Raw genomic sequence first — 57,671 nt, forward strand, 5'->3', positions numbered from 1 at the left:
TCCTCCCTCTATATTTATCATAATGTAGCGTTTATTCGGGTGGGTAAGCGTTAGGTACTTTCATGGTAAAATTGATAAATTGAGAAACAAAGCGTTTCTTCCTATGTTGTAAAGGAGGAGACGATAATATGTTATATGCAAACAAAACTGTGGGTAACACGTCATATAAACCAAGTAAAAAATCAATGAAAGAACAAACAATGCTTCAAAAGAATAAAGATTTATTAATTGAAATCGCAACAAGAGATGTCAAATCTGTATTTGCATATTTTAAAACAACAAGAGACGGATTATCTATGAAAGAGGCGCAAAAACGTATTCAAGTATACGGCCGAAATGAACTTACTTCAAAAAGAGCACTACTTGCAGAAGTAATGATGAAATTAAGCGGAATGATTCCAGGGCTTTCAAAACAACATGTGCGTGATGGATTACAATGCGAAAAAATTACTGTGTCTAGAATAGAATGTTCTAGTAGTACAGGGCTAAACACTGAATTGAAAATGATGGATATACCAGTACAAGAACTTGTACCTGGAGATATGATTTTTCTTTCAGCTGGAGATACAGTACCAGCTGATGTACGTATCATTTATGCAAATGATTTATTAGTAAATGAGTCTGTGCTAACGGGAAACGACGCGAGTATTGAGAAATTTGAAAGTTGCTATCATCTTGAACGTAAACGATTTATTCCATTAAAACGGATGAAAGACTATAATCCACTTGAACTTGAAAATGTATGTTTCAAAGGTACGTATATTGTTGACGGAAATGCAAAGGCTGTAGTTGTTTCGACAGGTAAAAATACGTATTCAGGAATACTTCATACTTGTTGCGGTAGAATGTCTTAATGTGTTAATGATGCTAAATATACAAAAACAATGTATAATAGACAAAGTTGAACAAAAACGTAGAATGGTAATCTATATATAACCTTACGTGATAACGTGAGGTTATTATTTTTTGTTAGTAGGAGAGGAATTATGAAAAAAGTATTATTAGTTGATGGTATGGCACTATTATTTCGTGCTTTTTACGCAACAAGTGTATATGGACAATTTATGAAACGACAAGATGGTACCCCGACGAATGGGATTCATGGTTATATGAAGCATTTATTAACAGCAACACAAGCAATCGAACCAACGCACATTGTAACGTGCTGGGATATGGGAAGTACGACATTTAGAACGGAATCTTTCTCGAATTATAAAGCAAATCGTGCAGCACCGCCGGAAGAATTAATTCCGCAATTTGATTTAGTGCAAGAAATGACTGCGAAATTATCTATGCCTGTAATCGGTATGAAAGGTTATGAAGCGGATGATTGCATCGGTACGCTTGCAAAACAATATTGCAATGAAGCGGAAGTTTATATTTTGACAGGTGATACAGATTTACTTCAACTTGTTGATACGAATGTTACAGTTATGCTTCTTCGTAAAGGAATTGGAAATTACGAGTATTACACACCGGAAAAAATCATGGAAGAGAAAGGTGTAGAACCTTGGCAAATCGTGCATGCGAAAGCTTTCATGGGAGATACAAGTGATAATTATCCAGGTGTAAAAGGTATTGGTGAAAAAACAGCGTATAAGCTTATTCAAGAATACGGCACAGTATCGGCAGTACTAGAAAATATAGCATCATTAACGAAAGCGCAGCGCACAAAAATTGAAAGTGATTTAGAGAATTTAAATATCTCTTTACAATTAGCGCAAATTCATTGTGAAGTTCCAATTTCATGTCCACTAGAAGAAGGATTACACACAATGGATGAAGAAAAACTTAGATTCGTTTGTGAAGAAATGAATTGGGGAAGACCTGAAATATTGATAAATATGTTGTAAGAAATTGAAAGACCGATTAAATATTTTTTAATCGGTCTTTCTTTTTTTGTTCACAAAGTTGTCAGAAAATAAATGCGATTTTCATATGAAGTTCAAATGGATTTCACAACAATCAATTATTATAAGAACACACAGATAATTATTTATCTTTTAAATATACCATCCCCCAAGGAGGACAATAAAAATGCGAAAAAAAGTGAGAAAATCCTTTAAACAATTATTAATAGAAAATAAACAATCACTATTAACGAATAAAGAGAATATGAAAGAAATTGAAGAGCGAATTGAGAAACGACATGTAGCATATAGTGTTGCTAGCAATTGATAATTTTGTTTATGAAAAAGCTTGTAGTTTGGATATTATCCGAACTACAAGCTTTTTCTTTTTTGATTAACGCCACCAACTCCAAAAGTAATTTCGTATATTTCGAGGAGTAATGCGTATGAAACGTTCACCGTCAAAGAAGCAATTTAAATTTGGAAGTGTTTCAACTGGATTTTCTGGAATAAAGGTGACGATGTTTTCGTTACTTGTAACGGTTACTATGATTGGTGGATCGGTAGGAGTAGTTTGAAGCTGTAATGAAATATTTGCACTGTTTTTAAATTCATTATTAACAGGTGGACTTATCACCTGTACTGTGAATAACACGATTATTGTTTCGTTTGGTTCAAAATTAGTAGTAACAAGGAAACCGATATTCGGATTCGCAAGTGGAGAGTGTTCTCCATTAATGAAGACCGTACCGTTTATAAATTGTAAACCTGTTGGAATGGTATCTTGTAAAGAAACGTTTAAAAGTGAAATGTCGGAAGTATTTGTAATCTGCACCGTGTAATTAAAATATTGATTTAAATAGGCTGAGCTGACGGAAGCACTTTTTATTACTGTTGCAGTAATAAATTGAACTGGTATACGAACAATATTCGAATTAACAATGAAAGTAATAAGCGGATTCTGTGGTGTCAATTGGAAAGCGGCTGTAACTGTTGCCGAATTGATAATCGTACTGTTAAAAGGAATAGAAGTTACGAGAACTTTAAATGTTATAGTTGCTATTCCATCTGCCGATAAGGAACCAATATTAATACCAGTGTCTGGTCGAATATTTGGAACCGGAGTACCGTTAATTGTTACACTGTTTTCTATAAATGTTGTACCAGCTGGAATCATATCTAAAACGGAAGTACTTACTGTAGGAATTGGGGAATGATTAAATACCTTTAATGTGAATGTAATAATGTCTCCTATAACGACAATAGATTTGTCAGCTGTTTTCTCAATGTTAATCATTGGCTCAATCAGTGTTGTTGTAACGGTATTTGTTTGCTTTGTAATTGTAATAGGTGGTTCGGTTGGATCAATGATAAACGTATAGGAAATAGTAGCGTCGTTATTGATTGCAGATTGAAGAGTAGAAGAAGATATTGTTACTTGGAAAGTAATGATAGCAGATACATTAGGAGCAAGGTTTCCTAATGTAATACCATTTTCAGGATTCGCATTAGGCTGATTGATTCCGTTAATCGTAACACTGCTAGTAACGAAGGTTGTATCTACTGGTACGGTGTCAACAGCGAGAAGATCTTCAATCGTTACATTACCGCTATTAGTAATTGTAATTGTATACGTTAAAGTTTGACTAGGTAATGCATTTGTGGCATTAACAGACTTTATAGCAATAACATTATCATTTTGGACGGTTGTTGTGACTGTATTTGTTGTAGTCGTATTTGTAACAGGTAAGTTATTTGGGTTGACTATATAGTTAAAAGTAGTAATTGCTTGGTTGTTGAGTTCATTTGGTGTTGGAATAGAAGTCACAGTTACTTGGAATGAAGCGATAGCATCTCCACCTACAAGTATAGTATCAATTGGTATGCCGCTTACTGGATTAACTCCCGGAAGGGCTTCGCCGTTTACAATGACGCTATTTTCTATAAATGTAGTACCTTGAGGAATAATATCTTGAATGACTACATCATTTGCTGAAACATTACCAGTTTGATTGAGTGTAATCGTATACGTTAACGTGTCACCGACCGTTGCAAATGCAAGGTTAACAGTTTTATTACTATTCAAATTCGCGTGATGAATTTCTGTTACGGCAGCTGATGAAATAATAGTTTCGGTAATAGGCGGCCTGTCTGGTACCGTGTATTGATATTCAATTGTACTCGTATTAGAAATTGGATTTGTTTGCGGAATCGAAGTAACTCGGACTTGGAATAGAATGGTTGCTACCGTATTAGGTGGAATGTTATCAATTTGTATACCGCTAAGTGGGTTGTCATTTGGACGAGCGTTGCCATTCACAATAACACTATTCTCTATAAAGCTCGTATTTGCTGGAATGATATCTGTAACAACAATGTTTTCCACTTGTATATTTCCGTTATTTATGATGGAAATTGTATAAGGGATGATAGTTTGCAAGTCAGCGTATTGGATTGGCGTTGTTTTTGTCGCAATTACATTAGCAGAAATAACTTCAGTGAAGGTAATATTACTAGTCGATATTTGTTCTTCCCCATTTATTATATAACGAGAGGTTGATTGATTTTGAATGCGCCCACTAGCTGGAAGAGCTACGGTGGTAACAGAAAATGTGACTGGGATAGAAATGTCAGGAGCAATCGTTCCTACAAGTATACCGGCACTTGGATTGGCGTTAAGCTGAGGGATATTATTTACTAAAACACTACCGTCTATAAATGTTGTTCCATCAGGAATATTGTCTGTAAATACAACAGCGGTAGCATCCGTATTCCCTATATTCGTTAAAGTTGTTGTATAAGTTAAAATGTCACCAATTGTTACAGAGGTGAAATCAACAGTTTTAAGTGAAACGATATCAGCGTCATTAATTTGGAGGAAAGTAGTATTGGAAGCAGTAGATTTTTGAATTGGTGCAAAGTCAGGATTGAAAATAAAGTCATAGACGATGTTTGCAGTATTAGGTGTTGGGTTTACGGCTGGTAAATTCGTGACGGAAACTTGGAATGTTATTGTAGTCGTTTGACTTGGTGCGATATTAGGAATGGAAAAGCCGATATTAGGATCTGCTGCAGGAAGCACAGTATTGTTAACTATTACACTTCCTGGAATAAATACTGTTCCATCCTCTATAGTATCTGTAAAAAAGATGGAGTTAGTTGTAGTGTACCCGTTATTTTGAATGAATACTGTATATGCAACGGTTTCATCAATATTAGCTATTATTTTATTAGTCGACTTTGTAGCGATAAGAATGACATCAATAAATTGTATATTTGTACTATTGGAAGAGGTCTTTTCTGAAATTGGTGGTGCGCTTGGTTCCGGTTGATATTCATAGTGAATGACAGCGATATTATTAATAGTATTTTGTGAAGGTATAGAGACTACATTTACTTGAAACGTAACAATAATCGTATTATTTGGAAGGAGAATACCAAGGGTTATTCCGGTAATTGGATTTTCGTTAGGTCTTGGTATGCCATCTACAAGTATGCTATTTGGAACGAATGTGGTCCCGGCTGCAATCGCATCAATAAGGAGAGCATTTGTAATAGGTACTGTACCAGCGTTTGTAACTGCGACTGTATATGTGATGATTTGACCGATACGTGTAATGGATCTATTGGCGGATTTAATGGCGCTAACATTTGCCGTCCGCACTTCCGTGTTTACTGCATTTGATAACGACTTGCGCTGAACAATCGGAGAACTAGGGTCAATTTGGTATTCATACGAAGTGTCTGAAATATTAATGACTGTATTACCCGAAGGTATATTTGTAAGTTGTACTTGGAATGAAATAGTAACTGTTTCATTTGGTTGTATCGTGCCGAGAGTTACTCCGTTTTCTGGATTCACGCCAGGCTGAATCACATTATTTATTGATAAGCTATCTTCGATGAATATAGTACCTTCTGGAATGTTGTCAATGAGCACAGTATTGTTAGTTGGAACGGTTCCTGTATTTTGTAGTGTATTTGTATAGGTAATATTTTGCCCGATGGATACGAAAGTTACATCCGCCGTTTTAACAGATAGAATATTTGCATTTTGAAGTGATGTTGTAACAATATTAGAATTTACAGAGCGATTCACTGGTGGAGCTGTAGGGATACTTACATACTGGTAATTTACAGAAGATTGATTTGCAATTTTGGTTTCAGTAGGTGGATTGTTTGTTTGCACTTGAAATAGTATCGTTTTGGAACCATTTGATGGAATCGTTCCAATCGGTATTCCGTTTTCTGGATTTACGCCTGGCTGCAGGACACCATTAATTGTAACACTATCTGGAACGAATGTTGTACCAGCTGGAATAGAATCTATGAAAATAATATTTATTGCGTCAACATTGCCGGTATTTTTCACTTCAGAAATATAAAGGATAGTTCCGCCAATATCTACAGTTATTGGGTTGGCGGTTTTTATAATTGTCAATTGTGCTTGCACGAAATTTGTAATGACGATATTACTTGTAGATGTTTCGGTAATTGGTGGTTGCCCTGGATCGGGTTGAATTGAATAGGTTGTATTGGATTGATTTGTAATTGATTGTTGCAAAAATGGATCATTAATAAGAATTTGGAACGAAATAAGGTGAGTGGCGTTTGCTGCTAGGTTAGGCAAAGTAACACCTACATTTGGATTGGCACCAAGTATAGCTGTTCCGTTAAGCGTAAAACTATTTTCTACGAATGTAGTCCCATTTGGAGTAGAATCTAAAAATGAGAGATTAGTTGCTGAGATATTTCCGTTATTTTCTAATGTTATCGTGTAGGTCAAAATATCGCTAGTTGTTGCTTGTTGTGCATTGACTGTTTTTAAAGAAAGGATAGTCGCATCTGAAATTTGTGTGGATGCTGGATTAGAAGTAATTGTACGAGAGATGATAGGAGAGGTTGGATCGGCGATAAAAGTATAGTCAATACGGGCTGTATTAGAAATTGGATTCACGCTTGGAATGGATTGAACGATAACTTGGAATGTGATGGTGACAATTTCTGACGGCGCGATGGCGTTTAATGGTATCCCTATGTTTGGATCGGCACCTGGAACGGAAACGCTATTAATGGTCACGCTATTAGGAATAAATGCAGTTCCTTCTGGGACCAAATCTGTTAAAGTAACTGTATTTGCAGTAGTATTTCCGTTATTTTGAACGACTACTGTGTAAGTGATTGTACCGTTAGTAGATTTTACGAGAGAATCTGTATTTTTAATTGCGGATAACGATGCATCAATGACAGCTGTATTAACCGTATTAGATGAGGATGTTGCTGTAACTGGAGGTTGACTTGGATCGACAATATACGTGTAACTTGTAATGGCTTGATTTATAATCGCCCCTTGCGGTGGAATAGAACTTGCAAGAAATTGGAACGTAATAGTAGCAGAATCACCTGGTGCGATAATACCAGCTGGAATACCGAGATTTGGACTTGCATCTGGAAGTGAAATTCCATTTAACGTAACGCTATTTTGAACGAATATTGCACCTATAGGAATTCCGTTTATGAGTAATACAGAATTTGCAGGGAGGTTTCCAGTATTCGTTAATGTTGCTGTATACGTAATTATATCTCCGATAGATACGATAGATCGATTTGCTTCTAAAACAGTAGTAACGGTAGCGTTATTAATTTGTGTTGAAGCGCCATTAGAATTTATTGTGTTTGTAACAGGAGGGGCTGCCGGATCAACAATGAATGTGAATTGAATAGATGCAACGTTTGTAATTGGGTTTGAAGGTGGAGTAGATGTAACTATGACTTGGAAAGTAACAGTTAAGGAGCTACTCGCACTAACGGATCCAATATTAACTCCGTTATTTGGATTTGCACCTGGAATGGTACTTCCATTTACAGCAAAACTATTTTCAACAAAGTTCGTTCCTGCTGGAATCAGGTCTGAGAAATTTAGATTCGTAGCAGTTGTATTGCCGCTATTTTGAATCAAAATTGTATAAGTGATTGTGTCTCCGATATTTGCAAAGGCTATATTAGCCGTTTTTACAGCTGAAAGTATTGCTGAATTAATAGAAGTAACGAAGACGTTCGTTTCCACATTGCCGGGCTGAGCTTGTAATGCATTGCCTACGTTATATTGGAAGTTAACAAACCCTAAGTTTTGGAGTTCAGGTGTGAACGTTGTTGGATTACTTACGATTTGTACTTGGAATATGATTGTTACAGTTTGATTTGGGTTGATTGTATTTATGCCAACACCGTTAATAATGGAAGCGGATGGTAATGAAGTGCCATCAATAACAACGGATCCTGCAACAAATTGTGTCCATGATGGTATAGGATCTGAGAAAACAACGTTGTTAGCTGGGATATTTCCTGTATTCGAAATAGTCGTTGTATACGTAATCGTATCACCAATAGTTGCAAATGCTTTATCTCCTATTTTAATAGTGTTTAAAATAGCACTTTCAATTTTTGTTGTAACGTTGTTAGAAGTAATGTTTTTTGAAACGGGAGGATTAGCTGGATTAACGATATGCTGGAAGCTAACGTTAGCTTGATTGATAATTGGATTTATAGGTGGAATTTCATTGGCAGTAATATGAAATGCTACGATGACAGATTTGTTTGGCGCGATATCACCAATTGGAACGCCTGTAATAATGTTTGCATTTGGGATACTAGTTCCGTTAAGTGTAAAACTATTCGTTTCAAAGGAAGTTCCGTCTGGAATAAGGTCGGTAAAAATAACATTCGTCGCACTAATATTTCCGCTATTTGTAATTATAACGGTGTAGACGATATCTTGCCCGATGTCTACTGTTGACACATTTGAATTTTTTTGTGCAGTAAGGATAGCGCTATTAATTTGTGTTGTCGTTGTATTCGATTGGTTGGAAGTTGTAATAGGTGGCTGGGTAGGATCAACGACGTAATGATATGTGGTTGAAGTAGAATTAGATATTGGATTAAGTGTTGGAAGTGTAGTAACAGTTGCTTGGAATGTGACGATTGCCGCATTACCACCATTAATTGAGCCTATATTTACGCCAGTAGATAAATCAGCGTTTGGAATGGTTTGCCCATTAACTGTGAAACTGTTTGGAACGAAACTTAAATTGCTGTCCAATATATCAATAACTGTAACATCCGTTGCGGTTGTATTCCCTGTATTAGGAAGGTTTAGTGTAAATGTTATTGTATTACCAACATCCGCAAAAGTAAGATCTGCTGTTTTTGTGCTAATAATATTTGCGTTGTTTATTTGAAGAAGTGTAGTGTTGGAGCTAGCTGTATTCGATACCGGCGGATTGCCTGGATCAACAGTAAACTCATATGACGTTGATGCTGTATTCAGTGCCGGATTACTAGGTGGAATGCTATTCACTGTAACTTGAAAAACGATACTATATATTTCATTTGGTGGGAGTGTTGCAAGTGCTACACCTGTATTTGGATTCGCATTAGGTTGTAAAACGCCATCGACCGTTAATGTGTTAGGAACAAATGTGAGTCCACTTGGTAATACATCTGTGAATACAATGTTAGTTGCATCCGTATTCCCTACATTCGAAATAGAAGTAGTATAAAAAGCAGTTTGCCCGATACCTGCAAAGGATACACTTTCGTTTTTCGTCATGGATAATATGGCTTCTTTAATTTGCGTTGAAACAGGATTACTAATTGAAGTTTCTGCATCAGGTGGTGAGACTAATTGATACGATGTTGATGAGAAATTTACAATTGGGTTTTCGGTTGGTAATGAAGTTACGTTTACTTGGAAGGAAACATTTACTGTAGACCCAGCTGTTATCGGCCCAATATTTACACCATTCGCTGGATTCGCACCACTTTGAGAAATTCCATTAATAGAAAATGTGTTTGCAATAAATGTAGTGCCGCTCGGCATTGTATCTGTGAAAATAACATTTTGTGCGGAGGAATTTCCGTTGTTTGTTAAAGTGACAGTATAAGTGAGTGTGTCGCCGATACGACTAAAGGATTTATCGACTTGTTTCGATGAAAGAATGGTAGCTGTATTAATTGTAGTAAACACTGTGTTTGAAGTAGCAGTTCTTGAAACAACCGGTGCATTTGGATCGGCGATAAATGTGTAAGAAGCAGTAGCGGAATTGGCAATCGGATTTTGAACTGGTGTAGAAGTAGCGGTAACTTGAAATGCTATAGATATTGAACTGTTAGGAGCAATTGATCCAATCGTTATACCTGTATTAGGATTGAGTCCGATTTGTGTGATGCCATTTATTGTAACGCTATCAGTAATAAACGTTGTGCCATCTGGTATAAGATCAGTGAAAGTAATATTCGTTGCATTTGTATTACCTTTATTCGTTAAAATGGTCGTATAGGTAATGGTATCACCTAGCGTTACAAGTGTTTGATCGACCGATTTTACCATCGTTAACATAGCATCTAGTACAGGATTTGTAACGATATTCGTTGAAGTAGAAGTTGTAATAGGAGCTCCGCTAGGATCAACAGTATAAGAATATAGAATTGTATCATTACCCATAATTGAGCTTGAAGGGGGAATAGAAATAACCTTTACTTGGAAAGTAACAGTTACTGTTTCACCAGGAGCGATGTTGGGTATGTTTACTCCAAGTGCTGGCTGCGCACCAGGCTGCTGAAATCCATTTATTGTGACTGAATTTGGTATGAATGTAGTGCTAGCTGGAATAGCGCTTGTGAATGTTATATTCTTTGCTGATGTATTTCCTGTATTTGTAATAGTAGTTGTATACGTAACTGTATCACCGACGGAAATGATTAATTTATCAGCGCTTTTTGTCGAGGTTAATAGTGCGCTGTTTATTGTTGTAGTAACGGTATTAGATGAAGCGGTTTGTGTTATAGCTGGTTGACCTGGATCGACAATATGCTGAAATTGTACAGAACTAAAATTAGAAATTGGATTTATGCTTGGTATGCTTGTTACAAGTACGTTTATCGTAATAGTAGCCGTACTACCGGGATTTATATTTCCAATCTGAATTCCGCTTGCTGGATTGCCTATTTGCTGCGTACCAGAATCATTTGTAAGAGTTCCGGAAATAAATGTCGTTCCGTCAGGTAAAGTATCCGTGAAAATAATATTTTGTGAAGTGACATTTCCAGGGTTACTTAATGTAATTGTATAAGAGATTGTATCTCCGATCGTTGCGAAAGTTTTATCTGCAGATTTAACAAGTGCAATTTCCCCAGAATTTATTTGTGTCGAAACAGGATTGGATGTCGTACTTCTTGAAACGAGTGGTAAATTAGGTCCTGTCATAAATTGATAATTAATAGAAGCGTCGTTTACAACCGGTGAGTTTGGTCCCCCAGGTCCGATTGTGAAAATTGGATTTGGAATACTAACTACTTGAACGCGGAAAGTGACGTTTATAAAATCCTCTGCGATAATATCCCCAATTGGTATCCCGTTTGCTGGATTCACCCCAGGTAATAAAACCCCACCTACTCGAACGCTATCTTCTATAAATACTGTATTATTTGGAATCGAATCTGTAAAAATGATATTAGTAGCAGTTTCATTCCCTATATTTTCCAATAAAACAGTGTACGTTAAAAATGAATTTCCAGGTGCGACGTCAGAAAAAATACGATTCACACTTTTCGTTGCTTGAATAATTGCTTCGTTAATTTGAACTAAAGTTGGATTACTTGTAGCTGTTTCTGTCACCGGCGGCTGGGTAGGATCAACAATGATAGAGTATGTTGTGCTAGATTGGTTCAATGTTGGATTTGTAGCTGGTATTGAGCCAACGATAGCTTGAAAGCTAATTGTTACTGATCCTCCAACTGGAATTGGGTCTAAAGGAACCCCGCTATCTGGCCTAAAACCGAGTTGTGGGATGGTGTTAATTTGTACGCTATCAGGAACGAATGAAAGTTCAGTAGGTAATATATCTATAAAAATAGGTGTGTTTGCAGTAGTATTTCCGCCATTAGTGAGAGTAGTTGTATACGTAATGGTATCTCCAACAGCAGCAAATGCACTGCTTGCAGTTTTTGTTGCGATAACGGAAGCGGTATTTACTTGTGTAAAGGTTTTATTGGATTTAACTGTTCGTGAAACAGGTGGCTCATTTATATCAACAATAAAGCTATATTGAAGCGATGATTTGTTAGGGATTGGATTAGGGTTTGGGATCGTTGTAATGTTTACCTGAAAGCTGAGTATAACTGATGCATTTGAATTTATGTTACCGATATTGATACCGTTTTGTGGATTTGCATTAGGAATGGTTGTTCCATTTACTGTAAAACTATTTGGAATAAACGTTGTACCATCTGGAATTAAATCTGTAAAAATAACATTGTTTGCAGTAGTATTACCGGAATTAGTAATGGTAGAAGTGAAAGTAAGTGTATCTCCAATAGTAGCGAATGTTGAATTGACAGTTTTATTTATAGATAGAGTAGCATCAATAATTGGAGTAACCGTCGTATTCGTAATTGTACTACCAACAGCAGGTGATTGGTTTGGATTCACGGTATATTCATAATTTACAAGAGCATTATTTGTTAATGTGCCACTAGGTGGTATCGCTAAAATTTGTGCTTGAAAAGTAATGAATACAGTATCTCCTGGCGGAATATCTGCTAAATGAATACCAAGTGATGGATCTAACCCTGGCTGCGGAATATTATTGATAGTTACAGAGTTTGGGACAAATGAAGCGCCTGCACCGAGTCCATCTGTTAAAACTGTAGCACTAGCAGGAATATTCCCTGTGTTCGTAACTGCAATCGTATAGGTAACGATATCTCCTATTGCAGCTGTCGGTGTATTCACTGACTTCGTAGCGACAATTGTAGCGTTATTAATTTGAGTCGTTATTATATTACTTAACGCATTGGCGGAAGCTGGAGGTAAGTTAGGATTTACGACATATTGGTACGCCGTATTACTTTGATTCGGGATTGGATTCGGACTAGGTATGGAATTTACTTTTACCTGAAATGAGATTGTCGTATTTGCATTCGGATTTATTGGATCAATTGCAATTCCACTTGCTGGATTTACATTAGGGAGTGTATTCCCATTTACAGTAACACTATTAGAAATAAATGATGTTCCGTTTGGAATTACATCTGTAAATATTACATTTGATGCAAGTGTGTTCCCATTATTCGTTAAAGTAGTCGTGTACGTAATAATATCATTTACGTTAGCAAACTGCTTATCTGCAGATTTTGTAGCGGCAATTGAGGCGTTATTAATAGTTGTTTGTACAGTGTTAGAAGCAACCATCTGCATTACAGCTGGTTTGGATGGATCATACGTATATTGGAATGTTGTGCCTGATTGATTTGTAATCGGATTTACAGCAGGGATAGTTGGTACAAAAACTTGGAATGCAATGGTACGTGATGAATTTGCACCTATCGTACCAATTAAAATGCCGCTAGCAGGATTTGCATTGGCTATAGGGACATCGTTAATCGTTACAGTATTAGGAATGAAGGTGGTACCTGTTGGAATGATATCAGTAAACGTTACATTGGAAGCAGAAATATTTCCGTTGTTAGTTAAAGTAGTTGTATACGTTATGGAAGCACCAACATCAGCAAAGTTTGTGCTTGTTAGCTTTGTAGCAACAATATTAGCAGTATTAATTTGTGTAGTTACTATATTACTAGTAGCGTTTTTCACAACAGCAGGTAAATTTGGATCAGCGATAAAGCTATATTGAAGTGCAGCGCTGTTTTGCACTGGATTTGGTGAAGGTAGCCCATTTGCACTTATTTGAAAAATAATCGTTGTAAAGCCACCAGCAGGAATTGTACCGACTTGAAGACCGACACTTGGATCGGCGCCTAGCTGTAAAGCACCACCTATAAAAATACTATTTGGTACAAGCGTAGTACCAGGAGGCAATATATCGGTAACAACTATATTATTTGCTGGGGTATTGCCAAGGTTAGCTAAGGAAATTGTATATGTGATGGGTTGCCCGACATCTGCGATAGTTAAATCTACCTCTTTGACAATAACTACATTTGCTAAGTTAATTTGTGTACTTACAGTGTTACTTAAAGATGTTTCTATAATTGGTGGATCACCTGGATTTAGAGTGAATTCATACTGGGTACTGGAAGAATTTATTGTTGGGTTTTGGGCTGGTAAAGAGGTGACAGTTACTTGATAAGAGACGGTAAGTGAGCCGTTAGCAGGAATGGAAGGTAGTGGAACACCTATATTTGGATCTGCGTTATTTTGGAGTACACCATTAATAAGGAAAGTGTTTTGGATAAAGGTAGTACCGTCAGGATTCGTATCTACGAAAGTTGGACTATCAGCAGAAACACTTCCAGCATTTGTTAAAATAACGGTATACGTTAATATATCCCCAACGGTAGCGAAAGCTCGATCCACTGTTTTTGTTGAAATGACATTCGCATCATTCACTTGGGTAAATGTAGTAGTGGAAGTAGTACTTTTATTTACAGGTGAAGCGTTTGGATCAACGATAAAGTTATAGGAAACGGAAGCACTATTCGAAATAGGATTAGGGTTTGGAATGCTAGTTATTAATACTCGGAATGAAGCTGTAATTGTAGTGCCAGCATTGATACTACCAATATTGATGCTAGCTGGTGTTGCGCCTGGCTGAGTAACGCCGTTAACTATAACACTGGCTGGTACAAAGGAAGTACCATTCGCAATGGAATCGGATAGTAATACATTGTTCGCCGCAACATTTCCATCGTTTGTAAGAGCAAAAGTGTAAGTTAATACATCTCCAACTTCCGCAAACGTTTGATTTACAGATTTAATAGCATGAAGATTTGCTAGTCTAATTGTTGATGAAACAGAATTAGAATTTGCTGTTTTTGAAGTCGGTGGCAGACTTGGATTTACAGTATAAATATAAGAAGAGAAAGCGTTATTAACAATAGGATTTTGTGCAGTAATATTGATGACTGTTACTTGGAAAGAAAGGGTAAAAGTAGCTCCGCCAGGAATTGTACCGATAGGTAAGGCGACGAGAGAATCTACATTTTGTAAGACGCCGTTTAGCGTTACGGTACCTGGTGTTAATATCGTTCCATTTGGAAGTGGATCTGTTAGCTGTACGTTAGTTGCGGCTGTATTTCCACTGTTTGTAATAAGGATTGTATAACTGATTGTATCTCCAATAGTAGCAAATTGTTTATTTGTAGACTTTGTTAATGTTAAATTCGCATTGTTAATTTGAGTAGAAACGAGATTAGAAGAAATGTTTTTTGTAACGGGTGATTGACTAGGATTGACGGTGTACTGATAAGAAGCGCTTGATCCATTAGATACGACATTTGCTGGAGGAATTGTATTTACTACTACTTGAAATGAAACATTTTTGGTCGTGCCAGTTGGGATAGATCCTATATTCACACCATTAGCCGGATTTGCGCCAACTTGTGTCGTGCCATCTATTGTTAAACTGTTTAGGACAAAAGTTGTTCCTGTAGGAATGGCATCTGTAAAAATAACATTGTTCGCATTCGTATTCCCTGTACCTGTAAAGGCAACAGTGTAAGTCAGTGTATCGCCAATATCTGCATAGTTTTTATCTACTGCTTTTGCCATAGTTACAGTAGCATTATTCACTTGAGTGGAGACGATATTTGTCGTATCAGTCGCACTTACTGCCGGTTGATTTGGTACAGGAATGTATTGATATGTTGTTGTACCACTATTTAATATTGGATTGGTTTGGGGGATAGAAGGAACGGATACTTGAAATGAAATAGTAGTAGTAGAATTTGCAGCAATGGTTCCAACGGATATACCATTAGCCGGATTCACTCCAACTTGAGTCACTCCGTTAACAGTTACACTCCCAGGAATAAAAGTAGTCCCGCTAGGAATTGGATCCGTATATATAACGTTCGTTGCAGCGATATTTCCTATATTAGCTAAGGAAATACTGTAAGTTAATGTTTCACCAATATCGGTAAAGAGTTTGTTAACGGATTTTGTTCCATTAATATCTGCTAGGTTAATTTGTGTACCAGCAGAGTTGCTTGTTGCAATACCGTTAAAAGTTGTTCCTCCAGCAATTGGTGTATATTGAAATGTAATAGTAGCAGTGTTCGCGATAGGGTTTTGATTTGGAAGAGAAACGACAGTCGCTTGAAAAGTTACAGTGCGAGAAGCACTATTATTAATGGTTCCAAGAGATATACCAGCGGCTGGATTTGCGTTTGTTTGTGGTATGTTATCTATTGTTACGCTTCCAGGTATAAACGAAGTGCCGTTAGGGAGAATGTCTGTAAAAATAACGTTATTTGCAGGAAGAAGCCCAGTGTTAGGAACAGTAACTGTATAGGTGAGAACATCTCCAATTGCAGCAACACTTTTATTCACGTTTTTCGTTGCTTGTATATTAGGTGAATTGATATTAATTTGTAAACCGACTGTATTTAACATATACGCATCTCCGTTAGTTGTTAAACGGATTGCGGCGGAGACTTGGGAATTTGTTAAATAAGGAGAAATATCAATGGAGGTAATGTCCCACCCTTGCCTTCCAGCGGAGATATTTGTGCTTGTAGAAGCACTTTGGTTTCGCGTGCCAAATGTTCCAGTAGTATCTAAGTTCCCTGCAGCATTATTAATTTGGGAACCGAAGAAATTATTCACAGCATTATTTGGCCCAGATAAAGCATTTAATGAACTGAAATTTGGTCCAAATAAAGCTTGGTCTCCAGTTAAATCCGCATCTCCTTCAGTAGAGCTTAAAAATAATCGTCCACTTACAGGTCCTCCCGCAGGTGTTAAAAATCCGGAAACTGATACATCTGCGCTACCAGTTTCTACAGAAACACGGTTACCAGCTACATAAATGGTTAAATTTCTTGCGGGTAAGGAACCGTTTTGATAAGCGACAATGAGCGTCCATCCAGCAGAATTGATAGCCCCGTTAGAAGCATCTAAAGGATCAACAAGCCCCGGAACAGAGCCGGTTGTATAAGAGCCAGATCCCCCAGCTTGAACGAGTGATGTTACATCTGCGGATCGTGTATAAAATCCAAATGTGACAGAGCCAGAAACAAATGTTTGATTCGAAGCCGTAACAGCTGAAGGGGTAATCGAGTATGTTGACACAGGTGTTGTAAAAGAAACTGGGTTTCCTAATACACTCGTAATGTTTTGATCACGAGATAAATAGTTCCCACCCCAAACGAGTTCGGCGTAAAGAATAGTACTGCCAGCAGGGATATTCAAAATAGCGGTAGAACTATTTTGTGTATAGTTTAATGTTGTACCAGCAGGAAAAGTAGTCACTTGTAAAGCAGTATTCGTAGTTACGAATGCACCAATTGCCCCGATTGTACCAGCACGGTTTTGATTACTAATTTTACTTAAGCCTAATGTGTTTCCTGTAATAGCGAGTGCGCCGTTAGTGGTGGTAGAAAATCGATTCGTAATGGGCATGTTGTCACCTCATTTACAATATAGTCTTGGTCAAGATAGAATATGTGTGTGACAAATAAATGGAAACATGTACAAGTTGATTTGGGAAGATTGATTCAAATGTCTAGATAAGGGGATGGAGAATGATTGAATTTGCGTTTAGAGTGGAGCGTCTTAGGGAAGAAAAAAGGGGATATATTTCATGGGAAAATTAGAGATTACTGGTTTTCAAAAGGTTAGTACACCACCAATAATGATAAAAAATCGCGATCAATTATTAAAAAGGAATAATAAGCTAAATGGCATTGCAGCACAAATTTTTGGATAAAAAAGAATCCTTTCGTGAAAAGGATTCTTTTTTATAGTCAATCTAATCACGGTATTGGTCATGAGTTGGTTGAAAGAGGTCTTCTTCGATATCTCTCACCATAGAAAAATGATCAACGTTATAATGACCGTGTAAAATCTTATTATGGTGAGAGATAATTTGCTCTGCAGACAACACGTTAGAATCAGTTGTTGAATGACCGTTTTTAATTAATGTAACATCAAAGCCTTGTACAGTAGCTGTTCTAACGGCAGTGTCGATGCAATGTTCTGTTTTACAGCCACCTATAACAATATGATTAATTTTTTCTTCTTTTAAAAGTTCAAGTAATGAAGTACCGTAGAATGAATTTGTTGCTGCTTTATTAATAAGGATTGCAGACTGAGGTACTTTAATTTGATTATGTACTTCAAATCCTTCTCCTTTACCAGAAGCAACATCAGTATCTCGTATGAAAATGATTAGAGCATTGGAATTTATTGCTTGCTGTACAGCGGTATTTAGTGTGGCTAATAGCTCGGTTTTACGAAAAACTTCATTTTCTTGTTCATTTCCATCAATTAACTCTTGTTGCGCATCAATAATTAATAGTGCTTGTTTCATTTTTTATCCCCTTTTATATGAAATAAATGTCACTTTACATATTCTTTCACATTGTAAGAGAATCCTCCATTGCAAGCGAAGTAGACGATTGATTTACAAAGTTGTCAAAGAAATTTCATTCTCATAGCGTGTAAAAACATGTATGATAGGAGATGGAGAATTTTTGAGTAGGTGGGAATATCATGCAAACAGTAGAAGATTATCTTTCATTCTTACATACGAAAGGATTTAAACTATCAGAGGAAGCACAAGGGTTTATTATGTTTGGACAAGGATATACTGGTGCGTCTGATAGAATTGTGAACGTAGCAATAGAAGCGACAATTAAACATCAATTACAGTTTGATGGCAGTTATTTTGTTGCGTTATTAGAACGATTGAAAGAGGAAAAAATTACAGATAAAAAAAGCGCTAAGGCTTTTATGCGGAAGTTACAAGCGTAACTTCACGCAGCCTGCGCTTCTTTTTTTGTTTTGGAAGGTAGTTCAACAAAAACCATGCCTAGAAAAATACAAAGACACCCGATAATGGTAGAAATAGAAAGTTGTTCGTTTGCAACGAGAACGCCTGTTAATGCAGCAAAAACGGGCTCCATTGCGAAAATAATTGCTACTCTCGTTGGAGAAGTATGTTTTTGTGCCGATGTTTGAATGAAAAAAGCAATGGACGTTGCAAACAGGGAAGTTAGAAAGAGTGCGAATAAAAAGGACTGATTTGTCCATAGTGATACTGAAAATAATTTTTCCCAATCTTCAAACAAAAAAGCACAAATAGAAGAAAACAGACCGACAGCTAATACTTGAGAGGTGCTTAGTAATAAAGGTGATATTTTCTTAGAAAAGAAACCGTTAACAAGAATATGGGCAGCGAAAGCGACTGCACAACCGAGAACGAGTATATCTCCAATGTTTAATTGAAAAGAATCACCAGCAGTTAATAAATATAAACCTACTGTCGCTACAGCAATACCAAGTACGATGAAAATGGTAGCCTTTTGTTTTAAAAAGATAAAAGACAAAATTGGAACCATAACGATACTAAGTCCAGTTAAGAAACCAGCTTTTGAAGAGGTTGTATAAAGTAAGCCGAATGTTTGTAATACATAGCCAACACATAAAAAGAATCCAACAATCAATCCAGCGACACTGCTCTGCTTTATATCTTGTTTTGAAGTTTTTTGTGAGAAAATCATTTGAACGAATAATAAAATAATTCCCGCGAATAAAAAACGAACACCATTAAAAGTAAATGGTCCGACAAAAGACATAGCATTTTGAACGACAACAAACGTAGCTCCCCAAATAAAAGAGACAAATAACAAAGCAAGAGGAGCAATCCACTCTTTTTTCACACTCATACCCCCGTTAATTTTGTAAGATAGCTTTTCTAGCTAATTCATCAGCTACTTTATTTTGACTACTTGGAATCCACTTAATAAAAAAGAGATCGAAACTTTTTATGTACTGCAGTGCTTCCTCTAATAGTGGTGCAAACATTTTATTTTTGGCGTATTCTTTTTCAACAGCTCGCTCAACAAGCTGAGAATCTGTACGAAAAGATACAATGCTATAATTATGCTCTTTGCAATGTTTTAATGCCGCAAGTAAAGCGTGGTATTCAGCTTCATGATTGGACATTGTCCCGAGTGGTAATGATAATTGCACAGGTGGTTGTACGCCTTTAATAAACACTCCAGCACCAGAAGGACCAGGATTTCCTTTTGATGCACCATCAATATACACTTCAATCAAAATGAGAAACCTCCAAATTATTAGATTATCCCCTACTTAATAATGTTCTTAAAATAGGGGATAGGGTACTTATCCAATTGTAATGCTATAACGACATGTAAATGTTTCATTCGCTTGTAAAGACTGAATTCCTTTTTTCTCTTTGAAATCTTTTGCAGGTTTTACTTCATCAGCGATTCCATACCAAGGTTCAATGCATAAGAAGGGTGCGTTATGCCCTGGTGTCCATACGCCGACAAATGGAAATCCTTCAAATTCTACTTTTACAAATTTATTGTGTTTATGGGAACGAATAGAGATTTCATTCGTATTCATATTTTCAAAAATAAGTGCGTCATTTTTGAATAAATCATATGTAAGAGGTAATTCTGTCGTATTTTCAGCGATGAGTTGCTTGTTATTTGAAAGGTAAGGTCCTTCTAATATGCTTGTTTCTAAGCGTTCTGAACCATTAAAAGATAGATGATAATCTGTAAATGATTCGCCGTCTAATAACGGGAAATTGAATCCAGGATGTGCTCCGATTGAGAAGAACATCTCTTTTGAAGTAGGATTGTTTACTTCATATGTTACATGAACGATTTGTCCGTCTAGCTCATAAGAAACGAGTAATTCAAATTCGTATGGGTATTTTTTTAATGTTTCTTCATTACTCGTAACGATATAAGTAATTTTTGTTTCGCTTTGTTCTTTTACAGAGAACGCAAGATCACGGGCGAAACCGTGTTGTGTTAAAGAATATGGTTTACCATCTACATAGTATGTATTATCTACTAAGCGTCCAACGATTGGGAACAAAATTGGTGCGCGACGTCCCCAATAAGTAGAATCACCTTGCCATAAATATTCTGTGTTGTCTTCTTTTAAGCGAACGCTTTGTAATTCTGCACCTTTGTCAGAAATGGAAACGATCACTTTCTCGTTTTGAATTGTTGCTGTCATGAAGTGAAACCTCCTAAATCTTTCATATGTCTTATTATACGTTTTCTAAAAGGAAAAAGGTAGTGAAGGATAGGAATCTATTGACGAAAGACTACCTATTGCGTAAAATATAATCTTGTTGCTTAAAAAACGAATAACGTGGTTCGAAACCATCCCACGTAAAAAAACTAAGGAGATTTTGTCATGAATATTAGAACTTTAGTCGGTAATGGTATTTTAGCGGCATTATATATTGCTGTTTCTATGCTTATTCAGCCATTTGGCTTTACGAATGTACAGTTTCGTATTTCAGAGATGTTTAATCATCTCGTTGTATTTAATAAGAAAGCAATTTACGGAATTGTATTAGGTGTATTTTTAACGAATCTCTTTTTCTCACCTATGATCGCTTATGATTTAGTATTTGGAGTAGGGCAATCTATTCTTGCATTAGTTGCAACGATTATTTCTATGCGATTTATTAAAGGTGTTTGGGCTCGTATGATTTTTAATACAGTTATCTTTACGATTACAATGTTTATGATTGCAATTGAACTTCATCTTGCATTTGATTTACCATTTATGTTGACTTGGTTAACATGTGCAGCGGGTGAATTCGTAGTAATGGCGATTGGTATGCCTGTAATGTACTGGATTAATAAACGAGTACAATTTGAAAGATTTATGTAATAGGTGAAAGAGCCATTCCTTATATAGGATGGCTCTTTTTGTATGTGAATATATTACTGTGACTCTTGATACAATATAATAAAATAAAGTGAGGTTTTAATTTGCTGGATATATAGGAAGTCTTAAGTAAGGGGGAATCTAGTATGAAATATAAAATTCATTGGTTGTATAAAACGAAGCGTAGTTTGCAGACGGAATTAACAACAGATTATATGAGTATTGAAGAAGTGCTTCAATTTGCAGAGGATTTCGAGAAAACAGGAAGAGTGAAAGACCTTTTATTTTACGATGAAATGGATGCAGAATGGTCATTAAAGGAAATGAAAAAACTGAGTAAACAAGTGGAGGAAGAGCTTCAAGAAATATATGTTTACTTTGATGGTGGTTATGACCTTCAGACGAAAGAAGCTGGAGTAGGTATATGTGTGTATTATAAAAAGGGAAATAAGAACTACCGAATTCGCCGTAATGCATATATAGAAGGTATATATGATAATAATGAAGCTGAATATGCATCATTATTATACGGGATGAATATACTCGAGGAATTAGGAATTAAGTATGAAGCAGTTACACTGCGCGGAGATTCCCAAGTTGTGCTGCAGCAATTGGATGGAGAGTGGCCTTGCTATGATGAACATTTAAATCATTACTTAGATCAAATTGAACAAAAGGCGAAACAAATGAAATTAAAACTTGTATGTGAACCAATATCTAGAAAACAAAATAAAGAAGCGCATCAATTAGCAACGCAAGCACTAGAAGGGACGGTCATTGATAGTCATAAAGAAATAACCGAATAGAGAGGTGCGAAGATGGATAAAAAGCAACTCATTACAGAGGTAAATGACTTATTAGAAACGTATTGTGAAGGATGTTTCTTGCGAGAACATAATCGAAAGACAAATAGTAAATATTATGCTCATTCGTTTTGTATCAGGCAATGTACAGTTGGAGAAACGTTGAAAAAATATGGAGACCAGTTGTCATAAAAAACATCCAGAGAAAATTCTCTGGATATTTTTTAGTGCTTCGCTTCGTTTAATTGATGCTCGCACTTACTTAATTTCTTTTCCTCATTCATTAGAAATGGCTCATCTAAATCTGTTGCTACAGATTTCATAATTTCAAGTTGAGAGCGAGCTGCTTCTACAGCAGTAGTAGCGTGCTCTAATGTGTCTGGATCCATTGAAATTGTTGCAGAACCTACCATTTTTTGTGCCGTTTCTACACGGAATTTTACTTCTTCAAAATCATTTACTTCTGATCCCATTAATAATTCCTCCTTTGTATAGTGCGCATTTCACATAGTTTTTGCTCTGTAAAACGGAAATATACAAAGGAATAAACAAAGGAGGTTACCAAGTAAGGTAACCTCCTGTCATATGTTGGATTAAAGTTTTACTACGTTAGCAGCTTGAGGTCCGCGGTTTCCTTCAGTAATGTCGAAAGATACTTCTTGACCTTCTTCTAAAGCTTTGTAGCCGTCGCCTTGAATAGCTGAGAAGTGTACGAATACATCTTCAGCGCCTTCCATTTCGATAAATCCAAAACCTTTTTCGTTGTTAAACCATTTTACTTTTCCTTGCATGTTACAATTCCTCCTAAAATACGATTGCTTTTTTCATTTAGTGAAATTCTTCTAAAAAGATAATATAAACTAAAAATGCTATAATCTTGAATATTCTGCTAAATGATTAATTTAAATATACACGAATTGGTAGAATTTAGTCAAGTGAGTGGTTTAAAATTTTTGTATTTTTAAACAATTTTCCGGTCGAATTTTGAAAAAGGTATAGGACAGGCTGAGTATGTAATATTCTTAATTGAATGCTATACATAATGAGGTGAAAGGATGAATGAGTCTTACTTATTAGATAATGAAGGAATGAAAAATAGAGGCGACATACCGAATTGGGTTGCAAAAGAATTTAATAATTTTTCGAATGTCGTGCTAGAACCCACCTTTCCGTGTTATTTTGGTTTGACAGCTTTAAAAAAGAATGAGCTGCGTTATTCATTTCTTTCTCATAATGATTGGAGTCATTTGCCGAATACAATGTTATCTTTCTTAGAGCTAATGAAAGAGCGACCAATTGTAAGAAGAGGTTTCTTTCTTTTTGTAGAACCTGAACGTGAAGAGCAGCCACTCGAATATTATCGTAATTATTTTTGGAAAGTACTTCAGTATTTACATGAAAAAGATGATCAAACATGGCCGCAGCAAATCCCAAAAGATCCAGATCATTATTTATGGGAATTTTCATTTGGCGGTGAACCAATATTTGCATTTGGGAATGCACCGGCTTATAAACAGAGAAAGACTAGGCATTTAGGGAATTCTCTCGTTATTGGATTTCAGCCACGTACCATTTTCGATGGATTAGAGGGAGACCGTCCTAAAGGAGCATATTCAAGGCAAATGGTTCGTGAGCGAGTTGAAAAATGGGATCAGCTGCCGAAGCATCCTAACATTAGTCATTATGGTGATCCTGACCATCGGGAATGGAAGCAATATTTTATTGGAGACGATATTGAGCCAATGAAAGGGAAGTGTCCATTTCTTCATAAAATAGAAAAATAAAAGCCATCATCTAGATGGCTTTTATGCATGTTTTGGATAAAAATGGGCATTTTACTAATGAATATTTCTTATAAAAGCTAGTCTATTTTTAAAAATCACATCATTACTTAATAGTAAAGGGAATAGAAAGGATAGAGCGATGTTTGGAGCAATTATACAGCAAATCGTATTAGGTATTTCATTAGCTGCGCCGGTAGGTCCGATTAATATTGAAATGTTAAAACGAGGGATAGAACGCGGTTTTTGGCATGCGTGGGTTGTTGGAATTGGTGGAATGACTGCCGACATTTTGTTTATGCTTCTCATTTATTTCGGTTTATCTTCTGTGTTTATGTATACATATGTACAAGCTTTTATGTATTGCACGGGGTTTTTCTTGTTATTTCATTTAGGGTTTCAAAGTGTAAAACAAGGAATTTCTCACTCGAATATGGAATATAAAAAAGGAGAGGTAGGGGGACTTAAACAATCCTTTATGGCAGGGTTTTTAATTGCCATATCCAATCCATTAAATCTTGTTTTTTGGTTTGGTATATACGGAAGTACCCTTAGCTCGTTGCTTACGAAGGTAACGAAACAAGAAGCTTTTTTGTACAGTCTTTGCATTATCGTTGGTATTATTTTGTGGAATTTAAATATTGCTTTTTCTGTTCATTTTGGACGAACTTTATTAAAACCAAAAGCACTTGGCTACATAACAGCCGGAGCAGGTATTATTTTAGTAGGATATTCTATCCATTTTGCATACAAAGCTTTACAGTTGTTCACATAAGATTGAAGGGGAGATTTTTATGTATCGAACCACTATTGACGGAAAAGAAATTATTATCACGTTAGCACCAAAAATTCGAAAAGAAATTACTGATAGGAATCCATTATATGGGGCAGTATTTCATAATGCAGCAAGGTTGCTGCAAACGAAGCAACCGACGTTTGCGATAAATCATGAATTATTTGGGCTCATTATTGGAGAAGTACAAAGGGGCGAAGTAACAGTATTTGCAGTGGAACATATTATTCCGAAGCAAAATATATTTGGGCCGAACAATTTTTTCTCGACAATAGAGCAGCAGGCAAATTTGTAAAATGAATAGAATAAGAATAAAATAGAAGAGAAATAGTCGTAACGATATGTTGCGGCTGTTTTTTTGAAAAGGGGGAAGAAAGATGAAGAGAGTGGGGAAAGAGTTCTTTTTGCAACATGATATCGTTATTATGTATAGTATCCTATTAATTTTTATCATTATTTTAAAAATGCAATTTTTCACATGGATTGGTATGTTGGCGTGTGTGTTTGGGATTGTTTTTTATACGCTTAACGAATATATGACACATCGTTTTTTATTCCATTTAAAGCCGCCTAAAAATGTATTTTTATTAAAAATGTTAAGAAGGTTACATTATGATCATCACGTATATCCAGATGATTTAAAACTTTTATTTTTGCCTGTATGGTTTAGTATACCTAGCTTTACTATTTATTTACTTATAGCATATGGTATTACAAAAAGTGTTACTGTTACACTTTCATTTGGAATCGGAATGATTATCATGCTCCTCGTTTATGAATGGAAACATTATATTGCACATAAGCCGATTCGCCCTGTCACTAAGTTTGGGAGATGGTTAAAAAAGCAGCATATATTACACCATTATAAAAATGAAAAATTTTGGTTTGGTGTTTCAAATCCAGTATTCGACTTTATATTTGGAACGCTTAAAGATGGGAAAGACGTTGAATTAAGCCAAACAGCTCGTAATTTAGAAAAGGAGAAAAAGACGGAAGTAGTGCGATAAGCACTACTTCTATTTTTAATGAGGAAAAGATTTATCGAGCTTCACTTCATGCGGCTATTTGCGTGAACTGGGCTATTAATCCGTGTGGAGTGTACAAAATCTCTACGGAATCAAGTTGCACTTTATGTTGAAAAAGTATATTAAAAACTTAAGAGAAAATGCCGAAAAATGTCTAGCGAAAAATCTTTGCAGGAATGTATGGATTGTCTAAAATGGAGATAAGTTTCTGAATATTTATAAAATTTAGTCTTTTGGTGTGCAAGGGGGAGTTGTATTTCAAGTACAGAGAGGGGATTATAGAATGAAACGAGATGATACATCAGCACGTAAGTTACAAAATGAAGTGAATTATACAGAGGTTGTTCAGTCGGAAGAATTTCAATTGCTATTAAATACGAAAAAGAAGTTTATCGTTCCGATGAGTATTTTCTTTTTAAGTTTTTTTATTACACTACCTATCTTAACATCGTATTCAAAGGTGCTCAATACACCAGCGTTTGGTGATGTTACTTGGGCGTGGGTATTTGCTTTTGCGCAATTTATAATGACATGGGCATTTTGTATGATTTATAGCAAAAAAGCTGAATCTTTTGATGAAATCTCGCAAAAAATTTTACAAGATATGCAAAAAGTGAGGGGCTGAACTTGAATACGACTGCTTTTGCACTATTTTTAATTATCGTCCTTGGTACACTCGTCATCACCTATTTTGCATCGAAAAAAACGAAAAATGCGAGTGAATTTTATACGGCTGGAGGGGGATTAACAGGTTGGCAGAATGGTCTAGCCATTGCTGGGGATTATATGTCTGCTGCGTCATTTCTTGGTATCGCAGGAGCAATAGCGTTAACTGGATTTGATGGATTCTTTTATAGTATTGGCTTTTTAGTTGCTTATTTAGTGGTACTATATCTCGTTGCAGAACCGCTTAGAAATTTAGGGAAATACACGCTTGCTGATATGATTGCCGCGCGTTTTGATGCAAAAAAAGTTCGTGGTATTGCCGCGCTTAATACGATGACGATTTCAATTTTTTATATGATTGCACAATTAGTTGGTGCAGGTGCACTTATTAAACTGTTATTAGGCATAGAATATACGACATCTGTATTAATCGTGGGTACACTTATGACAGTGTATGTTATTTTTGGTGGTATGACTGCTACGAGCTGGGTACAAATTGTTAAAGCTGTACTACTTATGGCTGGTACATTTATTATTTCTGTTATCGTTTTCTCAAAATTTAATTTCAGTGTGACTGAAATGTTCGCTCAAATGAAAACAGCTACTCCATTAAAAGATTCGTTTTTAAATCCGGGAGTAAAGTATAAAGATGGTCTCGATACACTTTCTTTAAATTTAGGACTAGTACTTGGTACAGCGGGATTACCGCATATTCTTGTCCGCTTTTTTACAGTACGTGATGCAAAAACGGCACGTCAATCTGTTGTATATGCGACATGGTTAATTGGTGCATTTTATATTATGACAATTTTTCTAGGGTTTGGAGCAGCGGCGTTTGTAGGAAATGAGGCAATTATTAAAGCGAACCCGGCTGGTAATATGGCAGCACCTTTATTAGCTAAAGCGTTAGGTGGAGATTTCTTATTTGCTTTCGTATCAGCAATTGCCTTTGCTACAATTTTAGCTGTAGTAGCAGGACTTGTGTTAACGGCAGCATCAGCATTTGCACATGATTTTTATAATGAGATTATACGTAAAGGAAAGTCTACGGAAAAAGAGCAAGTATCTATGGCTCGTTATGCGTCTATTGGAGTAGCGGTATTATCTATTATACTAGCGTTATTTGCTCAAACATTGAATGTAGCATTTTTAGTTTCACTAGCATTTGCAGTTGCAGCGAGTGCAAACCTACCAGTTATATTATTTACAATTTATTGGAAACGCTTTAATACAACGGGTGCTATTTCTGGTATGGTTGTTGGGCTCGTATCAGCAATTGTTCTTGTGGCGCTAAGTCCAAATGTTTGGAATCCAGTAGCTGGGAAAGCTATTTTTGTTGGAGAAGCATTATTCCCCTATACGACACCTGGCATTATTTCGATTCCGCTTGGTTTCCTAGCAGCATACTTGGGAACAGTTTTTTCTAGTAAGAAAGAAGATGCAGCGAAGTTTGATGAAATTCTTGTGAAATCTAATACTGGTCATGGTATTAGCGATGTATCTTCACATTAAAAAAAGAGGAGCTTTTCGATATATAAGAAAAGCTCCTTTTTCTTTTGGTATTTTATTATAAATATTACTTTATTTTGGGTAGGATTTGTCTTTGTTTTGTGGAATGAAAATAGCAGGGAGAAATTTAAATCATCATGGCACCAGCGCAGCTTTTGTGAAAATAAGTTGTTATGGAAGGTGGAAGAGATGATGAAAACAAAACAAACAGATGAATTATTAGCAAAAGATGAGCAATATGTTTGGCATGGAATGCGTCCCTTTAGTCCAAGTAATACAATGGTAGGGGCAAAAGCGGAAGGATGCTGGGTGGAAGATATACAAGGGAAAAGGTACTTAGATGGTATGAGTGGCCTTTGGTGTGTGAATAGTGGGTATGGAAGAAAAGAGCTTGCTGATGCAGCTTATGAGCAATTGCAAACATTATCTTACTTTCCGATGTCACAATCACATGAGCCGGCTATAAAGCTTGCTGAAAAGTTAAATGAATGGCTTGGCGGGGAGTATGTTATTTTCTTCTCTAATAGTGGTTCAGAAGCGAATGAAACAGCTTTTAAAATAGCAAGGCAATATTATGCTCAAAAAGGGGAACCACATCGTTATAAATTTATGTCACGTTACCGTGGGTATCATGGAAATACAATGGCAACGATGGCGGCAACTGGACAAGCGCAGCGCAGATATCAATATGAGCCTTTTGCTTCAGGATTCTTACATGTAACACCGCCAGATTGTTACCGTATGCCAGAGATTGAGGGACAAAATATTTATGATGTAGAGTGTGTAAAAGAAGTTGATCGTGTTATGACATGGGAATTAAGTGAAACTATTGCAGCTTTTATTATGGAACCAATTATTACAGGCGGAGGTATATTAATGCCGCCACAAGACTATATGAAAGCTGTTCATGAAACGTGTCAAAAACACGGGGCATTACTTATTAGTGATGAAGTAATTTGCGGTTTTGGTCGCACAGGAAAAGCGTTTGGATTTATGAATTATGATGTAAAGCCAGATATTATTACAATGGCAAAAGGGATTACGAGTGCATACTTACCATTATCAGCAACCGCCGTGAAAAAAGAAATATATGAAGCATTTAAAGGAACGGGAGAATATGAATTCTTCCGTCATATAAATACATTTGGTGGGAATCCAGCAGCTTGTGCATTGGCACTTAAAAATTTAGAAATTATGGAAAATGAAAATTTAATTGAACGCTCTGCACAAATGGGTTCACTTTTATTAAATCAATTAAAAGAAGAAATTGGAGAACATCCGCTTGTTGGGAATATTAGAGGGAAAGGGCTATTAGTTGGAATTGAACTAGTAAATGATAAAGAGACGAAAGAGCCAATTGATAACGATAAAATCGCAAGTGTTGTAAATGCTTGTAAAGAAAAAGGTTTAATTATAGGGCGAAACGGTATGACAACAGCAGGATATAATAACGTTTTAACATTAGCACCACCGCTTGTTATATCAAGTGAAGAAATTGCTTTTGTTGTTGGAACGGTGAAGACGGCGATGGAGCGTATTTAATAAAATAAAAGAACAAAAGCGAGCTGTAATATAAGGCTCGCTTTTGTTTATTACGTGAAATAGGGTAGTTTTTTAAAGGGAGGGGATATGAATGGAGAAATATGATCTTAGTCAACATTATCACATCGGATATTATGAAGATGGATATGATTTAGAAGTGACGGCGTACAAAAGAATAAATGAACCAGTTTGGGATGCTTATATCCCGCACTATGAGGCAGACGATTTTTATAAGAATGTGGAGGAAATGAGGCTAGGTGAATATATAGATGATTACGGCATTAAGGTGTATTCATTTCGTGATGATATTGATGATGAAGAAGCACGAACTATTTTTGAAAAGTGGCTGAAAAAGAATGAGATTGTTTAAAGATAAAGCCAAAAAAGGAGATTGCTATCTTATAAAGTAGCAATCTCCTTTTAATATATAAATTATTTACTTGCTTTCATTGCTTTATCTTTAGCACCAAAAGTGTATTTTAACATTGGTGGTGTAATCATTGTAGTTAAAATAACGACGATAACGATTGCTGTAAAGTAATCTTGTGCTAATAATCCAGAAGAAAGACCTGTTCCTGCGATGATAAGTGCAACTTCACCACGGGAAACCATACCAGCACCGATTATTGCAGAAGACTTTGCATCAAATCCAGTGATTCGTGCACCGAATCCACAACCGATGAGTTTCGTTAATACAGCGATAACTGTTAATGCTAAGATGAACCAAACTTGATCACCAATACCGTCAAATGTAATATTCATACCGATACTAACGAAGAATATTGGTACGAACATAGCATAAGCGATTGGTTCTACTTTCTTTTCTACTTCATGTTTGTAGTTTGTTTGAGAAATAGCGATACCAGCTGCGAAAGCACCGATAATACCAGCAATTCCTAATAGCTCGCCGAAATATGCGAATGAGAAACAGATGATAAGTGCTGCGCTAACGATAGACTCTGATACGCGTAGTGGTGATAACCAACGCATAATCGCTGGAACACCTTTCCATCCGATTAAAATAATAGAAGCGAAGAATACTACTTTCTTCAAGATAACCATTGTTAAGTTAACATCATCTGTACCTAAGAAGCTCATTGCGAATGCTAATAAAATAACAACAAGAATGTCGTCGAATACAGCTGCTCCAAGCATTGTTGTACTCTCACGTGTTTTCATCTTACCTAAATCGCGAAGTGTTTGAACGGAAATACTAACACTTGTTGCACATAGAAGTAATCCTAAAAATACAGCGTTCCCTTGTTCCATTCCCATAACAAGGCCGGAAACGTAACCACCTACGAATGGAAGAACGATACCTCCGAGTGCAACTGCTAAAGAAGAATTACGATTTGCATTTAATTCTTCTAAGTCTGTTTCAAGTCCTGCCATAAACATTAAAAGAATAACCCCGACATTACTTAATTGCGTTAGAAGCTCTGAATTTTCAATCCAACCTAATACAGCTGGGCCGATAACGATACCTACGATTAATTTACCTAGTACAGAAGGTTGACCTAATCTAACACTAAGATCACCAGCAAGCTTTGTACTTAATAAAATAAGTGCAATTTGAAAGAAAAATTCGAATTCCATCTGATCCTCTCCTCATCATTTTTATTTTTATCATACGATTTCTCGGAATTTGCCTAATGAAAATATGTAAAACCCATTAAACAAAGGGTCTGATTACGAGTTCTTTTGAACTTGTAATTTGAACCTGTAATTAATATATAATATATTTTATGAAAAATCAATGAAAAAATAGCAGATTTTCATGGCTAGGATTCGTTTTATGTATGAAGAGAATCACTATATAATAAGAAGAAATAAGACTATCTTTTAATGAATTGGAGAAGGAATTATGTTATTAAATAAACGTTTTACAATTGGAGAAATGGCGAAAATGCATAATATAGCGGAATCGACTTTACGTTATTATGATGAGAAAGGAATTTTTCATCCATCCATTGTGGATCCACAAACGAATTATCGTTATTACACAATCGATCAGTTTTCACTATTAGATATGATTAAATTTTTACGGCAGCTAAATATTCCGTTAAAGGAAATTAAGAAATATATTGATGAACGAAATCCAGCCTATGCACTCAATTTACTTGGGAAGCAACAAGAGATGATGTTGAAGAGGCAAAGAGAAATTGAGTATGCTTTAGCAAAAATGGAACATAGGATTCATTTAATTAAGGAAGCAACGAAATCGAAAACAGATCGAATTGTTATGAAAAAAATACCGAAGAGAAAAATAACAGCGATTGCGGTTGCACCGAATACAACCGATGATATGTTTGAATATTATATCCACTCGTTGCAAAAAAACATGAAGCAAATTGATGATAGTGTATTTTCAGGGGATATCGGTGTAACAATTTCAAAAAATGCATTAATGCAAAATGAATTTCAAGCATATAGCAGTGTTTTTATTCTTTTGGATTATATGCCTTATCAAGTACATAATTCAGATGAAATTAAAGCGGGTATATATGCGTGTGCTTATCACTATGGACCATATGAAGAAACAGAAATAACATATCAGGAGTTATTCAAACATATTGACAAAGAAGGATACGAAGTAAATGGAGATTCAATTGAGATTGGATTAATTGATTGGTCTGTAACAGAAAATCCAGAGGAGCAAGTAACAGAAATTCAAATTCCTGTAGTGAAAAAATAAGGTGAAGCCCCTTGGATTGATTACAGATTTACACCTATTGATATAATTCAGTTACCTATTTTTTAATTCTCTATTGACCTTCAAGTTACTTGAAGGTTTAAACTGTGAACAGAGCGTTGAGAAAAAGGAGCATATTAGTATGGAAGCAACAGAAAAGTTAAGAGAAAAACCAATTAAAAGTTTATTTATTTCATATTTAATACCAGCAGTTCTCGGCATGGTATTAATGTCAGTAAATGTCATGATTGATGCGATCATGATTAGTAGAGGAGTTGGAGCGAACGGTTTAGCAGGAGTAAACGTGGCTATTCCAGCGTTTTCAATTTTCTTTTCCATTTCATTATGGATTGGAATGGGCGGAGCAACTCTATATTCCATTGCACTAGGCGAAAAAAAATTAGAAAGAGCAAGATTTATTTTTACTCAATCTATGACAGTGGCAGTTATTATCGTAGGTGTGTTAGCGGCTATTTGCTTATGGAGAATAGAAGATTTAGCATATCTGTTCGGTGCCAATGAAGTGATTTTGCCATATGCGTTAGACTATTTACACGTACTATTAACATTTGGAATGATATACGTGTTAGAAAATATTTTAAGTACATTTATACGTAACGATGGAAATCCTAATTTAGCAATGGCAGGTCTTGTCGTAACAGCTGTATTGAACATTATCTTTGATTATATCTTTATTTTTATCTTTGAATGGGGGGTAACAGGTGCTGCGTCAGCGACTATTCTTTCAGCAGCAATTGGTTTCCTTGTATTATTAACTCATTTCTTTAGAAAGAGTAGTGTTTTAAAGTGGACGAAATTCCATTTTGAATGGGATACGGTTAAACAAATTATGGTGATTGGTTTCCCAAGTTTTACAACTGAAATCACAGTAGCGATTGTAACAGTTGGTTTTAATATCGCTTTTGTTCAATATGCAGGAGAATTAGGTGTCGCTTCTTATGCAATGGTCAATAGTATTCATACAATGACATTACTATTATTCTTCGGTGTTGGAGCCGCATTGCAACCTATTGCTAGTTTCCATTATGGTGCAAATTTACCAGAAAGATTGCGTGAAGGATTGCGGTTAGCTGTAAAAATTGCAGTTGTACTCGGAGGCGTAGCAATTGTTGTCGGTTTATTCTTCGGGAAATATATAATTGGCTTATTTGATGTACAATCTCCAGAATTATTGGAGCTAACGTTAACAGGTATTAGTTTATTCTTTATCCAATATGTATTTTTAGGCTATAACATTGTGTATGGAGAGTATTTCCAATCAGTGCGACAAACGACAAAATCAGTTCTTATTATTTTGAGCCGTGGTTTACTATTTATTATTCCGTTGTTATGGATTATGCCGAAATTATTTGGTGTAAATGGAATTTGGCTCGTTATGCCAGTAGCGGAACTATTGACAGCAATCATTGTATTTACGATGAATCGCATGAAGCATCCTGTTCCAATACGAATGGCAAGTGAGAAAGAAGCCGTATAATGAAAAAATCCCCTTATATTTTAAGGGGATTTTTTATTCTTTTAAACTAATAGCAAAAGATCCATCTGTCTCTTGAACAGAGGCAAATGCAATGTTTTTAATATTTGTGATTCCTTTTTCTTTTAATTCTTTATATAACCATTTTTCATCTTTATGGATTAACTTTAAGTTGTCGTATTGAATTTGCGAATCGACGATAAGGGCGATTGGTAATCCAGCATATGTAACATCAATATTCAAATCTTTTGGAGTTAATGGCACAAGTTCTCTTTTTGGTAAAATACTAATGGCTCCATTCGCTTCTAATATCGCATACTCAATTTCATGAACGCTTGGATATCCTGCGACACGAAGGTTAGAAAGTAACTCAGCAATCGGATATCTACTTTTTTGTAAGTTCTCAAAAATAATATCACCATGTTTAATCAAAATAATAGGATGTCCAAGAATAAAACGATTTAGTTTGTTGAGTAGACTTAATTTTGTAAGAAGCAAATGCAAGCATGTAATAACGATCATACCGATAAATGCTTGTAAAGTACCAGCGACTGGTATGGCCTGAAAAGCTAAGTAAGATAAAAAGATAATAGCCCCAAAATCATGAGGAGTTAGTTGTGCTAACGCGGATTTACCAAGTAGCTTAAGTGATAGTAAAAATAAGATAAAAAAGAACGATACATTAAATAAAAAGAGAAGCAATAGGGACACTCCTTCGTGCGAAGTTGTACTTACTATTCCCAAAAGTAATGTAAATATTACTTTTAAAGGATAAATTAGGTTGAAATGGAATTTGTCTGTATACAAACAAATAAATGGATATTATCATGAAGGAAGTAAAGAAAATAGGAGTATATGGATATGAGAAAGAAGAAAATAATTAAGTATATTTTAGTTATTATAATGATTTGTGCCGTATATGTGGGATTTTTACAATATAACATTTATAAACATGGGCATATGAATGCGACCTACGATGCTGATTATATAATCGTACTAGGCTCGAAAGTAAATGGAACGAAACCATCGTACTCACTGCAATATCGTATTGATAAAGCAGCTGAGTATTTAAAATCACATGAGAAAACAATCGCTATCGTGTCTGGAGGAAAAGGGAAAGGAGAAGATATTTCGGAAGCATTAGCAATGAAAAACGGGTTAATGGAACAAAATGTTGCAGAAGACCGAATTATAATAGAAGACAAGTCGACGAGCACAGATGAAAATATTAAATTCTCAAAACCGTTAATTCCAGCCAATATGAAAAAAGGAATGATCGTAACAAACGATTTCCATATGTTTAGAGCGAAAAAAATTGCAGAAAAACAAGGACTACAATTAGACGGTCTTTCAGCAAAAACACCAAAACCAATTATTATTCCATCGAATGTAAGAGAGTATTTAGCGATTACACAATATTGGTTGATGAATCGAATATAGTAAAAAAAGAATCCCACCTATCACATCAGGTGGGATTCTTTTTAGTAAGGGAAATCTTACAAATCTGTCATCTTAATGAAAGGTAAAGCGATAGTTCCGAAAGTGAAATCCTGACATAATGAAGGTAACAAAAAACATTAGAGGTGATTCGGATGAAAGGAAATAATATTTTATCTGCGTTCTGTTACTTTAGTATCTTTTTCGCGCCATTTTTACTACCAATTATCGTTTACTTTGTTGCGGAAGATGAAGTGAAATATCATGCGAAAAAAGCATTTTGGTCACATGTTTTCCCTTACGCAATCTTATTTGGCGGATTAGCAGTGTCAGGGGTATACGGTTTAAGCTTCAATCAATCTGAAGGTGTTGGAATTGGCATGTTTATCACATATGCAGTGTTCATTCTTGTAGGAATTTATTACTTCATTTGGAATATCGTAAAAGGGGTTAAAGTTTTAAAAACGACGTAACAAAAATTGTGTAACAGGCAATAATATTGTACGGATTTTTCGGTAGTTTCCAGTAAGGCGATATAATTTCATTCACCGTATTAATAGATACTTTAAAAGGAGCAATTCACAAAGAATTGCTCTTTTTGTGCTTATAAGTTGTGAATAATGAAAAAGATATGTTAATTTTTCATTATGAAGAGAAAAAAGGAGTGATTTTCATGAATGAGATAATACATACAATGGAGCAACACGTTTCAGTTCGTAAATATAAAGAAGAACCCATTTCAAAAGATGTAGTAGAAAGAATGGTGCAAGCTGCACAACATGCGGCTTCCTCACATTTTGTGCAGGCTTATTCTGTTATATATGTAACAAATCAGGAACTAAAGGCTAAACTAGCAGAACTATCTGGAAATCGTCACGTGAAAGACTGCGCGGCATTCTTTGTTTGTTGTGCAGATTTAAAACGCCTTGAAATTGCATGTGAAAAACATGGTACAGAGATAAAACATGAAGGAGTGGAAGACTTTATTGTTGCAACGGTAGATGTTTCACTTTTTGCGCAAAACTTAGCGTTAGCAGCAGAATCATTAGGGTACGGTATTTGTTATATTGGCGGAATTCGTAATAACCCGAAAGAAGTGAGTGAATTGCTTCATTTACCGGATAAAGTATATCCTGTATTCGGAATGACAGTTGGCGTACCAGATGAAGAACATGGAGTTAAACCGCGGTTACCAGTAGCAGCAATCCTTCATGAAAATGGATATGATGAAAAGAAATATGATGAAGTATTAAACGAATACGATGAAACGATGAGCGAGTATTATAAAGAAAGATCATCAAATCAAAAAAACGTAACATGGACGAAATCAATGAGCTCATTTATGGCCAAAGAGAAGAGAATGCATATGAAAGAGTTTTTGAGTGAGAAAGGATTAAATAAGAAATGAGTAAAAGGACAAACCTGAGATGTGGGTTTGTCCTTTTTTAGAGGAGAAATGTTATTTTCCTCTTAATTCTTTCCACATATTCTGAAGGGCTTCCAATATAATGGCTACATCCCTTTTTGAATATTAGTAATACTTACTTACAAATTAAAATCTTTAATTTTATTTAATTATTATTTATAAGTATACTTAACGTAATAATATTTTGAATATTCTTAAAAGTTATTGTTCAACCACTTCCATATGAATAAAGGGGGGAATCATTTAATGGGTTATAATTTAGACGAAAATCTGAAAAGAAGTGCAAGTAAGTTCCCAGACAGTATCGCTTATATCTATAGAGATAAAAGTGTTACTTATAGAGAACTAAATCAGCAGGTAGATCAATTGGCTGCTGGTTTGTCTGCCCGAGGAATTGGGAAGGGAGATGGGGTGGCTCTTTTATTAGGAAATAGCCCTGAATTTCTCATTACGTATTACGGCATTTTACGATTAGGTGCATTTGTTGTTCCGATGAATCCTTTGTATACGAAAGAGGAAATGAACTACATTTTAGACGATAGCCAAGTTAAAGGGGTTATTGCTCATGTATCTGTAGAACCGAAGTTATCAGAAGTAAAGGAACAATTGAAAAATCTAGTGCTAGTTATTTATACAGATGCCGAGGATCAGGAATGTACATGGGAGCATCTGATGGAAACAAACAATAATGTTTGGCTAAGCCCTTTCATTGATCAGGAAGACCTTGCAGTCATTTTATACACATCAGGAACAACAGGGAAACCAAAGGGTGCGATGTTATCACATCGGAATTTGGCTTCGAATGCAGATGCCATTTCAGAATTAATTGAGCTTCATGGTAAAGATTGTGTAGTAGCTGTTCTACCAATGTTTCATGTTTTTTGTATGACTATTTGTCTGAATGCACCAATTGCTTGCGGGGCAACTGTCCTGATCCTACCTAAATTCAGCCCTCTTGATGTAATCAATACCATTCGAGAAAAAAAGGCAACAGTGTTTGCTGGAGTTCCTACGATGTATAATTTTATCTTGCAATTGCCTGAATCCAAGGAGGAAGATTTCTTATCCGTTCGCTTGTGTATCTCAGGAGGTGCCTCGATTCCGGTCGAGCTGCTACAAAAATTTGAAAACAAATATAATGTTTTTATTTTGGAAGGGTATGGTCTTTCAGAAACTGCTCCTCTTGTCGCTATTAATCCTTTAAAGGGAACCCGCAAACCAGGCTCTATCGGCCTAAATATACCAGGCCTCAAGAGCAAAATTGTCAATGAGGACGGAAAGGAATTGCCCAGAGGAGAAGTCGGAGAATTAGTAGTTCAAGGGCCAAACGTAATGAATGGATACTTGAGGATGCCGGAAGCTACATCAGCGGTCTTAATAGATGGATGGTTTTACACTGATGATCTAGCGACAATGGATGAAGAAGGATACATCTACATCGTGGATCGCAAGAAGGACATGATTATTGTTGGTGGATACAATGTATATCCTCGTGAAGTGGAGGAAGTTCTGTATCAACATCCTGCTGTTATAGAGGCGGCCGTAATCGGAGTTTCAGATGGAGAATACGAAGAAAAAGTAAAAGCTTATGTCGTAGTCAATGATGAACGAATCACCATGAATGACATTATCCGATTTTGTCAGGATAAGCTGGTTAAGTACAAGCTTCCTAGCCAAGTGGAATTTTCTAAAGGGTTACCTAAGAACTCAACAGGGAAAATTTTGCGCAGAGAGTTAAGACAATTGATTGAAGTTAAGTAAGAAACTAACTAACCATATTATTGAAGGAGGAATATTTATGTCGCTCATTTTAAAGGAAAAAGTTCAAGGACCAGTAGCGTGGAAAGGTATTGATCTAGCTAAAGATGATTCGTGGGTTTATTATTTGTCTGAGAAAACAATAGCATCTATTGAAAGCGCTTTATTTCTTATTAAACAAAAGGGTTTAAAAGCACCTAATTTTAACAAGGAAGACTTCCAGATTCCGGATCTCTCTGACGAAATTGCATACTTTGTGGAAGAATTAGAGAATGGGAGGGGGTTTCTATTAATTCGTGGATTGCCAATGGAAAGGTATACGGATGAAGAAGTGAGCACTATTTATTGGGGGCTCGGACTTCACATGGGCATTCCGGTATCGCAAAACGCAAATGGTGACCTCTTAGGGCACGTCATTGATCAAGGTCTGAGTTTAGAAAATTCAAATGTACGCGGTTACCAAACGAAATTGCATCTGCCTTTTCACGCGGATGGATCTGATGTCGTCGGATTATTAAGTCTTCGAAAAGGGAAATCTGGGGGGTTCAGTAGTATCATAAGTTCAATGGCTGTTTATAATGAAATTCTTGAGAAGTACCCAGAGTATCTGGGAATTCTCTGTCGTCCATTCAACTTTGATCGACGTGGTGAGGAGTCGCCAGGTGAATCACCAGTATTTACATCACCAATTTTTAGTTACTATGATGGTAAATTGAGCTGCAGATATGTCCGTACATTTATTGAATCAGCACAAGCGAAAACGGGTATCCATTTGTCAAAAGTTGAAATTGAAGCTTTAGACATACTGGATTCCATCCTTCATGATGAAAATATGCATTATAATATGATGCTGGAAGAAGGTGATATGCAATTCGTTAATAATTATACAGTTCTTCACTCACGTACTCAATATGAAGACTATGAAGAACAGGAACGAAAACGCCATTTATTAAGATTATGGCTCACGATGCCAAATGGCCGAGAAATTGCAAATGATTTCGCGATGTTTATTGATGAGAAAACAGGTAAAGCCGGTCGCGGCGGTATTCCAGTCCGTGGAAAAACATCTGGTGGTATTGTAGAAAACTTAAAGTAATTGAGTTTAAATCCGAAAGATTGACCTTTATAAACCAATTCATTAGAACACCAATTGATTCATGTAATGGGGAACGCCTTTTCAGATGGTAGGAAAAGGTTTTCCCTTGATGGTAAAAATAGGGGGGATTTATACGTTGAGCACTCCAAAGTATTCTTGGATTATATTATTATTTCTAGTTGCTTCAGGTATGATCAATCAAGTTGATAAAATTGTTATTGGTTTGGTTTCCGTTCCCCTTATGAAAGAATTACATTTAAGCCCTTCACAATGGGGATTGGTGGGAAGTTCTTTCTTTTGGTTCTTTACTTTTTCTTCTATTATTCTTGGTGGTATGGCCGATTCTAAAAATACGAAAAAAATGTTAACTTGGATGTCACTTACATGGTTGATTGTTCAATTTCTTACACCTTTTGTTTCCACTCTGTCTCTATTAGTCTTTACAAGAATGATCTTGGGAGCAGGCGAGGGTCCAGCACCTGCTCTATCAACGGCAATAATGGGGAAATGGTTTCCGAAACACAGACATGGTATAGGCTTTGGGGCAGTTCTGTTAGGAACAACAGGCGGAGCAGCTATTGCTTCACCATTATTAATCTCTTTAATCGATCAATATGGATGGAGATCTGCTTTTATAGCCATGGGAGCTGTTGGGCTTATTGTGCTAGTTTTATGGGTCATTTTCGGTAAAGAAAGTCCACAAGAAATTGGATTGCCCTCATTTCATCAAGAGGAGCAGCATTCATCAACCCTTTCTAAGGTTTCTTGGCGTCAGTTTCTTCCGCATCTTTTATCTAAAAATTTTGTTTTTACTGTTTTATGTGGAGGTTGTGCTTATTGGTTATTGTCCGTTCAAGCAATATGGTTTCCAGTGTATTTTACTAAAGTTCAACACTTTAATGGTCAAACATTAAAGTTAGCCGTGTCATTACCTTTTCTTTTCGCCGCCATTAGCCAAATCGGATTTTCCATGCTATCAGACCGGATTTATCGCAAAACTGGGGATATTCGTAAAGCGCGAATAAATCTTGCCGGTTCCATGATGGTGCTATCTGCTCTTTGTGTATATCTAGCAAATGTTGTGAATTCTTCTGCTGTATCCATCCTGTTCTTCACCCTTGCTCCAGGTTTTGCGTATGTCATTCTTTCACTCGCACCCGCAATATTTATGGATTTTTTTTCTCCTAAAAACATCGGAAAAGCACAAGGAACGTTCATTGCTCTTGCAAGCTCAACAAGTATTATTGCTCCACTCGTATTCGGGTATTTCATCCAATATGCAGCGACTGAGGCAATGGGATATCATTATGGATTTCAAGTAACTGCTTTTGGGATGTTCATTATCGGATTATTGTTTTGGATCGTTGTACGTCCCGCAAAGCAAGGCAACAGAAAAATAAAAGCAGAGGAGCAAGTGATTATTTAAAAGATATACAGCAAGTAAGGGCACAGTAATAACTTCAAAGAAGAATCGTCGTAGTTAGTGAATATATCAAATTGAGGTAAGGGGACCATAACTATGTTGAGGGATTATGTGGTCAATGAATCTATTACTTAATTTTTTGAAAGGGGTGTTTGTGTGATTGGATGACGGTATATATTCATGAAACTCACTTATAAAAAAAACTGAATATTCAGTCTTCTTTATGATGTAAGTGTTATCGATGTTTCGGGAGATAGCGAGAGGTCAGGGGTAAGGATCGATTAAGGAACTTCTCTTTTCTTCATTGTTAATGCAAAAAAAATCAGTCATCTTAAGTAGGGAAATAACTAAATTAATAAAGGAGGATTATTTATGTCGATCATTTTAAAGGGAAAAATTCAAGGACGTTCAGTGTGGAAGGGTATTGAACTAGCTAAAGATGATTCATGGATTTATTATTTGTCCGAAAGAATGATTGCTGCACTTGAGAAGGCTGTATTACATGTTCAGCGTAAGGGATTAAAAGCACCTGAGTTTGGAAAAGAAGATTTCCAGATTTCGGATCTTGCTGACGAGATCACTTACTTTGTTGACGAGCTGGAAAATGGTAGAGGATTCCTATTGATTCGTGGATTGCCAATGGAACGTTATACTGATGAAGAAGCAAGTATCATTTACTGGGGGCTCGGACTTTACCTAGGTATTCCAATCATTCAAAGTAAAAAAGGTGACCTTTTAGGGCATATCAAAGATGTAGGTCTCGACTTTAAAAATACTAGTGTACGTGGTTACCAAACGAATGTACACCTTCCTTATCACACAGACCTCGCTGATGTAGTTGGCTTACTGTGCCTTCGCAAAGCGAAATCTGGTGGTCTAAGTAGTATCGCAAGTTCTATGGCTATTTATAATGAAATTCTTGAGAAGTATCCAGAATTTCTTGGAATTCTTTATCGCCCATTCTTCCATGATCTTCGCGGGGAAGAAGTACAAGGTTCATCTCCAGTAGTTTCATCACCAATCTTTAGTTATTACAATGGTAAATTAAGCTGCAGATGGATACGAAATTATATCGAATCTGCACAAACGAAAACAGATGTTTCTTTGACGAAATTAGAAATCGAAGCATTTGATTTACTAGATTCCCTTACTCATGATAAGAACATGCATATTGATATGATGATGGAACCAGGTGATATGCAATTTGTTAATAATTATACAGTTATGCATTCACGCACAGTATTTGAAGATTATGAAGAAGATGACCGCAAACGTCATTTATTAAGATTGTGGCTTATGATGCCAAATGGTAGAAAAATTGCCCCAGATTTCGAGTTTTATATCGGAGGAGTACCTGTAAATAGATAAAGTGAAGCTTCTTATCAGTAGGGGCTTCATCCCCTGCTGATGGAAAGCTCATTACTGCCAGTTAATGCGGAATAAACAGCTAGTGAGAAGTAAAATCGTCATTTTTTCTTATATTAAGTTGTATGGTGATTTTATTCATCGAAATAAGGTGAATAAAATCACCATTGTATGTTTTTCGATGATGAAGTGAATGTGAAGGTTTCAGGACAGGAAGAAAGATTTAGGAGATATTCGGGTTAGTTTGAAAATAAATTGAAGTGAGGATGATGTTTCTTGGTAAATTTAGATCCGCAAGCAGAAAAGTTTTTACAAGCATGTAATCAGATGCCACCTATTCATACGATGGATCCTAAAGCAGTAAGAGATATGCTTTCCAATGCACCACGCCCTGCTGTAAAATTAGATCTGGTTTCAAAGGTAGAAAATTTAATGATACCGGTAAGTCAAGAGGAAGAAATCAAATGTAGGGTATACATACCGGAGGGGCAAGGTCCCTTCCCAATATTTATTTATTACCATGGTGGAGGATGGGTTCTAGGAGACATTGACGTGGTGGATGCAAGTTGCCGAATGATCGCAAATAGAACAGCTAGTATTGTCGTATCTGTAAACTATCGTCTCGCTCCAGAGTATAAGTTCCCTACTCCAGTTGAAGACGCATATGCGGCATTGGAATGGTTTTATGAAAAAGGGTCCTCCTTTAACGGAGATGTTACTAGATTGGCAGTAGGGGGGGATAGCGTGGGTGGAAATCTAGCAACAGTAGTTACTATGATGGCGAGAGACCGAAAAGGCCCTGACATCACTGCACAGGTTTTAATTTATCCTGCGACAAATCTTGAATTTAATACGGAATCCCACCAAATATTTGCGAAAGGATTTGGGTTAGATCGTGAACAGCTGGTTTGGTTCCGTGATCATTATTTAAGGAATGATGAGGATAGGTATAATGAATACGCTTCTCCTTTGGGTGCTGAAGATCTAAGTGGTCTCCCGCCAGCAATCGTAATCACCGCAGAAAATGATGTACTTCGGGATGAAGGAATGGCTTATGCTGAACGTCTGAAAAAATTTGGTGTGCAGGTTGAATATGCATGTGAACCTGGTATGATCCACGGCTTTTTTGCACACATGGCTATTTTCTCTAAGAACATTGAATCAACAGTTTCTAAGATTGACAAGTTCTTGAATACTGCTAAATATACAATAGGGATAGATTGAAATCGAAAAAGTTATAAAAAACGAGCCCCCGCTTTTAGCGAGGCTCGTTTTTAAATACACTATTATTGGTAAACTAAGATATAGTTACAATATCTAATCCTAGCTTTTTAGTAAAAAACGGTATCTCCAATTCCACCGGTTACCGAAATGACATCGCCAGTAATAGATGCTGCCAAAGGTGAAGCCAAGAAGGTAATGACATTAGCAATTTCTTCTACTGTAATCAGGCGGCCGATTGCATTGAGTGCTGCCATCTGACGCAAAGCATCTTCGTTAGTGACTCGATTTCTAAACATTTCAGTATCGACAATCCCTGGATAAACAGCATTGACGTTAATTCCATGCTTTCCTAACTCCAATGATGCAGATTTTGTTAAATGGACAACAGATGCATTACGTGGACCGGAACTAAAATAATTACCGCCAATTCTAGCAGCTAGACCACTTATACTTATAATACGTCCCCAATTATTTTCAATCATATAGGGAGCTACAGCTCGGATACAACGAAAATAGCCCATATACTTTTCTTCAAAATCTTTCAAAATAAGTTCATCTTTAATACTATTAAAATCTTCTGGCTCAAAGCCGCCAACACGTGCTCCACTGTTGACTAAAATATCGATGCCTCCCATTGCTGCTGCTGATTTTTCAACTAAATTTAGAATAGAATCAGGGTCAGTAGTATCTGCCACAATCGGATAGATATTTCTTTTTGTTTCTTGGGCTAATTCCTCTGCCGCAATTTTTAGTGAGGATTCATTTCTTGAACAAATCGTACAATCTACACCTTCCAGAGCCAACTGGCGGGCAGTAGCTTTACCAATCCCACGGCTTCCTCCAACAATAAGTGCTTTTTTTCCAGATAACTTTAAGTCCATATTTTAACCCCCTGTTTTGATTTAATTGTAAAAGAACAAACTTAGAAAAAAATCCCTTTAATATTGAATCATTTCTATTTTAAATTCTACAGATAAATTATAATTAAATAAAATTAAAGATTTTAATTTGTAAGTAAGTATTACTAATGTAAATAATGGAAGTTGGAACGATACCTTACTCTGTAAAATGTATCGATCTTGTACGAGTGAATAGGCTCTTCAAGGGGAGGAGCACACTCCTATTATCGTTTATCCCGCTATTTGTGTCCATCTCAAGGTTGAGAGAAGCGAAGAAGATAGGTAGAGAGTTGTGTTTTGTGATTTCAACAATATATTGTAATTGTTTACTGCCTATAACTGTATCCCTTTTGAATATTAGCGATATTTACTTACATATTAAAACTTTTAATTTTATTTATCTGAAAATTATGAATATAATCTAGATAACAATCCATGCGGTTGTATCGGTTGTTATTTAAAGCACTCTTGCGTAGGCGGAGAAGGAGGACAGCATTTAAGAAGTTATAATTTATTTGACAAAGAATTTGAGAAGGGAGATGAAGTTGATCTTTTATTAGGAAACAATCTATAAAAATATGATAACGCTTTCGCCATTAGGGAGGCTTGCAGTGATTTTATACACATTATGAAGAACCAGAACGTAAACGTCATTTACTAAGATCATGGCTCACGATGCCAAACGGCCGAGAAGTTGCACGTGATTTTGCGATGTTTATAGATGAGAAGACAGGTAAAGCAGGTCGCGGTGGTATTGTAGAAAACTTAAGGTAAGGGGAGATTGTTATATTGAACACCCCAAAATATTCTTGGATTATATTATTATTTCTAGTTGCTTCAGGTATGATCAACCAAGTTGATAAAATTATCATTGGTTTGGTTTCCATTCCAGTAATGAAAGAGTTACATTTAAGTCCTTCGCAATGGGGATTGGTGGGAAGTTCTTTCTTTTGGTTCTTCACTTTTTCCTCTATCATTCTTGGGGGCATGGCCGATTCCAAAAACACGAAAAAAATGTTGACTTGGATGTCACTGGTATGGTTGATTGTTCAATTTATTACACCTTTTGTTTCTAGTCTATCTCTGCTAGTCTTTACAAGAATGATCTTGGGAGCAGGTGAAGGTGCAGCCCCTGCTCTATCGACGGCTATAGTTGGGAAATGGTTCCCAAAACATAGACATGGTATAGGCTTTGGTGCTGTTCTCTGTGGAGCAACAATTGGTCCTGCAATTGCTACACCATTATTAATCTCCTTGATCAATCAATATGGATGGAGATCTGCTTTTCTAGTCATGGGGATTGTTGGACTGATTGTATTAGTTTTATGGATCATTTTCGGCAAAGACAGTCCACAAGAAATCGGGTTGCCTTCTTTTCATCAAGAGGAGCAGCATTCATCAATCCTCTCCAAGGTTTCTTGGCGTCAGTTTCTTCCGCATCTTTTATCTAAAAATTTTGTTTTTATTATTTTGTGTGGAGGTTGTGCCTATTGGCTATTGTCCGTTCAAGCTATATGGTTTCCGGCATACTTTACCAAAGTTCAACATTTTGATAATCAAACATTAAAATTAGCTGTGTCGTTACCTTTTCTTTTCGCTGCCATTAGTCAAATTGGCTTTTCTATGCTATCAGACCGGATTTATCGCAAAACTGGGGACATTCGTAAAGCACGAATAAATGTTGCCGGTTCCACCATGGTCCTATCTGCTCTTTGTGTATATATAGCAAATGCCGTGAATTCAAGTGCTATATCCATTTTGTTTTTCACCCTTGCTCCAGGTTTTGCGTATGTTATTCTTTCACTTGCCCCTGCAATATTGATGGATTTTTTTTCTCCAAAAAACATCGGAAAAGCACAAGGAGTCTACGTGGCTCTTGCAAGCTCAACAAGTATTATTGCTCCGCTTGTATTCGGGTATTTCATCCAGTATGCAGCGACTGAGGAAATGGGATATGGTTATGGATTTCAAGTAACTGCTTTGTGTATGTTCGTTATCGGATTATTGTTTTGGATCGTTGTACGTCCCGCGAATCAAAGTCACACAACAATAAAAGCAGAGGAGCAAATAAGTATTTAAAAATTAATGATGGATCGAGGAGGGAAAGAAAGGAGTAAATATGAAAAGGAGGTTGCATAAATGGATTGTTGTGTACATTGTCATGAAGAATTAGCCATTATGGAGCGGAATCGCAGTGAGTGCTGGAATTGTCAAGAGAAGATGTCCGAGACTTACTCTGATGATTATATTGAAGTAGAAGATGAAGTAAAATAGGTTGTACGACAGAATTTAGAGCTTCACAGGTAGCAAAAAAAGCAAAGTATCTTCTGAGTGAACCAACCCAAAAGAAATATTTAAGTGCTTACGAATCATCAAATTAATTGGAATGAGTTCACCTTTTATGACAGGGTGATAGTTTTTCATTACGAAATCAGGAGAAAAGGTAATGTCAAATTTTTAATGATGAATTAGAAAACTCTGTCCATATTTATGGTAATTGTTCATTATTGGAACTGTATTCCTTTTTGAATATTAATAATATTTATTTGCACATTAAAATCTTTAATTTTATTTAATTATAACTTATGAGTATAATCAATAACATATTAAGTCTTAAAAATTTAGAACATTCAGAATTTATAAGGAGGTCTAGAATGGCATTTACACAATTGTTTGATTTAACAGGACAGACAGCAATGGTTACTGGAGGCGGTAGTGGCTTAGGGCGTGTAATGGCACTGGCTTTGGCTGAGGCCGGTGCAAATGTGATAGTTTGCTCACGTCGTATTGAAGTTTGTGAAGAAGTTGTGAAAGAAATCGAGGCGTTAGGAGGACAAGCTCTTGCCTTATCATTGGATATAACAGTCCCTGAATCTATCGCTCAAGGTGTGGAGATAGCAGTTTCTTATTTTGGGAAAATCGAAATTTTAGTCAACAGTAGCGGAACGGTTTTTGAAACGCCTGCTACGGACATGCCTCTAACACAATGGCAAGCTATGCTCGATACAAATGTGACAGGAACATTTTTAATGTGTCAGGCTGTAGGAAGACATATGATAGACAACGAATACGGAAAAATCATTAACATTTCTTCTTCAATCGGCTTTAAAGGTACTGACCCAGAAGCAGTAGATTCTGTAGGATATACAACAAGTAAGGGTGCAGTTATGACTTTAACGAAGGATCTTGCAGTTAAGTGGGGTCGCCATGGTGTACATGTGAATTCTATTGCTCCTGGAGTTTTCACTACTGGAATGAATAACCCAGAAATACCTGGAACACTTGTGCATAAGGCCGGTCCGATTATTGCCTCCCAAGTTCCAGTAAGGAGGTTAGGTAGAGACAAAGATTTAGTAGGAGCAGTTCTTTATTTTGCTTCAGCAGCTTCTGATTATTGTACAGGACAAATATTGACTCTTGATGGGGGACTTGGTGCTAAGTAAATCCCCAAAAAAATAATTAAACTTAATTCGTGAATATATCAAATTGAGGGTGTGAATTAGTAGAAGTTAAAAATAATCATTTCACTTAATTTTTATTATGAACACACTGAAAATGATAGATTCGCAATAGTTAATCAACTGATTATCGTAAGCGTTATCAATATGCTGGTTTTAAAAAATTGAAAGAGGGGATATAAATGGGAAACGTAAAAAATGTAAAAGAGGTAGTGGCATTTCATGCTAATAATATTTGTCCAGATGATTTACCTTGGATTCCTTATTTTGGAGATGCGAAGTTTAAATTACTTAAGGCCAACCCAGTAACTGGACAAACGGTTACGCTATTAAAAGTTCCTGCGGCTATGCAACTTCCTGCTCATTTTCACCCTGGTACGGTCATTGTTTATACTGTCCAAGGCACTTGGAGATATCTTGAGGATCCTTGGGTTTCTAAAGCTGGTGATGTCGTTTATGAGCCAGCTGGCTCTTCACATACACCTCAAGCTGTAGGGGATGAAGAAGTTATTACGCTTAATATTGTTGAAGGAACATTAGATTATTTAGGTGAGAATGGGGAAATTATTGCCAGAGATAATTGGGAGTCATTTTTGAAAAAATACCATGAGCATTGCGCAGCTGAAGGAATTGAACCGGTCGATGTGACTAAATTTTAAAAGATAGATTTGTAAAAAGAGAAGCTCGACGTTCACATGCGACGAGCTTCTCTTTTTGCTCTCTTAACTTTGAATAATTTTGGATTTAAGATGATGAATATATTTGTTGGCAAAAGTGGATAGATGTTTATTCTCTGATCGAACCATTCCTAAAGAAATATTTACAGTCCTATGATTCATCAAATCAACGGGAATGATATCACCATTGTTGACAGGGGGGTAATTTTTCATTACGAAATCAGGAGCAAATGTAATAGCTAAACTTTCGATGATGGCTTGGAGAACTCCATCCATATTGTTTGATGTAAATAGGATTTTTAAGGGTTTATATTTATTAAAGAAATCTTGAACAAAATACTGCATAAATTCACCTTTATATGTAACGAGAGTTTGATCAAGTATATCATGAGGAGTTATGGTACCAAGAAACGCTAAGGGAGAATGCTTAGAAACATATACTTTCTGTTTCCCTTCAAATAGTGTTTCAAAAGCTATTCCTTCCATATTTACATTTAAATCGGGCGAATATGTAATCAGTCCGATGTCGGTCTTATGCTGTCGAATATCTTCAATTACAGCATGTCCACTTTTTTCGGTAACCTCCACATTTACATGTGGATATTCATGTCTAAAAGCAGCTATAGCTTTTACTAGAAACGTCGTCAATCCGGGTAAAGAAGATAACCTTAGTTCTCCCGCTTCCATGGAGTTGAATGAGCTGGCTGTCTCCTTTATTTCTTCAATTTTTCTCAGTACTCCGTAGGCTAGTTTTAGAATGATTCTACCTTCATCGGTTGGTACAGCACCGTGTCCTCGTGAGCGATTAAGGATCTTAACCCCTAACTCCTTTTCTAAGCTGGAAATGGATTGGCTAATCGTAGATTGGGTCACATGAAGATTCTGTGCTGCTTTAGTCAGAGAACTGTGTTTTGAGACCTCAATAATATATACTAATTGCTCAATGTTCATGCCTGTCCCCCTTTTGAATATTAGTAACACTTACTTATACATTAAATTCTTTAATTTTATTTAATTATAATTTATAAGTATAATTAAAAACAATAATAGTATTTGTAAATTTGAGAATATTCTTAATATTAAAGATGTCTAGCATGTATTTAAAAAATTGTTTGGTTTAACGGGACAGACAGAAATAGTACTGAAGATAGTAGCAGGCTAATGGATCCTGAAAGTGTTTGTATCGGTAAAGGAAGATGCAAACGTTGTAGTATGTTCACGTCGTATAGAGGTTTATGAGAAATTTGTGAAAGAAATCGAAGTAGTAGGGAAACGAGCCCTTGTCCTGAAGTTGAATGTAACAGATTCTGAATCTGTTGTTCAAAGTAGGGATAAAGCAATTTCTAATTGCTCAACTGGATAAATAAAGCATGGGGAGGAGACGTATGACAACAGAAACTGTTTTAATTACAGGTGCTACAAAAGGAATCGGTTTGGAATTCGCTAAAATTTTCGCAGGTCATAGCTATAATTTAGTGTTAGTCGCCAGAGACGCAACGTTGCTGGAGCAACAAGCGGAGAATTTAAAAAAGGATTATGGTATGCAAGTAAATACTTTTGCTGGCGATTTAGGAAACTATACAACGGTAGAGAGCTTGCATCGATACTTGAAAACCGAGGGAATTGACATCGATATTTTGATTAATAATGCCGGAGCTGGCGGATTCGGACTCATGACGGAAGTGGATATTCAAAAGGAATTGGAATATCTGCAGCTCAATATGATTTCACTTACGTATTTAACCAGACTTTTTGCGGATGATATGGCGAAACGAAAGCAAGGTAAAATTTTAAATGTGGCTTCACTAGCGGCCTTTCAGCCAGTTCCACGAATGTCGATGTATGGAGCGAGTAAATCGTACGTCTTATCCTTTTCGGAAGCGATTGCTGAAGAACTGAAAGGAACCGGGGTTCAAGTCTCAGTACTATGTCCAAGTTTTACTAAAACAGCACTCACGCAGCAATTCGCCGGAGCAGGAACGAAAGTGTTCAATAAGAACATGTTGGATCCGCAAAAGGTTGCCAAGTGCGGCTTTGAAGGATTAATGAAGAATAAAAGGGTAATCATCCCGGGCTTTAAAAATCAACTCATGGCTAAATCTGTGGCTCTGCTGCCAAGGAAATGGGTAACCATCTATACTCGAAAACTTCTCGAGCAAAAAGTGTAAATAAACATAAAATTCCTATCTTTGAAAGAGTGAGAGTTTTTACACGTATCACCCTTATATAATTTCGGTGGTAAATTGCACAATCGTGCTTAATTTAGTTGAATAGCAAAACAGTGGCCATTCAATCTTTAAAGAGCGCTATCAAACCTTATACAATTTACGGAAAATATTATGCTTACGTTATGATTGGAGGCAGCTTCATGAAGCTGAAAAAAAATTTAAATGAATACAATCAATTCAAACGCGAAATGGAAATATCAGTGCAGAAATATGGATTAACTAACCAAAAAACCGTTGAATTCAGCCAAAAGTTAGATTTAGTGGTCAATGAATTTATGATGATACAATATTCCGAAGTAAACAAACAGGAGCAACTTGGTTAGTATCTTATGTCCAATAGATGTTTCTAGAAATCATCTTTATCATATAAAACTGATAAAAATTTTTCCGAAAGAAAGCACAATAATTGTAGGCAGGCAGAAAAAATAGTTAAAAGCCCTATAAAACAATTAAAAAATATTTCGATCTATTGGGATTAGATAATGGCAGAACAATTGAAGAAATGAAAGCCAGATAAACTTAAGAAGAAATTGACTCCACAGAGTAAAGATTACTGTGAAATATTAATGAAGGGGTGACGTTATGTGGGTCTGTACCTCACACATGAAAGAAACATTACTATTGCTAGAAATTCCTCATGTTAGCAAAGCTTCGTATCAAATTAAGTGTTCTCTTTGTGATAATCTTGCTACTGCAAAAGTTTATTATACTCACAGAACTTACCATTATACTAAAAAGCAAGTCATGGATTCTTTATCAAAATCTTCTCCTATTAAATCTGGTTAATTAATTTTTTGGAAATACGATGCATATCAACATATGAACAGATAGTCCAAGACTAGTTTGTAATTGATTCTAAAATAAACTGTAAAAGTTGTCCTCGTTAGTCCACAACTATGTTGTAATAATGAAAAGGAAGGAGATTGTTTCAAAAGTTCACTTGAAATGACTTTTTGGAGACACCTCTTGAAATGGACAACATAAATATTCTGTACCACGATAGGTTCTTTTGCTTGTTTTATACTCAATCCTCGTTTTTCCTACAAATAAAAAAGAGGTGAACCCGAGTAGCTATTCAGCTACTTTTGGGTTAACCTAATTAAGTAATAGTAGATTCTTCACAAAGCTCCCCACGATAAAACTAACAAAAATACAGCAAATAGCCAGCAGGCTACCAATAATTTTTTGAAGTTTGTATTTGTTTTAAGCAGCTTGGAATAAGAAACTGACATAACGGATTAATCGGTATCTAATAATGATGCTTGTACATGTTTTTTCCATTCGCTTAAATACAACTTCTCTTCTATAGGTAGTACAAAAGGCAACTGTGCAATCAATTCTAAACTATTTCCATCAGGATCATTAAAGTATATGGAGGCGTGTGCTAATTCTGGAAAAACGATTGGCTCAATGGGTTCCATTCCAAAGTCTTTTCGTGCTGAAATTCCTTTTTGATTTAGCCAATGTATCGCATTTTCTAAATCATGTAAGTTTACTTGGAAGGCAATATGTCGTAAGGATGGGTGGTAATTAACGTTGTATTCGGTTCCTTCCCAAAGACCGAGCCAACTTTCATTTTCTTTAATCCAAAAGAAAGCAATATCGTCGCTTCTTTTATACAATTTTAGTCCTAGTGCTGCGTAAAAGGGTATAGATACTTCTAAGCTACGGACGGGTAAATGTGCTTCGTAAAGACCTTTAATCATTGTAATCCTCCTAAGTAAAAATGTTTCTTATTTCATAGTAAACGATATTTTGTTAGTTTAAATCACAAATAAGATGGACATAAAATCATACGAAAGTATGAAAAAACAGCTCATATATGAGCTGTTTTCGTATAGTTTTTAGTTAACGCATTCATTCATTTTGAGTTTAACGAAAAGGATATTTTATATTAATATCCGAATCCGCCACCACCACCCCAACAGCTACATCCGATAATGATTAGAAGGATGAATAGTACGATAAGCAAAGCAAATCCACCGCCGAAACCAGCGCAACTACCACCAAAGCTCATGTTGTTTCCTCCCTTTTGGAAATTAATCTATATAATTCACGGACTACTATATACACTATGTTTTTTATATGGAAAACGAGCTAGTCTCAATTTATAATTAGACAAACGTCTGTGAGCTCATTTGGATTGCATGTTAGTGATATATGAATGAATCGTTATGCAATTCGTAATGTAGTCATTAAAAAAATAAAAATTGTAAAAAAAACCATTTTTATATTTTTTTATGAGGGAATATGTACTATAATTTTACAAGTAATATTATGGGAAAAGGGAGTTTTAGTACAGAGATGGAGATGGGACAATTACAAAATAAAATAGAAAACAAAAAGAAAGAACTAATTCAACTAGTTGCTAGACACGGATTGGATAACGATAAAGTTTTGTTATTTAGCCGAGATTTAGATATACTAATTAATAAGTTTATGAATATAAAAGATAAGGTACATAAATGAAGAATTCGTATTTTTGTAAATAAAGGAGAGAACAGTTATTGGAACATTTACAAGAGGAGTTATATAAACAAATAAAAGAAGAAAAAAGTACTGTTACAATTTTCTTAAAGAGTGGCGTTAGAATAATCGGAGAAATTGTTGGCATAGATAGATTTACAGTTTTAATGTTAGTAGATGGAAAGCAACAACTGATTTACAAGCAGGCAGTATCAACAATAATGAAATAAGACACTCAAAATGAGTGTCTTATTTCATTATATCTTGCAAGCTTCAACGTCAATGCCAGCAGCTAGTAATTTCTTTTCTCCATCTTGTTCAATAATTTTTTGTAATTTAGATAGGAAAGAATCAAAGTTTGTATGCTTTGCAACTTGGAATGTCATCTTATGCTCAATTGGTAGCCACGTATCTATATCGGCTTCGTTATGCTGAATTTTCACCTCAAGTTTATCGAGTGCGTTAGCAACTTTTGCTTCGTATGTTTCTTTCGCTTCAAATTCCATCCATAAATCATATAATTCCTCACCGAGAGAGCCTTTTAATGTTTGTTTAATATTTAAAATTGCTTCTTGTTCATTTTTTTGTTTTTGTAATTGTAATTCGCGACTATTCATTGTATCAAAGGCAGGGATATCACCAGCTTCAGCTTCGACAAGATCATGAATAATAACCATTTTAAGTAACTTTTCAATGTTTACTTTTTGGTCTAAATAAGGCTCAACTAAAATGGCCATTAAAGACATGCGCCACGTATGTTCAGCAACACTTTCTTGGCGTCCGTTAGAAAGCCAGCTATGTCGCATTTCGTATTTTAGTTTTTCTGCTAATGCAATGACTTGTAAAATGTTATGTTCCATTGTAATCCTCCTTATATTTCTACATCATAATTCTAATATAGAAATGAAATGTGTCAATTTTATGAGTATATTGCGATAAATAGATGATAAGCGTATAATAAATATCATATGTAAAAACGAATTATTAAAATAAAAAAATATTTTATAAAAATGTAAAAGGAAGGGCCGGAATATGGGAGACGAAAATCAAGTATTAGCTAGACCACAAAGAAAAAAAGGAAAGTTTGATATTTCTAGCCCGATTGGTATATTAGTAGGTTTCGCTATTGTAATAGCGGCAATCATGCTTGGTGGCGGTGGAGTAAAAGCTTTTAAAAACTTCTTAGATGTTTCATCCATTTTAATTGTCATAGGGGGAACGACAGCGACAATTGTTGTGGCATATCGATTTGGAGAAATAAAAAAATATACGAAGAGTATTTTTACTGTTTTACATAGAAGAGAAGAAGATTTAGAACAGTTAACGGATTTGTTTGTTGATTTTTCGAAAAAGTCTAAAAAACACGGCTTACTTTCTTTGGAAGTTGATGGAGAGCAAGTAGACAATCCTTTTATTCAAAAAGGGATTCAACTAATGTTAAGTGGTTATGATGAAGAAGAATTAAAAGAAGTGTTAATGAAAGATGTTGAAACAGAAGTGTACGAGTTAAGAAAAGGAGCAACATTATTAGATAAGATTGGTGATTTCGCTCCAGCTTGGGGAATGATAGGAACTTTAATTGGTCTTATCCTTATGCTTCAAAACTTGCAAGATACATCGCAAATTGGTACAGGGATGGCAGTGGCGATGTTAACGACATTATATGGATCTGTACTTGCGAATATGATTGCAATCCCTCTTGCTGAAAAGGTGTATCGTGGTATTGAGGATTTGTATACAGAGAAGAAGTTTATTATTGAAGCAATTTCAGAATTGTATCGTGGACAAATTCCTTCAAAATTAAAATTAAAACTTGATACATACGTATACGAAACAAAAATAAAAAAAGCAAAACGAGCAGCCTAATATTTCAAGGAGTGGTATGATGAAAACAAGACCGCAAAAGGGATCGCCTCGTTGGATGACAACTTTTACAGATTTAACGATGTTATTATTAACTTTCTTTGTATTACTAGTTGCTACATCAAAGCAAGATACAGTAAAATTATCAAAGATGCTTGAAAAGTTTAGTAATGCGGAACAAGTAGATGCAAAAGTAATGGAAAATACAATACCAGATATTTCACATGAAAAAAGTGACGAGAAAACGGTCTCAAAAAAGCGAATGGACGAATTATATAAAAAGTTAAAAGCATATGTAGATAATAATGGTATTAGTCAAGTGAATGTATATCGAGAGGATACAGGGGTAAGCATCGTTATTGTAGATAATTTAATATTTGATACGGGCGATGCGAACGTTAAACCAGAAGCAAAAGAGATAATAAGTCAATTAGTTGGCTTCTTTCAATCGGTACCAAATCCGATTGTTGTGGAAGGACATACAGATAGTAGACCCATTCATAATGAGAAATTCCCTTCTAACTGGGAATTATCTTCAGCACGAGCGGCGAATATGATTCACCACTTAATCGAAGTATATAATGTGGATAAAAAAAGGTTAGCTGCAGTAGGCTATGCAGATACAAAACCAGTTGTACCAAATGATTCACCGCAAAACTGGGAGAAAAACCGTCGCGTTGTCATTTATATAAAAGAATAGTATATTTTTATTTTAGTAATAAAATAATAAAAATACAGAATTTCTTTTAAAAAAATATTAAATTTTATCGTTTTATTTTGTATAATGAGTGAGAATGATAAGGTCAAATATTAAGATATATTTATACATAGAAGGAGAGAACCGAAAAGAATGGCACATAAAATTTTAGTTGTAGACGATGCAATGTTTATGCGAACGATGATTAAAAACTTATTAAAGAGTAATTCTGAATTTGAAGTTATCGGGGAAGCAGAGAATGGAATAGAAGCGATTCAAAAGTATAAAGAACTTCAACCTGATATTGTAACATTAGATATTACTATGCCAGAAATGGACGGACTTGAAGCATTAAAAGAAATTATGAAAATTGACTCAAGTGCAAAAGTTGTTATTTGTTCTGCAATGGGGCAACAAGGTATGGTATTAGATGCAATTAAGGGTGGGGCAAAAGACTTTATTGTAAAGCCATTCCAAGCGGATCGTGTAATCGAAGCTTTAACAAAAGTAGCGAACAGCTAATATAGAAGGGTGCCACAAGGAATCAAAACAGTGAAAGCGGATAGATGTGTGGCCCCCTTTTTTATCATTTTAAAACACTAAATTGTTATACATAAATGAAATGTTTGTTAGACAGGTAGGGGATTCAAATGCAAACAGATCTATTAAATATATTTTTTGAAGAATCAGAAGAACATTTACAATCGCTAAATGAAAATGTGCTAATTTTAGAACAGAACCCTGCTGATATGGGTGTAGTAGGAGAAATATTCCGCTCTGCTCATACATTTAAAGGTATGTCTGCGAGTATGGAATTTACAGAAATGGCGGATTTAACGCATAAGATGGAAAATGTCTTAGATGAAATTCGTCATGGGAATATATTGGTAAATGTAAATATTATTGATGTGATTTTTGAGTGCATTGATAATTTAGAGAAGATGGTTGCAGATGTGCAACAAGGCGGAATGGGTAATATTGATGTTGCATCAACTAAGCAGAAGTTAGAAGCGTTATTGAACGGGAATGTAGAGGCTTCTATGGAACAAATAACGCAAGATAATATAAATAATGATGATGCAGTTTCGCATGAAGTACATATAACTGTTGAACAACAAGCTATTTTAAAAGCAGTACGTGCCATTATGTGTATTGAAGCACTGCAAAATTTAGGTGATATACAAAAAACAGTTCCAAGTATTGAGGAAATCGAAGCGGATGCTTTCGGATTTGAGTTCACAGTATTTATGGGTACCGATCGTAGCATAGAAGAATTGAAGCAAGTAGTGCTCCATGTTTCTGAAATAGAGAAAGTAGAAGTGAAGCAAGGAAGCCCTACAAGACAAGAAGTCGTTACACAAGAGGTTGTGCATGTAGAAGAAATGATACAACGGGCTGTGGTTACACAGATGGAATCACCGACAGAGGCGGCGAAGCAACCAGCAAGTGCTACGCCAGCTAAAAGCACTGCGAAAACGAAAAACTCTAAAGGCGAGAATCGCTCTATTCGTGTTCAATTAGAGAAAATTGAAAGATTAATGAATATGTTTGAAGAAAGTGTAATTGAGCGTGGACGCATTGATGAATTGGCACAAACGATTCAAAATAAGGAATTAATTGAGCATTTAAATGGATTAGGAGATATATCCAAAGACATTCAAAATGTACTACTGAACATGCGTATGGTGCCGATTGAAACGGTCTTCAATCGTTTCCCGCGAATGGTACGTATGTTAGCGAAAGAGTTAGGGAAAAAAATCGATTTGCAAATTACAGGTGAGGATACTGAAGTTGATAAAATTGTTATT

At 35.8% G+C, this 57,671-nt stretch carries 52 protein-coding genes, 1 pseudogene and 1 riboswitch (1 of these 54 cut by a window edge); of the genes and pseudogenes, 39 read left to right on the forward strand and 14 right to left on the reverse strand.

The annotated features are described in order from the left end of the window. Positions 1–128: 128 nt before the first annotated feature. The 3 genes from COI75_RS15470 (at position 129) to COI75_RS15480 (ending at position 2,178) form a co-directional block, all read left to right on the forward strand. A complete protein-coding gene (locus COI75_RS15470) occupies positions 129–854 on the forward strand; it encodes a P-type ATPase (protein ID WP_000964974.1) in 726 nt (241 codons plus the stop codon). 132 nt (positions 855–986) lie between these two features. Continuing rightward, positions 987–1,853, forward strand: coding sequence for a 5'-3' exonuclease (locus tag COI75_RS15475; protein WP_000757078.1), 867 nt, complete (start codon positions 987–989; stop codon positions 1,851–1,853). 184 nt (positions 1,854–2,037) lie between these two features. Then, a complete protein-coding gene (locus COI75_RS15480) occupies positions 2,038–2,178 on the forward strand; it encodes an FbpB family small basic protein (RefSeq protein ID WP_001228052.1) in 141 nt (46 codons plus the stop codon). Between the two features lie 66 nt (positions 2,179–2,244). Here the strand turns inward: COI75_RS15480 and COI75_RS15485 are convergent, their stop codons facing one another. Beyond that, a complete protein-coding gene (locus tag COI75_RS15485; protein WP_098448458.1) occupies positions 2,245–17,271 on the reverse strand; it encodes a DUF7507 domain-containing protein in 15,027 nt (5,008 codons plus the stop codon). A 178-nt stretch (positions 17,272–17,449) separates the two neighbouring features. Here COI75_RS15485 and COI75_RS27135 point away from each other — a divergent pair. After that, a pseudogene (locus tag COI75_RS27135) lies at positions 17,450–17,578 on the forward strand (GNAT family N-acetyltransferase); the annotation flags it as partial. A gap of 42 nt (positions 17,579–17,620) precedes the next feature. Here the strand turns inward: COI75_RS27135 and COI75_RS15490 are convergent. Next, a complete protein-coding gene (locus tag COI75_RS15490) occupies positions 17,621–18,181 on the reverse strand; it encodes a cysteine hydrolase family protein (RefSeq protein ID WP_000806315.1) in 561 nt (186 codons plus the stop codon). A 182-nt stretch (positions 18,182–18,363) separates the two neighbouring features. Between COI75_RS15490 and COI75_RS15495 the strand changes: the two genes are divergently transcribed. Continuing rightward, positions 18,364–18,624 carry a DUF6123 family protein gene (locus COI75_RS15495; RefSeq protein ID WP_001195214.1) on the forward strand — a complete coding sequence of 87 codons (261 nt, stop codon included), beginning with the start codon at positions 18,364–18,366 and terminating at the stop codon, positions 18,622–18,624. 2 nt (positions 18,625–18,626) lie between these two features. Here the strand turns inward: COI75_RS15495 and COI75_RS15500 are convergent, their stop codons facing one another. From COI75_RS15500 to COI75_RS15510, 3 genes are all read right to left on the reverse strand, one after another. After that, positions 18,627–19,532, reverse strand: coding sequence for a DMT family transporter (locus COI75_RS15500; protein WP_000712617.1), 906 nt, complete (start codon positions 19,530–19,532; stop codon positions 18,627–18,629). A gap of 13 nt (positions 19,533–19,545) precedes the next feature. Then, positions 19,546–19,932, reverse strand: coding sequence for a reverse transcriptase-like protein (locus tag COI75_RS15505; RefSeq protein ID WP_000573876.1), 387 nt, complete (start codon positions 19,930–19,932; stop codon positions 19,546–19,548). Positions 19,933–20,001: 69 nt separating this feature from the next. Next, complete coding sequence (locus tag COI75_RS15510; RefSeq protein WP_000127401.1) at positions 20,002–20,874, reverse strand: aldose 1-epimerase family protein; 873 nt, start codon at positions 20,872–20,874, stop codon at positions 20,002–20,004. A 132-nt stretch (positions 20,875–21,006) separates the two neighbouring features. Further along, a riboswitch (PreQ1 riboswitch) is annotated at positions 21,007–21,051 on the forward strand. Between the two features lie 6 nt (positions 21,052–21,057). On the opposite strand from COI75_RS15510, the gene COI75_RS15515 reads away from it, so the two are divergent. The 3 genes from COI75_RS15515 to COI75_RS15525 all read left to right on the forward strand — a co-directional run bounded on the left by COI75_RS15515 (position 21,058) and on the right by COI75_RS15525 (position 22,535). After that, entirely contained in the window at positions 21,058–21,543 is a 486-nt protein-coding gene (locus COI75_RS15515; protein ID WP_001026466.1) for a QueT transporter family protein, read from the forward strand. Between the two features lie 143 nt (positions 21,544–21,686). Beyond that, on the forward strand, positions 21,687–22,346 hold the full coding sequence (locus tag COI75_RS15520) for a ribonuclease H family protein (RefSeq protein ID WP_098380380.1): 660 nt from the start codon (positions 21,687–21,689) through the stop codon (positions 22,344–22,346). A 12-nt stretch (positions 22,347–22,358) separates the two neighbouring features. Continuing rightward, positions 22,359–22,535 (forward strand): zinc-finger domain-containing protein, encoded by a 177-nt coding sequence (locus COI75_RS15525; protein WP_002023738.1) that lies wholly within the window; start codon positions 22,359–22,361, stop codon positions 22,533–22,535. A 32-nt stretch (positions 22,536–22,567) separates the two neighbouring features. On the opposite strand, the gene COI75_RS15530 is transcribed toward COI75_RS15525, so the two are convergent. Both COI75_RS15530 and cspB read right to left on the reverse strand, forming a co-directional pair. Then, on the reverse strand, positions 22,568–22,816 hold the full coding sequence (locus COI75_RS15530) for a DUF2564 family protein (RefSeq protein ID WP_000534394.1): 249 nt from the start codon (positions 22,814–22,816) through the stop codon (positions 22,568–22,570). Between the two features lie 120 nt (positions 22,817–22,936). Next, the gene (gene cspB, locus COI75_RS15535; RefSeq protein WP_001161734.1) at positions 22,937–23,134 is read right to left on the reverse strand and encodes a cold shock-like protein CspB; all 198 of its coding nucleotides are present in this window, start codon (positions 23,132–23,134) and stop codon (positions 22,937–22,939) included. Between the two features lie 264 nt (positions 23,135–23,398). Here cspB and COI75_RS15540 point away from each other — a divergent pair, with 264 nt between their 5' ends. From COI75_RS15540 to COI75_RS15575, 8 genes are all read left to right on the forward strand, one after another. Continuing rightward, positions 23,399–24,127, forward strand: coding sequence for a YqcI/YcgG family protein (locus tag COI75_RS15540; RefSeq protein WP_001005929.1), 729 nt, complete (start codon positions 23,399–23,401; stop codon positions 24,125–24,127). A gap of 139 nt (positions 24,128–24,266) precedes the next feature. Beyond that, the gene (locus COI75_RS15545; RefSeq protein WP_000466559.1) at positions 24,267–24,899 is read left to right on the forward strand and encodes a LysE family transporter; all 633 of its coding nucleotides are present in this window, start codon (positions 24,267–24,269) and stop codon (positions 24,897–24,899) included. A 19-nt stretch (positions 24,900–24,918) separates the two neighbouring features. Next, positions 24,919–25,212 (forward strand): cytoplasmic protein, encoded by a 294-nt coding sequence (locus COI75_RS15550; RefSeq protein ID WP_098380381.1) that lies wholly within the window; start codon positions 24,919–24,921, stop codon positions 25,210–25,212. Between the two features lie 82 nt (positions 25,213–25,294). After that, complete coding sequence (locus COI75_RS15555; RefSeq protein WP_000832161.1) at positions 25,295–25,924, forward strand: sterol desaturase family protein; 630 nt, start codon at positions 25,295–25,297, stop codon at positions 25,922–25,924. A gap of 301 nt (positions 25,925–26,225) precedes the next feature. Next, positions 26,226–26,567, forward strand: a complete 342-nt coding sequence (locus COI75_RS15560) for a DUF485 domain-containing protein (protein ID WP_098380382.1) — start codon at positions 26,226–26,228, stop codon at positions 26,565–26,567. 2 nt (positions 26,568–26,569) lie between these two features. Further along, a complete protein-coding gene (locus COI75_RS15565) occupies positions 26,570–28,120 on the forward strand; it encodes a solute symporter family protein (RefSeq protein ID WP_001098230.1) in 1,551 nt (516 codons plus the stop codon). 189 nt (positions 28,121–28,309) lie between these two features. Further along, the gene (locus tag COI75_RS15570) at positions 28,310–29,659 is read left to right on the forward strand and encodes an aspartate aminotransferase family protein (RefSeq protein WP_000850987.1); all 1,350 of its coding nucleotides are present in this window, start codon (positions 28,310–28,312) and stop codon (positions 29,657–29,659) included. 91 nt (positions 29,660–29,750) lie between these two features. Continuing rightward, positions 29,751–30,029: a DUF3986 family protein gene (locus COI75_RS15575; RefSeq protein WP_000417065.1), complete on the forward strand. Its 279-nt coding sequence runs from the start codon at positions 29,751–29,753 to the stop codon at positions 30,027–30,029. Positions 30,030–30,091: 62 nt separating this feature from the next. On the opposite strand, the gene COI75_RS15580 is transcribed toward COI75_RS15575, so the two are convergent. Further along, positions 30,092–31,255: a cation:proton antiporter gene (locus tag COI75_RS15580; RefSeq protein WP_000393906.1), complete on the reverse strand. Its 1,164-nt coding sequence runs from the start codon at positions 31,253–31,255 to the stop codon at positions 30,092–30,094. Between the two features lie 268 nt (positions 31,256–31,523). Here COI75_RS15580 and COI75_RS15585 point away from each other — a divergent pair, with 268 nt between their 5' ends. Both COI75_RS15585 and COI75_RS15590 read left to right on the forward strand, forming a co-directional pair. Continuing rightward, positions 31,524–32,354: a MerR family transcriptional regulator gene (locus COI75_RS15585; protein WP_000925908.1), complete on the forward strand. Its 831-nt coding sequence runs from the start codon at positions 31,524–31,526 to the stop codon at positions 32,352–32,354. Positions 32,355–32,493: 139 nt separating this feature from the next. Beyond that, positions 32,494–33,849: an MATE family efflux transporter gene (locus COI75_RS15590; protein ID WP_000388403.1), complete on the forward strand. Its 1,356-nt coding sequence runs from the start codon at positions 32,494–32,496 to the stop codon at positions 33,847–33,849. Between the two features lie 33 nt (positions 33,850–33,882). On the opposite strand, the gene COI75_RS15595 is transcribed toward COI75_RS15590, so the two are convergent. Then, a complete protein-coding gene (locus COI75_RS15595) occupies positions 33,883–34,548 on the reverse strand; it encodes a DUF421 domain-containing protein (RefSeq protein ID WP_098380383.1) in 666 nt (221 codons plus the stop codon). 159 nt (positions 34,549–34,707) lie between these two features. Here COI75_RS15595 and COI75_RS15600 point away from each other — a divergent pair, with 159 nt between their 5' ends. The 8 genes from COI75_RS15600 to COI75_RS15635 all read left to right on the forward strand — a co-directional run bounded on the left by COI75_RS15600 (position 34,708) and on the right by COI75_RS15635 (position 43,575). After that, entirely contained in the window at positions 34,708–35,286 is a 579-nt protein-coding gene (locus COI75_RS15600) for a YdcF family protein (protein ID WP_001227667.1), read from the forward strand. A gap of 152 nt (positions 35,287–35,438) precedes the next feature. Beyond that, a complete protein-coding gene (locus tag COI75_RS15605) occupies positions 35,439–35,756 on the forward strand; it encodes a DUF4870 domain-containing protein (RefSeq protein WP_000678030.1) in 318 nt (105 codons plus the stop codon). A gap of 200 nt (positions 35,757–35,956) precedes the next feature. After that, positions 35,957–36,691 (forward strand): oxygen-insensitive NADPH nitroreductase, encoded by a 735-nt coding sequence (nfsA, locus tag COI75_RS15610; RefSeq protein WP_098380384.1) that lies wholly within the window; start codon positions 35,957–35,959, stop codon positions 36,689–36,691. 264 nt (positions 36,692–36,955) lie between these two features. Continuing rightward, entirely contained in the window at positions 36,956–38,470 is a 1,515-nt protein-coding gene (locus COI75_RS15615; protein WP_098380385.1) for a long-chain-fatty-acid--CoA ligase, read from the forward strand. A gap of 37 nt (positions 38,471–38,507) precedes the next feature. Then, positions 38,508–39,563: a TauD/TfdA family dioxygenase gene (locus COI75_RS15620; protein ID WP_000052705.1), complete on the forward strand. Its 1,056-nt coding sequence runs from the start codon at positions 38,508–38,510 to the stop codon at positions 39,561–39,563. A gap of 136 nt (positions 39,564–39,699) precedes the next feature. Then, entirely contained in the window at positions 39,700–40,989 is a 1,290-nt protein-coding gene (locus COI75_RS15625) for an MFS transporter (RefSeq protein WP_240523862.1), read from the forward strand. 369 nt (positions 40,990–41,358) lie between these two features. Continuing rightward, positions 41,359–42,354, forward strand: a complete 996-nt coding sequence (locus COI75_RS15630; protein WP_000022516.1) for a TauD/TfdA family dioxygenase — start codon at positions 41,359–41,361, stop codon at positions 42,352–42,354. A 273-nt stretch (positions 42,355–42,627) separates the two neighbouring features. Continuing rightward, the gene (locus tag COI75_RS15635; protein ID WP_000247627.1) at positions 42,628–43,575 is read left to right on the forward strand and encodes an alpha/beta hydrolase; all 948 of its coding nucleotides are present in this window, start codon (positions 42,628–42,630) and stop codon (positions 43,573–43,575) included. A 107-nt stretch (positions 43,576–43,682) separates the two neighbouring features. On the opposite strand, the gene COI75_RS15640 is transcribed toward COI75_RS15635, so the two are convergent. Then, positions 43,683–44,456: an SDR family NAD(P)-dependent oxidoreductase gene (locus COI75_RS15640; protein WP_000364490.1), complete on the reverse strand. Its 774-nt coding sequence runs from the start codon at positions 44,454–44,456 to the stop codon at positions 43,683–43,685. 807 nt (positions 44,457–45,263) lie between these two features. Here COI75_RS15640 and COI75_RS15645 point away from each other — a divergent pair. The 4 genes from COI75_RS15645 to COI75_RS15655 all read left to right on the forward strand — a co-directional run bounded on the left by COI75_RS15645 (position 45,264) and on the right by COI75_RS15655 (position 48,591). Further along, on the forward strand, positions 45,264–46,553 hold the full coding sequence (locus COI75_RS15645) for an MFS transporter (RefSeq protein WP_001095820.1): 1,290 nt from the start codon (positions 45,264–45,266) through the stop codon (positions 46,551–46,553). 60 nt (positions 46,554–46,613) lie between these two features. After that, positions 46,614–46,748, forward strand: coding sequence for a hypothetical protein (locus COI75_RS27330; protein ID WP_000340375.1), 135 nt, complete (start codon positions 46,614–46,616; stop codon positions 46,746–46,748). Between the two features lie 380 nt (positions 46,749–47,128). After that, positions 47,129–47,917, forward strand: coding sequence for an SDR family NAD(P)-dependent oxidoreductase (locus COI75_RS15650; RefSeq protein WP_000896115.1), 789 nt, complete (start codon positions 47,129–47,131; stop codon positions 47,915–47,917). Between the two features lie 197 nt (positions 47,918–48,114). Next, the gene (locus COI75_RS15655; protein WP_000528732.1) at positions 48,115–48,591 is read left to right on the forward strand and encodes a 2,4'-dihydroxyacetophenone dioxygenase family protein; all 477 of its coding nucleotides are present in this window, start codon (positions 48,115–48,117) and stop codon (positions 48,589–48,591) included. A 63-nt stretch (positions 48,592–48,654) separates the two neighbouring features. Here the strand turns inward: COI75_RS15655 and COI75_RS15660 are convergent, their stop codons facing one another. Then, positions 48,655–49,560 (reverse strand): LysR family transcriptional regulator, encoded by a 906-nt coding sequence (locus tag COI75_RS15660; RefSeq protein WP_001019663.1) that lies wholly within the window; start codon positions 49,558–49,560, stop codon positions 48,655–48,657. 223 nt (positions 49,561–49,783) lie between these two features. On the opposite strand from COI75_RS15660, the gene COI75_RS15665 reads away from it, so the two are divergent. The 3 genes from COI75_RS15665 (at position 49,784) to COI75_RS15675 (ending at position 51,160) form a co-directional block, all read left to right on the forward strand. After that, on the forward strand, positions 49,784–49,972 hold the full coding sequence (locus tag COI75_RS15665; RefSeq protein ID WP_000498153.1) for a hypothetical protein: 189 nt from the start codon (positions 49,784–49,786) through the stop codon (positions 49,970–49,972). 22 nt (positions 49,973–49,994) lie between these two features. After that, positions 49,995–50,777 (forward strand): SDR family NAD(P)-dependent oxidoreductase, encoded by a 783-nt coding sequence (locus COI75_RS15670; RefSeq protein WP_000206289.1) that lies wholly within the window; start codon positions 49,995–49,997, stop codon positions 50,775–50,777. Between the two features lie 200 nt (positions 50,778–50,977). Further along, the gene (locus tag COI75_RS15675; RefSeq protein WP_000768569.1) at positions 50,978–51,160 is read left to right on the forward strand and encodes an aspartyl-phosphate phosphatase Spo0E family protein; all 183 of its coding nucleotides are present in this window, start codon (positions 50,978–50,980) and stop codon (positions 51,158–51,160) included. Between the two features lie 915 nt (positions 51,161–52,075). Here the strand turns inward: COI75_RS15675 and COI75_RS15685 are convergent. Together COI75_RS15685 and COI75_RS15690 are read right to left on the reverse strand one after the other, a co-directional pair. Next, positions 52,076–52,543 carry a VOC family protein gene (locus COI75_RS15685; RefSeq protein WP_000589716.1) on the reverse strand — a complete coding sequence of 156 codons (468 nt, stop codon included), beginning with the start codon at positions 52,541–52,543 and terminating at the stop codon, positions 52,076–52,078. Positions 52,544–52,731: 188 nt separating this feature from the next. Further along, the gene (locus COI75_RS15690; protein WP_000007806.1) at positions 52,732–52,854 is read right to left on the reverse strand and encodes a YjcZ family sporulation protein; all 123 of its coding nucleotides are present in this window, start codon (positions 52,852–52,854) and stop codon (positions 52,732–52,734) included. 233 nt (positions 52,855–53,087) lie between these two features. Here COI75_RS15690 and COI75_RS15695 point away from each other — a divergent pair, with 233 nt between their 5' ends. Both COI75_RS15695 and hfq read left to right on the forward strand, forming a co-directional pair. Further along, a complete protein-coding gene (locus COI75_RS15695) occupies positions 53,088–53,306 on the forward strand; it encodes an aspartyl-phosphate phosphatase Spo0E family protein (RefSeq protein ID WP_000291698.1) in 219 nt (72 codons plus the stop codon). Positions 53,307–53,344: 38 nt separating this feature from the next. Next, entirely contained in the window at positions 53,345–53,533 is a 189-nt protein-coding gene (hfq, locus tag COI75_RS15700) for an RNA chaperone Hfq (RefSeq protein WP_098380387.1), read from the forward strand. Between the two features lie 27 nt (positions 53,534–53,560). Here the strand turns inward: hfq and COI75_RS15705 are convergent, their stop codons facing one another. Continuing rightward, positions 53,561–54,163: an HD domain-containing protein gene (locus COI75_RS15705; RefSeq protein ID WP_000400776.1), complete on the reverse strand. Its 603-nt coding sequence runs from the start codon at positions 54,161–54,163 to the stop codon at positions 53,561–53,563. A 172-nt stretch (positions 54,164–54,335) separates the two neighbouring features. On the opposite strand from COI75_RS15705, the gene COI75_RS15710 reads away from it, so the two are divergent. From COI75_RS15710 to COI75_RS15725, 4 genes are all read left to right on the forward strand, one after another. Continuing rightward, positions 54,336–55,169: a flagellar motor protein MotP gene (locus COI75_RS15710; protein ID WP_000502154.1), complete on the forward strand. Its 834-nt coding sequence runs from the start codon at positions 54,336–54,338 to the stop codon at positions 55,167–55,169. 19 nt (positions 55,170–55,188) lie between these two features. Continuing rightward, entirely contained in the window at positions 55,189–55,866 is a 678-nt protein-coding gene (locus tag COI75_RS15715; protein WP_000857679.1) for an OmpA family protein, read from the forward strand. Positions 55,867–56,016: 150 nt separating this feature from the next. After that, positions 56,017–56,385, forward strand: a complete 369-nt coding sequence (locus COI75_RS15720) for a response regulator (RefSeq protein ID WP_000940573.1) — start codon at positions 56,017–56,019, stop codon at positions 56,383–56,385. Between the two features lie 128 nt (positions 56,386–56,513). Then, positions 56,514–57,671, forward strand: the 5' portion of a protein-coding gene (locus COI75_RS15725; RefSeq protein WP_098380388.1) for a chemotaxis protein CheA. Its footprint extends 846 nt past the window's final position; only the first 1,158 of its 2,004 coding nucleotides appear in the window; the start codon lies at positions 56,514–56,516; its stop codon lies off the right edge, out of view.

The organism is Bacillus cereus (assembly GCF_002564555.1).
Classification (GTDB): Bacteria; Bacillota; Bacilli; order Bacillales; family Bacillaceae_G; genus Bacillus_A; species Bacillus_A cereus_K.

What these genes read in the sequence shown, in the direction of transcription:
- COI75_RS15470 (WP_000964974.1), top strand. Translation starts at nt 129, where the DNA reads ATGTTATATGCAAACAAAACTGTGGGTAACACGTCATATAAACCAAGT.
- COI75_RS15475 (WP_000757078.1), top strand. Translation starts at nt 987, where the DNA reads ATGAAAAAAGTATTATTAGTTGATGGTATGGCACTATTATTTCGTGCT.
- COI75_RS15480 (WP_001228052.1), top strand. Translation starts at nt 2,038, where the DNA reads ATGCGAAAAAAAGTGAGAAAATCCTTTAAACAATTATTAATAGAAAAT.
- COI75_RS15485 (WP_098448458.1), bottom strand. Translation starts at nt 17,271, where the DNA reads ATGCCCATTACGAATCGATTTTCTACCACCACTAACGGCGCACTCGCT.
- COI75_RS15490 (WP_000806315.1), bottom strand. Translation starts at nt 18,181, where the DNA reads ATGAAACAAGCACTATTAATTATTGATGCGCAACAAGAGTTAATTGAT.
- COI75_RS15495 (WP_001195214.1), top strand. Translation starts at nt 18,364, where the DNA reads ATGCAAACAGTAGAAGATTATCTTTCATTCTTACATACGAAAGGATTT.
- COI75_RS15510 (WP_000127401.1), bottom strand. Translation starts at nt 20,874, where the DNA reads ATGACAGCAACAATTCAAAACGAGAAAGTGATCGTTTCCATTTCTGAC.
- COI75_RS15515 (WP_001026466.1), top strand. Translation starts at nt 21,058, where the DNA reads ATGAATATTAGAACTTTAGTCGGTAATGGTATTTTAGCGGCATTATAT.
- COI75_RS15520 (WP_098380380.1), top strand. Translation starts at nt 21,687, where the DNA reads ATGAAATATAAAATTCATTGGTTGTATAAAACGAAGCGTAGTTTGCAG.
- COI75_RS15525 (WP_002023738.1), top strand. Translation starts at nt 22,359, where the DNA reads ATGGATAAAAAGCAACTCATTACAGAGGTAAATGACTTATTAGAAACG.
- COI75_RS15530 (WP_000534394.1), bottom strand. Translation starts at nt 22,816, where the DNA reads ATGGGATCAGAAGTAAATGATTTTGAAGAAGTAAAATTCCGTGTAGAA.
- cspB (WP_001161734.1), bottom strand. Translation starts at nt 23,134, where the DNA reads ATGCAAGGAAAAGTAAAATGGTTTAACAACGAAAAAGGTTTTGGATTT.
- COI75_RS15540 (WP_001005929.1), top strand. Translation starts at nt 23,399, where the DNA reads ATGAATGAGTCTTACTTATTAGATAATGAAGGAATGAAAAATAGAGGC.
- COI75_RS15545 (WP_000466559.1), top strand. Translation starts at nt 24,267, where the DNA reads ATGTTTGGAGCAATTATACAGCAAATCGTATTAGGTATTTCATTAGCT.
- COI75_RS15550 (WP_098380381.1), top strand. Translation starts at nt 24,919, where the DNA reads ATGTATCGAACCACTATTGACGGAAAAGAAATTATTATCACGTTAGCA.
- COI75_RS15555 (WP_000832161.1), top strand. Translation starts at nt 25,295, where the DNA reads ATGAAGAGAGTGGGGAAAGAGTTCTTTTTGCAACATGATATCGTTATT.
- COI75_RS15560 (WP_098380382.1), top strand. Translation starts at nt 26,226, where the DNA reads ATGAAACGAGATGATACATCAGCACGTAAGTTACAAAATGAAGTGAAT.
- COI75_RS15570 (WP_000850987.1), top strand. Translation starts at nt 28,310, where the DNA reads ATGAAAACAAAACAAACAGATGAATTATTAGCAAAAGATGAGCAATAT.
- COI75_RS15575 (WP_000417065.1), top strand. Translation starts at nt 29,751, where the DNA reads ATGGAGAAATATGATCTTAGTCAACATTATCACATCGGATATTATGAA.
- COI75_RS15580 (WP_000393906.1), bottom strand. Translation starts at nt 31,255, where the DNA reads ATGGAATTCGAATTTTTCTTTCAAATTGCACTTATTTTATTAAGTACA.
- COI75_RS15585 (WP_000925908.1), top strand. Translation starts at nt 31,524, where the DNA reads ATGTTATTAAATAAACGTTTTACAATTGGAGAAATGGCGAAAATGCAT.
- COI75_RS15590 (WP_000388403.1), top strand. Translation starts at nt 32,494, where the DNA reads ATGGAAGCAACAGAAAAGTTAAGAGAAAAACCAATTAAAAGTTTATTT.
- COI75_RS15600 (WP_001227667.1), top strand. Translation starts at nt 34,708, where the DNA reads ATGAGAAAGAAGAAAATAATTAAGTATATTTTAGTTATTATAATGATT.
- COI75_RS15605 (WP_000678030.1), top strand. Translation starts at nt 35,439, where the DNA reads ATGAAAGGAAATAATATTTTATCTGCGTTCTGTTACTTTAGTATCTTT.
- nfsA (WP_098380384.1), top strand. Translation starts at nt 35,957, where the DNA reads ATGAATGAGATAATACATACAATGGAGCAACACGTTTCAGTTCGTAAA.
- COI75_RS15615 (WP_098380385.1), top strand. Translation starts at nt 36,956, where the DNA reads ATGGGTTATAATTTAGACGAAAATCTGAAAAGAAGTGCAAGTAAGTTC.
- COI75_RS15620 (WP_000052705.1), top strand. Translation starts at nt 38,508, where the DNA reads ATGTCGCTCATTTTAAAGGAAAAAGTTCAAGGACCAGTAGCGTGGAAA.
- COI75_RS15630 (WP_000022516.1), top strand. Translation starts at nt 41,359, where the DNA reads ATGTCGATCATTTTAAAGGGAAAAATTCAAGGACGTTCAGTGTGGAAG.
- COI75_RS15640 (WP_000364490.1), bottom strand. Translation starts at nt 44,456, where the DNA reads ATGGACTTAAAGTTATCTGGAAAAAAAGCACTTATTGTTGGAGGAAGC.
- COI75_RS27330 (WP_000340375.1), top strand. Translation starts at nt 46,614, where the DNA reads ATGGATTGTTGTGTACATTGTCATGAAGAATTAGCCATTATGGAGCGG.
- COI75_RS15650 (WP_000896115.1), top strand. Translation starts at nt 47,129, where the DNA reads ATGGCATTTACACAATTGTTTGATTTAACAGGACAGACAGCAATGGTT.
- COI75_RS15655 (WP_000528732.1), top strand. Translation starts at nt 48,115, where the DNA reads ATGGGAAACGTAAAAAATGTAAAAGAGGTAGTGGCATTTCATGCTAAT.
- COI75_RS15660 (WP_001019663.1), bottom strand. Translation starts at nt 49,560, where the DNA reads ATGAACATTGAGCAATTAGTATATATTATTGAGGTCTCAAAACACAGT.
- COI75_RS15670 (WP_000206289.1), top strand. Translation starts at nt 49,995, where the DNA reads ATGACAACAGAAACTGTTTTAATTACAGGTGCTACAAAAGGAATCGGT.
- COI75_RS15675 (WP_000768569.1), top strand. Translation starts at nt 50,978, where the DNA reads ATGAAGCTGAAAAAAAATTTAAATGAATACAATCAATTCAAACGCGAA.
- COI75_RS15685 (WP_000589716.1), bottom strand. Translation starts at nt 52,543, where the DNA reads ATGATTAAAGGTCTTTACGAAGCACATTTACCCGTCCGTAGCTTAGAA.
- COI75_RS15690 (WP_000007806.1), bottom strand. Translation starts at nt 52,854, where the DNA reads ATGAGCTTTGGTGGTAGTTGCGCTGGTTTCGGCGGTGGATTTGCTTTG.
- COI75_RS15695 (WP_000291698.1), top strand. Translation starts at nt 53,088, where the DNA reads ATGTACTATAATTTTACAAGTAATATTATGGGAAAAGGGAGTTTTAGT.
- COI75_RS15705 (WP_000400776.1), bottom strand. Translation starts at nt 54,163, where the DNA reads ATGGAACATAACATTTTACAAGTCATTGCATTAGCAGAAAAACTAAAA.
- COI75_RS15710 (WP_000502154.1), top strand. Translation starts at nt 54,336, where the DNA reads ATGGGAGACGAAAATCAAGTATTAGCTAGACCACAAAGAAAAAAAGGA.
- COI75_RS15715 (WP_000857679.1), top strand. Translation starts at nt 55,189, where the DNA reads ATGAAAACAAGACCGCAAAAGGGATCGCCTCGTTGGATGACAACTTTT.
- COI75_RS15720 (WP_000940573.1), top strand. Translation starts at nt 56,017, where the DNA reads ATGGCACATAAAATTTTAGTTGTAGACGATGCAATGTTTATGCGAACG.